The organism is Campylobacter australis (assembly GCF_050586305.1).
Taxonomy (GTDB): Bacteria; Campylobacterota; Campylobacteria; order Campylobacterales; family Campylobacteraceae; genus Campylobacter_A.
Genome location: NZ_JAXUAA010000008.1, coordinates 1 through 45,047, shown reverse-complemented (window position 1 = coordinate 45,047; position 45,047 = coordinate 1). Strand labels below are relative to the sequence as shown.

The window sequence follows — 45,047 nt, the reverse complement described above, 5'->3', positions numbered from 1 at the left end:
AGTTATTAGTGGCTAGCACAATCTAGCCACTTTTTAAAAGCAAAACTACTTTGATAGTTTAGAAATTTCATCTTCTACTATACGAAATTTTAGCCAACCACTTTGGCGTTTTGCTCCAAGACTTTCGTAGAATTTAATGCTAGGCTCATTCCAGTCAAGACACTCCCACTCAAGTCGCCCAAAACCCTCTTTTTTGCAAATTTTAGCAAGCTCTTTTATAAGCACTAACCCTGTACCACGACCGCGAAATTCAGGCTTTATATATAGGTCTTCAAGATAAATTCCAGCTCTGCCTAAAAATGTGGAAAATGAGTAAAAATAGATAGCATACCCCACGACTTCGCCCTTTTCATCACATGCCACAAGGGCTTGTGCGAGCTTTTTTTCAAACAAATGCTCACTAAAAATTACTTCATCTATACAAACCTCGTTTGCCATTTTTTCATACTCTGCAAGCTCGTTGATAAGCGAGATGATCGCCTTTGTATCTGATTTTACTGCTTGTCGTATTGTCATTTTTATCCTTTTATATGATTTTTGCTTTGGCGCTTAGGGTTTGGATTTTAAGTTCGTAAATTTTTGTTATCTTTAGACCTTCTTTTATAGCGTCGTCAAAATACTTCATGTATTGTGGTGTATATTTTTGGCTTAAAATTTTAAGTGCATAAACTTTTCGCTCATCATCGCCCACCTCATACGCCTTTGTTTTTGCGATGGCACTTTTGTACTCTGTCGTAAAGATATTTGATGCTTTGCCTTGTTCTAAGATATTATTGATTTGCTCTTTGCTAAACTTGGGCACCTTAACATCTATGACGCAAACTAACTCAACATCTTTACCATCCTTAAATAGACTAGCTTTACTACCGCCTTTTGCGCCGTGCAAGAAAATGCTATCCTTGTCTCTTACGATAGAAATCGGCACAGAAAAAATTTCACCTCCATCTATACATGAAACCACGGCATACTGCGCACTATCTATGATATGCAAAGCTTCATCTTGACTAAGCTCTCTATCTTTTCTACGCATTTTAATCCTTTTAGGAGTGTAAATGTTTGATGTATTGTAACTTTTGTTAGGTTAAAAAAATTTAAAAGGAAAGCTTCTTTTTTTACTTATAAATCAACATCTATGCCTTGTTTTATCTCAATAGTTATGGTAGTATCGTTAAATTTATGTATGCATCATAGCCATCAGCCATGCTTTTGCACCAAAACTAAAAACCCATATACGAATGTAACTTTGTTTTCATCGCTATTATTGAGCACTGAGAATACCTAAAAATTTTAACACTACATGGTCAGCTTAACATAATCTATACCAAATTTATTAGATCCACAACATAAGCATCTAAACCAAATATCTTTATCACATAAAGTTTGTAGCATAAATTCCATCATTTTTTAACCACAATAAAACCTGTAACAAAAACTTTTTCATATAAACTTTCTACATCTATTATAATCTTTATATAACAAAAGGTTTATCTGTATATAACTTTGTATCTAGTGCCTACGCTACCATGTTATAGTTCTATTCGTTAACTATTGTAGCAAATGTAATTTTACTGCCTTCTATTTGACTTTTTTGTTGCCAATCTTGCCCTAATAATAAACAGCCACTTCAACAGCTTACAACATCAGCTATCTTTAAAATTTTCAATATGCAACCTCTATATTGTCATTTTTCATTGCTTGTTTTTAAATTATTATCAAAACAAGAGTTGGGCATCTATTGTGTTTGTGATACAAAAACTCCGTATTTACTTAAAAATTTACACTAGAATCAATGAGGTATTTAAATATTTTTTGAACAAAAATAAGACTAATAACTAGCATAACAATAACATTTAAAATTACAAATTTAAATTGTAGATTAAAAACCGTAAAGAAAACTAAAAATATAAGAAGTGGTGACCCATACGAGACTCGAACTCGTGTTACCGCCGTGAAAGGGCGATGTCCTAACCGCTAGACGAATGGGCCAACATTGAAAGTTGAAATGGGATTATACAAAATACTTACTTAAATTTTGTTTAAAAAGACAATGTTAAAATACTTTTGCTATAATCATCAAAATTTAAAAGGAAATATTTTGAAAAAATATCTATTTTTACTAGCCACTATATTATTTGCCGGCTGTATGGCAAACATAGCTCCGCAAAGCTCTAAAATCTATCAAGTTACCATTGTATCTGCGATGATTAAGATAAATGATGTTGGTTTTTTGCATGAGTATAAAAATAGCATAAACCTTCAAATTTACAGCTCTGGCATCAACAGTGCAAATATAAAAGTAAGTGATAAAATTTGCGTAAATAGAGTATGTTTTAGCAAAAAAGAGTTTAATGAGAAATTTTTTAAAAATGGACATTATGATGAAATTTTTGCCGATATTATCACAAAAAAGCCAATTTATGAAGGTCAAAATTTTAAAAAAACAGAGTGTGGTTTTAGCCAAATTTTAGATAACGGCTCACTAAAATATGAAATTTGTTCTAACGAAACAAAATTTCAAGATACGAAAAATAATGTTAAAATTATCATAAGGGAGCTTAAATGATGTATATTGGTGCGCATGTAAGCGCAGCTGGCGGTGTTTCAAATGCCCCCATAAATGCCAAAAATATCGGAGCAAATGCCTTTGCACTTTTTGTAAAAAACCAGCGTCAATGGAGCGCAAAACCGCTAGAACAAAGCGAGATAAGCGCCTTTAAGAAAAACTGCGAAACAGCAAACATAAAACCAGAGCACATTTTGCCACATGACAGCTACCTCATAAATTTAGGTCACTTTGACACTCAAAAACGCGAACAAAGCCTAAATGCCTTTATGGACGAGATAGAGCGAGTTAAGGCTCTTGGATTAAGGCTTTTAAATTTTCACCCAGGTTCGCATTTAAAAGAGATAAGCGAAACTCAGTGCCTTGATAATATCGCAGAGTGCATAAATATAGCTCTTAAAAACAGTGAAAATATTAAATTAATAATAGAAAATACCGCAGGTCAAGGCTCAAATTTAGGCTATAAATTTGAGCATTTAGCATACTTAATCGATAAAACATACGATAAATCTAGAATCGGCGTTTGCCTTGATACCTGCCATATGTTTGCCGCAGGATATGATATATCAACTCAAAAATCCTATGAAAAAACGATGGATGAATTTGATGAGATCGTAGGCTTTAGCTATCTTTGTGCAATGCATCTAAACGATGCTAAATTTGGCGTTGGCTCAAAAAAAGATCGGCACGAGAGTATAGGAAAAGGATGCATTGGTGTTAAAGGCTTTGAGTGCATTATAAAAGATAGGCGAATAGGCGATATACCACTCATTCTTGAAACAATAGATGAGAGCATATGGGGTAAAGAGATAGAGCTTTTACGCTCATTTGAGAGCTAAATTTTATCATTTTGGGATATTTTTAAAAAATTTTACAGCCTTAAAAGTATTTAAAAGCTAAAATTGGTTAAACTTAAAGTTCTTAGTTTTGCTAGTTTTGAACGCAAAACACCTAAATTTATACAAAAAGGATAAAAATATGGTTAAAAAGCTTGGACTGAGCTTAGTTTTAGCAAGCACGCTAGTTTATGGTGCGGGTTATAAAATTCCTGAGCAAAGCTCTGATTCGTTAGGACTTTTAGCAAGCAATGTGGCGTGGAGTTTTGGTGCCGATGCGGCATATTTTAACCCTGCAAATATGATGTTTTTAGATCCTCGTCACCACTTTGAGCAAAATGTAGGTTGGTTTCATATAAGTGAAGTCGACTTTAAAGCTGATAATGGCAAGACATATACTTCAAACAACTTTGACTCTCTAGCAACAACATTTAACTTTGTGTCACCAGAGTACTATGCTAACTGGCGTTTTGGTCTAGCTCTTGCTGTGCCTGCTGCACTTGGTATGGCTTGGGATGATCCAAAAGCAGCTTTTACAGCTAAACGCTTTAAGCTTCAAGTTGTTGAGCTTAACCCAACACTAGCATACCGTATCACTGATGGCTTAGCTGTTGCGGCTGGTGTTAGAGGTGTTTATAGTAAAGGTAGAGTAGCAAGTGACTTTGGCGCCATAGGTCAGCGCAACCTAACTGGAGACAGCATAGACTTTGGCTATAATGTCGCACTAACTTATAGACCGATAGAAAATTTATCATTTTCAGCGACATATCGCTCAAAGGTGGATCTGACTGTTAAAGGCGATGCTAAAGCACAAGGGCGTATAGAATACAACGGCAAAGTTAGAGTAGAGATACCGCTGCCTGCGCAGCTTGTCTTAGCAGCAGCATACAACTACCAAGACTTTACGCTTTTGCTAGCCTATGAGCGAACATATTGGTCAAAATTTAAAGGCTATGATTTTGAGTATCCTAATGGAGCACACAAGTCAAATCCACTTTTTATTCGTCTTATGGATAAACCAAGCGAAAGAAAATACAAAGACAATAACACATATCGCCTGGGCTTAGCATATCAAGCAACTCAAAAGCTAAGACTTATGGCTGGTTTTACATATGATGAAGATGTTTCAGATTCTAAAAATACTGGCTTTGAACTACCAAACACAACATCTCGTGCATACTCGCTTGGCTTAAACTATAATGTTACAGATGACCTTGAGCTAGGGCTTGGATATGTTTATCAAGATAGAAGCTCAAAAAGAGCTGAGGGCATACCTGTTGGAGCTAGGGAAACCGTTTCAGGAGAATTTAAAAGCACAAATATACAAATCGTAGGCGTAGGCTTAAAGTATAAATTTTAATTTTAGGTGAAAAAATGGGATACAAATATCAAAACTTATATCAAAATTTAGCTGATGTAGCTATTGCTAGACCAAAGTCGGTAGCACTTTATGAGGAAAGTTCAAAAACAACTTATATAGAGCTAAAACGAAAAGTAGATGCGGTGGCTGGCTATCTGCAAGGTTGTGGTGTGCATTTTGGCGATAAAGTTGCGATGTTTGTACAAAACTCAAGTGAGTTTATCATCAGCTACCTAGCCATCACTGCATTAGGTGGCGTAGCTGTACCTATAAATACCTTTTTAAAATTTGAAGAGCTTGCCTACATACTAAGCGACTGTAAAGCAAAAATTCTCATCGCGTCAAGCCCTTTATCAAAGGAGCTAAAAAAGGTTGATGAGCTAGCTCTTGAGCGCATTATATGGATCGGTAAAAATCAACGCATTAAACCAAAACAAATACAAAATGAACAAGATGAATACGGAGAAAGCTTGTATCTTGATGGTGCGGCAAATATGTCTTGTGAAAAAGATGTTAGCTTTGATGACGCTTTAGCATGTCAAAGATCGGTTGAAATTTTAAAACAACCTACACTAAACGATCTTGTGCACATCATATACACCTCTGGTACAACAGGTAAACCAAAAGGTGCCATGATAACATATAAAAATATAATATCAAATTTGCATGGCACGACAAGTAGATTTTGCGTAAGAAAAAGCGATAGGTTTTTGGTATTTTTACCGATGTTTCATAGCTTTACACTAACTGCGATGGTTCTTTTACCTCTTTATAATGGCGCTTCTAGTATTTTAATAAAGTCTGTTTTCCCATTTTCAAATGTTTTAAAACAAGCTTTATTAAAAAGAGCAACTGTATTTTTAGGAATCCCATCTATTTATACGGCTATCGCAAAGGCAAAAATTCCTTGGTATTTTCGCTGGTTTAATAAGATTAGAATTTTTGTTAGCGGCGCCGCACCACTTGCACAACAAACCATTGATGACTTTAAGGCAAAATTCCCACGAGCAAAACTTATAGAAGGATACGGACTTAGCGAATGCTCTCCTATAGTCTCAGCAAATTTATTTGAAAAGCAAAAACTTTTAAGTGTAGGACTTCCGCTTGATGAGTATGAGGTAAAAATAGTCGATGATGAAATGGTGGAAGTTGAAACTGGCGAGATAGGCGAGATAATCGTCAAAGGCGACTGTGTTATGCAAGGATATCTTGGCATAAAAGATGATACTACAGTTATAAATGGCTGGCTAAGGACTGGGGATTTAGCAAAAGTTGATGAAGATGGCTTTATATTTATAGTAGATAGAAAAAAAGACCTTATAATCTCAAAAGGTATAAATATATATCCTCGTGAGATAGAAGAGGTTATCTACAAGCTAGAAAGTGTTGAGGCATGCGCTGTTATAGGCGTAAAAGACGAGCATGCCGATGAAGAGGTTGTGGCGTTTATACAGCCAAAAGATGATATTGAGCTAAATGAAAAGAGCGTAAGAGCCTACCTAAAGTCACACCTTGCAAACTATAAACTTCCAAAAACCATACATATAGTCTCAGAGCTTCCTAGAAATGCGACTGGCAAGGTCTTAAAACGCGTTTTAAAAGAACAAATTTCAAAAGAGGAAATAGCTGTAAGTGAAACATCTGTTTGAGTTTTTAAGCACAGAGACATCGGCTAGCAAAGTAGATACTCTTATAAGTTGCACTGAAAATGAGCGTGAAATTTTAAAAACGCTTACCAAAAACTACATACAAGGAAGTGCTAGCATAGTTGTTTATGAGCTTTTTGCTCAGCTTTATGATACAAGCAAAAATGAGCATTTAAGCCACTTAGATGACATAAAATCACTCTATGATAAGGGCTGGATAACTCAAAGCTTTGGTTTTTTTAAAGAGCAAAAAGCAAATTTTGCACTACTTTCACTTTTGCACTCTGAAATTTCACTAAGCAATAGTTTTTTAAAACTGCTTGAAATTGGCTCGCTAAGCCTTGAGCTTCCTGAAATTTCAGCTTATAGTGACCATCTTGGCTACTTAAAAGATCAGTTTTTACGTATAGAACTTTATGAAAAAAGGTCACTTTTTTCAGGGTCACCAAAAGCAAAAAAACATATAAATGAGCAAATTTTAGAGTGCGAAACTCATATTAAAAAATGTCTTGAATTAAGTAAAATAAATCTAAAAATAGAGCAAATTTTTAAAGAAAATGGTCTAAATGAAAAAGAGCAGATACTCTTTCTGGCGCTTTTAAAGCAAGAATATATCGTTGGCGAGCAAATGGGTGCTGAGCTATCAAGCCTGCTTGCATTAATAGGAGACGATGAGCTAGAAAGAGCAAGTGCTAAAAATTTGCTTGATGAGAGCTCAAAGCTCGTTGAAAATGGGCTTATAGAGTATGATGAGATATTAAACGCATTTGGCAATATAACTCAAAGTTTTTTTATACAAGATGAAATTTTGCAAGAGATAATGCACCCACAAAGCACCAAAATCGACAAGAAACTAAAGCTAGAAAATATCGTAAAAGAGCAAGAAATTTTTGAACTTATAGAGCCGACTACAAATATAAATGATGTTGTGCTAAACGAACAGACAAAAGAGCTGTTAGAGTCTATATTAAAGCAGGTTGATAAAAAGGTTTTAGCACGACTAAATAATTGGGGGGTTAAGTCTCGCAAAGGAATTGACGCAAAGATTATATTTTACGGTGAGGCTGGAACTGGTAAAACCATGAGTGCTGTAAGCCTAGCAAAAAGCCTAAAAAAGCAGGTTCTTAGCTTTGACTGCTCAAAAATTTTAAGCAAATATGTGGGCGAGAGCGAGCAAAATGTTAGGAAAATTTTTGACAGCTATAAAGAAATTTGTAAAAAGACAAAGTCTGAGCCAGTTTTACTTTTAAATGAAGCAGATCAGTTTTTAAGCACAAGAGTTAGCGGTGGAAATAATATTGATAAAATGCACAATCAAATGCAAAATATATTCCTAGAACAAATCGAGCGTTTTGAAGGTGTATTGATCGCTACTACAAACTTTCTAGAAAGCCTTGATAGTGCTTTTTCGCGCAGGTTTGATTATAAGATCGAATTTAAAAAGCCAGACTTTAAAGCTAGACTTGCTATCTGGAGAAAAATTTTACCAGAAAATGCCAGTTTTGAAGATGGTTTTGATGTTGCAAAACTAGCAGAGTATAGCCTAAGTGGCGCACAGATTGTGTTGGTATTAAAAAATACCGCACTAAAAGTTGCAACAAAAGATGATGGAATTTTTTTCTTTGAAGACTTTAAGGCAACTATTGAGCGTGAGCTAAGCTCGGCATTTGGCGAAGAAAAAAGAGTTGGACTTTTAAGATAGGCAAGTCTTAGAGTTCTTTTGTATCATTTTTAGGCTTTTTTAAAATTTAAGTCTTAAAATTTATCATTTAGACTATAAGCTATCTGCTGGAGTTGGTTTGCCTAGCAAGAAGCCTTGTGCATAGTGGATATTAAAGTTTCTTACCTGCTCTAAAATTTCAGGCGAGCTAACAAACTCAGCAACGATTTTATAGTTTTGCTTTGAAGCAAAAGTCACTATCGTTTCGACCAAATATCTTGCGTTTTGATCTGTTGGAAGCTTTTTAATAATGGAACCGTCTATTTTGATATTATCTATATCAAGCTCTAAAATTCGGTAGTAGTTTGAGTATCCAGAGCCAAAATCATCGATAGAAATTTTACTTCCATACCCCTTAATATGCTTAATAAACGAAGCGATAACATCATAGTCGCCTATCTCCTCGCTCTCTAAAATTTCAAAGCAAATACGACTTGCATCTGAGCAAATTTGTAGTTTTTTATCCAAAAACTCACGCACAGACTGATCTATTATATCAACACCAGAAAGATTAACAGAGAAAGTGTAGTCTGGATAGCGCTCAACCAAGGCAAATGCATGCTCTATGACTTTTTTAGTTATTTGTGTATAAAGCTGTGCTTGTAGGGCAACATCTAAAAATTCCCCAGGGTATCGTACCTTACCGCTTTGATCGATGATGCGTACCAAAATTTCATAATAAGTCGCCTTTTCTTCGGACTTAGCAACATCAAAAATACCCTGACACTCGACTATAACAGTGTTGTTTTCTATCGCATACTCGATAAGTTGTGTAACAGACTGGTTCTTGTGATACCTTAGCTCGATAGCATCATTTTCTTGATACTCGTAAAGCTCACTACCAAGGCTTTTTGCATGCTCTTTAGCAAGTATGGTTTGAACAAGACGGTTAGTTTGTGGTGTATCAAAAGGCAAACTAACACCGATAATAGTCTTTAAACCAGGTAGCGTTTCACTCTTTCCATCAACTTCTATTTGTATCTGTGAAAAGCCAAAATAATCTTGTATATATCCTATATCTTCACCCAAACGATCACCGTTATACCAAAGATAAAACTCATCATCTTGAAAGCGATAAAGCTCGGCATTTATCTCAGATGTTTGCACGCATAGCTTTAGAGTGTTTGCAAATGCTAAAAGCATAGCATCAATAACCTTTGTCTGATAAAAAAATCGCAAATTATCAAAATTTTTAATACCTATGCTAATTATAACCCCATCTTTTTGCTCTTCTAGAGTCTCGCCCATCGCAAAGTAGTTGCCAAAACCAGTAAGTTTGTCTATACTAGACTGTGTCTTTAACTGCTCATTTTTTAACTCAAGTTCCCTAACGATATTTGTTTCTTTGGTTTTGTCCATCTTGATACCTATAAAACCAAGATGTTTTTGCTCAAACACAAAAGGTACAAAACGCACACTCTCATATATATATTTGCCACTTTTGCTACGACTTATAAGCTCGTCGCTGCTAAATTCTTTTGCGTATTTCACAGCATCTTGCATCTTTTTGTAAAAGCCTTCGCTATGCAGGTTTGACTTTAAAATTCCAGGATTTTTACCTATAAGCTCATCTTTATCATACTCACTAACTCTTTCAAATGTTTTATTTGCATATGAGATTAAATTTTGCTTATCAGTAAACATGATGGAGCTAAAGCCCTCATTTACGGCTGTTTTATAAAGTTCAAGGTCTATTTGCATCTTTCTTGAAGCAACTAAAAGCCAAGATACAAGAGCTGCCAAAATAAACAACAATACTAAAGAGATAAGACCATAAATTTTAAGCTTATTTATCTCTTGAGTATAATGTTTTGTATAAATTTCATTTAGCTCTTTAAATTTGGATTTGAGATTTATCCTAGTGTTTTGCTCGGCTATATCAGTCATCTTAATAATTGAACTAAGTACGAAATTTAGCTTTGCTAGCGACTCGCTTGAGATAACATTGTTTTGCTCAAAAAGCTTTATGCTAAGCATTTGTATCTCATTTTCCATATCGTTTATGTCTTCAATCGTGGCAAATTTTGAGTTTTTGATACGCATCATTATCGATCTTATCTCTTTTTGATGTTCAGTAACACTCTCAAGCTCAATCTCGCTTTGCCTTAGCATGGTTATAGCGCCAGCATTTATGTAGTTAAAACGCTCGATTAAAAGAGCCTTTTCATTAAATGCCTTAATGAGCTCTTTCATTAAATTTTCATCAAAAATTTTACCACTTATACTAAACAAGCCAAACTCTAGCTCTTCTAAAACATTGTTGATATTATCATAGTTTTTAAGCACAAGTTTATTTGAAAAATACTCATCTATATCGTGATTTTTAAGCTGTAGATTTACTATCATATCCTCGATGTATTGGTTATTTTTCATCTGCTCATTTAGATAAAGCATTCTAATCATTATAAAAAATAGCATCAAAACGCACAAGAATATAAGAAATTTGATATTTTTACTTTTCATTTTAGTATCCTTGGGCGCTCACCACTTAGGCTCATTAGAAATTTATAAAGCTTATCAAGCTCATCTTGACTTAGCGACCTTGCTAGCTGTATCTTTGCAACCCTTTCTATCACATCTTTTAATAAAACTATGCTTCCATCGTGCAAGTATGGGGCTGTTCTGCCGATATTTCTAAGCGGTGGAACCCTAAAAAGCTCATTTTTTACATCTTGACCTTCATCTGACATCATGTGTCTATGAAAGTCTGCTTGATGTCTTAAATTTGCTCCTAGATTAACACCATTATGGCAAGCCGAGCAGCCTATTTTATTAAAAATTTCAAACCCCTCTTTTTGATCATCACTCAGTGCATTTTTATTACCAAGCAAATATCTATCAAAAGGCGAGTCGGCAGTATATATAGCCTTTATAAAGTGCTCAAGCACATCAACTATGTTGTTTGTATTTATACTATCATCATAAATTTCTTTAAAAGTCGTACGATAATCGCTGGTTTTATTTAAAACACTTATTATCAGATCTTCGCTTGAGCCTAGCTGTTCGTGAGATAGTAAAGCTATTTTTATCTGATCTTTTAAGCTTCTGATATTTCCACTTATAGTGTAAAGATAGTTATGTGCAGCGTTGATAATAGATGGTGGGTTTATCGCATTTTCATGAACCTTTGTTCTTACTGTTCCGCTAAAATCCCAATAAAGATTATGGCAGCTCTCGCACGAAACAGTGCCATTTGGGCTAATGCGCTTGTCAAAGAAAATTCTCTTACCAAGCTGAGCCTTACTCTCATCATATTTTAACCCAAGCGAAGGCACAAATAGCTCATCACTAAGTGCAAACACTGCAAAAAAAAGTATCAAGATTATCTTACGCATCTACTCTCCAAAAAAAGGATATTATACCCTAAAAGACAAAAAGGCTCATTAAAGAATTTATCTCTTCTTCTATCTGCTTGTCAAATTTCATCTGCACAAACAGCTTTTTTATCTCGTTTTTATCGGGTTTTAAGCCATTTATCTCAAGATGCCAACATATATTTTCTAAAGCCTCATCTTTTGTGCGAATAGCAACTCTTTTTTCACTTAAATTTTGTTTTTTATAGCTTATATCATTTGCTTTTAGCCACTCTTCTAGCAAATTTGCGCTACTTCCACTTTGTGGCGTTACTCCAAAGTGTGTAAAAAATGGCTCAAGTAAGCTTGAGTGTCTTGTTGCGGCAAAATTTAGATAAATTTTTTGTTTTGCACAGGAGTTAAATTTGGTAAAATTTTCTTCACTTTTTATCGCTGGGCTCATCGTGCAAAGGGCTATGTCATAGCATTTTTCTAAATTTGCTTCATCAAATGTAGCACAGCTTGTGCTTAGGTTTTTTACATTAAATTTTTGTGCGTCCTCTTTTAAAATCTCAAGCATGCCAAAAGAGCTATCTATGCCTAAAATTTCAGTGCAAATTTTTGCGATATAAAGAGTATAAACACCGGTTCCACAACCCACATCAACAACGCTTTTTTGACTAAAACTAACATCCCAGCTGTCTAAAATCTCAAACACCCTGCCACCAAATTCTGTCAAAAAGCCATTAAATCTTGGATATTTATTTGACTTCTTATCCCAAAGATGCGCCCTACTCGCACTCACCACAAATCCCCTTTACAACTACACTTTTTATATTTTTTACATTTTTTAGTTTTGGTACTTCAATACTTGTTACCTTGTGGCAAACATCACAGACAAAATACGCTTTCGCACCGCTTCCAAGCTCGTAGAAATTTTTATGATTATTCTCAGTTTTTACAACTATTGCGTGCTGCTCAAAAAGCTCCATATTACGATAAAATGTCGTCTTGTTCGCATCTAATTGACTTAAAATTTCATCATACGCAAGTGGCATACTTGTTTTGCTTAGTATCTCAATAATCTTTATACGAAGTGGGGTCGCTTGTATTTGATGTTCTTTTAAAAAATTTTCTATATCCATCATTTAACCTTTTTGTATATAATATCTTGAAAATACTAAAATTTGCATTATTTTTTATCTTTTTGATTTAAGTTGCAACTTAGTTGCATTTTGCTAAACTTTCTCAAAATTTTTAAGGAGAAACGATGAAAAAAATCTTTATGTTGCTATGTATTAGCGCAGTTGCGATCTTTGCTAAGCCACAAGTTAGCGTATCTATAATCCCAACAAAATACTTTGTCGAGCAAATAGCTGGAGATACAGTTGATGTAAATGTCATGGTAGGAGCAGGTGCTGATCCGCACACTTATGAGCCAAAACCAAAGCAGATGACAGAGCTAGAAAAAAGCGAAATTTACTTTGCTGTTGGTATAGAATTTGAAGATGTTTGGCTAGAAAAATTTAAACAAAACTATCCAAAAATGCAAGTTGTACCTACGCAGGATGGCATTGAGCTTATAAAAATGGTTGAGCACGGACACTCACACGATGGTCATGCCCACGGTCCACACTGCGACCATCATCACGGCGAATTTGATCCGCACATTTGGCTAGATCCAGTGATAGTAAAAACTCAAGCCGCAAATATAGCAAAAGCATTGTCTGAAAAATACCCAGCAAACAAAGAGCTTTATGCAAAAAATTTAGCTAAATTTGAGACAAATCTTGATGCACTTGATAAAGAGATATCACAAAAACTTAGCAGTATCAAAAATAGAAAATTTATGGTATATCATCCATCTTGGGGCTACTTTGCAAAACGCTATAATTTAGAGCAAATAGCCATCGAGGCTGGCGGAAAAGAGCCAAAGCCAGCACAGCTTGCTGAGCTTATCAATGAGGCAAAAGAGCATGATATAAAAGTTGTTTTCGTAGCTCCAAATTTTAGCAAAAAAGCAGCACAAACCATCGCCGCTCAAGCTGGTGCACAAGTCGTTGAAGTCGATCAACTCCCATTAAAATGGGAAGAGAGCATGAGACAAATGACGGAAATTTTGGCAAAAAGTAACTAAGTTTGAGAATTTTTAGAATCTTAGTCTTTGTATTTTTACTCGTTCAAAGTGCGTTTTCATGCGCACTTTGCGCACTTTACTCACCAACAGCACATGTTAGCGTAAGCCTTAGCAAAAACCAAAATAAACTTGATAGCATTACTTTTATATGGGTTTTTTCTGAAAATTTTACTCAGCTTATGTTACAAAGCTATGATGTAAATGCCAACAACGAGCTTGATGAAAATGAGCTAAAAGTCGTACGAAGCAACTTGCTTGACTATCTTGTACCAAACGAATATCTTACAAATTTAGCCTACTACTACGACAAAGAGCAAGAGCAAAAGATAAATTTAAAAAGTAAGGATTATGAGCTATTTATCCAAGATAACAGACTAAAATTTAAAATCATTTTTGCACTTGATATAGAGTTAAAAAATTCGCTCGTTCTTAGCATAGAGAGCTTTGATAAAGGCGGCTTTTTTAACTTTATGTTTGAAAATTCAAAAGCTCACAATCTTGGAGATGATATCTACTTTACTCAAAACTCAAACGCAAATATAGCATTTTTAGAGCTTTCAACAAAAGATGCGGCAATAGAATTTGATAAAAAGCCAGCCTTAAAAGATCTTCTAAAAACGCCAGATCAAATAAGCAAGAGTGATACTTACGCACAAATAGACGCACTTGATACACAAAAATTTGATGCTATCACAAAGGCGAGTCTAGGCTTTTTAGACCGTATAAAAGAGCTTATGAAAAGTGATGAAAACTCGGCAAAAACACTGTTTTTCATAGCATTTTTCTCATTTATATATGGCTTTGCACACGCAGCTGGTCCAGGGCATGCTAAAAGTCTTACTGGCTCGTTTTTTGCCGTAAATGGCGGAAATGCGATGGGTGCTTTAAATTTTGCTATGAAAGTTGGCTTTTTGCATGTTTTTGGCTCATTTATACTCGTTTGCATTAGCTTTTTTGCACTTAGCAACATCAGCGAAACAACAAAACAAGCAAGCCAAATAACAAGCATAGCTTGTGGTGTTTTAATCGTCTTTATATCACTTTTTTTACTTTATAAAAATTTAAAACCGCAAAAAAAGACGCAAAATATAAAATGGAGCACACATGAAAGTGGCTGTTCTTGTTCGGCGTGCAAGGCTTTAGAGATTGGCAAAAATGGCAAAAGTGAGCTTGGCGTGACGCTGGCCGCAAGCCTTATACCATGTCCTGGTGTGATTATGGTTTTTTTACTGGCTTTTGAGCTAAAGGGCTATGCAAGTGCGGCTATTAGCGCTATCTTTATGGCGCTTGGTATGAGTGTTGTGATATTTACCGCCGCAATAATTGGTGCAAAAATAAACCAAAAACTACTCAATAAACAAATTTTTAAAACGCTTCAGATCATCGCCCTAGCCTTCATGTGCGCACTTGGAGTTATGATGATACTAAATGCAAAGGGCGGTGTGTTGTGAGCGACATTAAGATACAAAATTTAAGCTTTGGCTATGATAGTCAAGTTGTTTTAAAAGATATAAACTTAAGCTTTAGTACGAGCGATTTTTTGGCTATCATAGGACCAAATGGCGGAGGCAAAAGTACGCTTTTAAAGCTTATGCTTGGACTTTTAACTCCAACTAGTGGAAGTGTTGAAATTTTTGGGAAAGAGCCAAGTCAAATGAGCGCACAAATCGGCTATGTCCCGCAAAGTTTCACGCTAAATCCAAGCTTTCCGTTACGGGTTTTAGATGTCGTCTTAATGGGTCTTATCGAAAAGAAAATTTTTGGTTTTTATACAAACAAACAAAAAGAGCAAGCCATAAAAGCTCTTAAAAAAGTCGATATGCAAAATTTTAAAAATGCCAAAATAACCGAACTTAGCGGAGGTCAAAGGCAAAGAGTCTATATCGCAAGAGCCTTGGTAAGCGAGGCAAAAGTGCTTATGCTTGACGAACCAACAGCTAGCATAGATACAAAAACACAAGCCGAAATTTACACTTTACTAAAGCGCATAAATGACAGTGGAGTTGCCATAGTTTTAGTAAGTCACGATGCAAATATCGCACTAAGCTTTGCTAATAAAGTAGCCTATGTAAGCACAAATTTACACCTGCATGAGCTAAAAGCTGATCAAAATAGGCAAGACTTCATTTATCATCTAGCAACTAATCACAACCACTTTTGCGATGTTGAGCTTGCCTTAAAAGAGTGTGGCTGTGCATAAGAAATTTTGTAAAAAGGTCAAAAATGCTTGAGATTTTAAGACTAGAGTTTATGCAAAATGCCGTTATATCAGGGATTTTGATAAGCATAGTGTGTGGAGTTATCGGCTCGCTTGTAGTTGTAAATCGCATGGGCTTTATCGCTGGCGGTATCGCACACGGAGCTTATGGTGGTATCGGCATAGCCTTTTTTTTCTCGCTTGAGCCATTGCTTGGGGCTAGTGTTTTTTCACTACTTCTTGCTCTGCTTATCGCATTTATTACGCTAAAAGATAGAGCAAAATCAGATGCGGTTATAGGTGCGATCTGGGCATTTGGTATGGCAATAGGCATCATCTTAATAGACCTTACACCAGGATATAATGTTGATCTTATGAGCTATCTTTTTGGCTCTATTCTAACAGTAAGCAAAAGTGATATAAATTTCATGATAGCCTTAAATTTAGGCTTTATCGTCATCGTATCACTTTTTTACAGACAGCTTGTAGCCATAAGTTTTGATATGGAATTTGCAAAACTTCGTGGAGTAAAGACTGAAATTTTTTACTACTTACTTGTTTGCATGATGGCGCTTTGTGTGGTTGCTACGATACGAGTTGTAGGGCTTATTATGGTTATCGCACTACTAAATTTACCACCTATAATCGCCAGTCGCTTCTCAGGCTCACTTGGAGCTATGATGGCGCTGTCTGCACTGCTTTCAACGATATTTTGCATGTGCGGGCTTGTGCTTAGCTACTACTTTAACCTAACAAGTGGCGCTAGTATCATCTTAGTAGCTTCTATTTGCTTCTTTGCTTTTTGTTTTAAAAGGCGATAATAAATACGCCCCAAGCTCACTTATTAAAACTCCACATATAATCATCGCTGCGCCAAAAATTTGCCATAAAGTTAATATCTCTGCACCAAAATAATACCCAACAAACCCTGCAGATACGGGCTCAAGCGAGAAAAATAGTGCTGCTTTTGTAGCCGTAGTGTATCGCTGCATAGCCGTTTGCAAAAAATAGCAAAATATCGTCCCAAACACAACAGTGATAACTATCGCTCTAAAAAACGGCTCATCAAGCACTGGCATGACACCATTTTCAAATACAAATGCACACCCAAATGAGATAATAGCAATGACAAAAAATACAGTGCAAACAAGCGTATAAAGCTCACATTTAACAACAAAATGTCCATTTAAGACTGTATAAAGCGCGTAAAACACGGCACAAAGTAGAGCAAAAAGCTCGCCAAATCCAAGCCCAAGCTTAGCGTCACTTAAAAACCATAACCCAAATATGGCAACAAATGCCCCAATTATCGCAAAAACACTCACACCTTGTCTAAAGCATGCCGCCGCTATAAATGGGACTATAACACACTCAAACCCAGTTATAAAGGCTACAGTCGAGCTATAAGTAAGCTTTAGTGCAAAAGTTTGAAAAGCAAACGAACTAAATAGCACGATGCCTAGCACGATGCCGTATTTAACTGAGTTTATATCAAATTTTTTAGCCAGCTTTAGTGCGACTAAACTCATAAAAGTTCCACTTAGAAAGAAACGCCAAAACAACATGACAAAAACGCCATTTGTTTTTAGCGCCTCCCCCATAGGCAAAAATGTAATACCCCAAACAAGCGCGACAACGATAAGGGCAAGATCTGCTTTAGTTTGTAGAGTCATTTACTGCAAAATACCCTTTAATATATCAGCACCTTTACCCATCACGCCATCACGAAGCGCCTGCTCTTTTTGCCACATAACCTCAAAAAGACCCTCTAATGTCTTTCGTGAAATGTAGCTATTTAGATCCTCGTCATCGTTTGGCAAGACATCTTTTACACCAAAATTTGCGGCTATATTTTTTATATTATTTGCCATTTCGCCTTTTAAAATTTTACTATCTTTGACATAGGAATTTAGCGTATTATAGGCATTTGCAAAGCTATTTTTACTCATCATATCTGAGATGATTGGCTTAAAAATAGCATCTAGCCTAGAGCTAGCATTTTTTTGCATGTACTGCGTAACAGAGCTCTTAGAGTCTTGAAATAGACTTTTTAACTCATCTTCTCGCATATTTTTTACCACATCAGCAATAACCACACTAGCCCCGCTCACTGCTTTTGTGGCACTTTGATTGATAGCTTTTATCATCTCATTTGCATACTTTTCACCACCAACACTTTTTGCAAGTGTTGGTGCTGTTTTTAGCGCTGATGGAAGCTCGATTTTAGCGACTGAGTTATTTAAAAAACCATTTTTACTAAGCTCATTTACAGAGACTTCAAGCGCTCGCACAACGATACTTTTATAATCTCCAGAATTTACTTCTTTAGAGGCATCTCTTATCGTATTTATAGCACTATTTAGATCAAATGCTTGCAAATTTAAAGCTGTTAAAGCGGCAAAAAATATAAGAGTTTTTTTTCATTTTCTATCCTTTTTAAAAAGTCCAAATTTTAGCCAAAAGCAATTAATAAGTGCTTAATGCAGAAAATTTTGTTAAAATACACGCTTTTAAAGGAGAAAAATGCTACTTTTAATAGCCCTTGCCCTTGCCATGGACAGCGTAGCTTTAAGTCTTGCAAACGGAGCAAACTGCCAAAATTTAGCCTTTAAAAGTGTTGCTAAGATGGCTTTTATATTTGCGTTTTTTCAAGCGATTATGCCATTTTTAGGTTATATTTTGGGACTTAGTTTTGTCAATTTTATCAAACAAGTTGATCATTTTATAGCTTTTATTATCTTAGTATTTTTGGGCTTAAAAATGATAAAAGACAGCCGTGCAAACCAAGATGAATCGTGCCTTTTTGATAGTCTTAAAATTTCAGTTTTAATAGCTGGAGCATTTGCAACAAGTATCGATGCTTTGGTGGTTGGTGTTACTTTTGCCTTTGATGATATAGCCATTTTAAATGCCTGTTTTATTATAGGGATAGTTTGTTTTATTCTTTGTATTTTGGGCTTTTATCTTGGCAAATTTGCGGGGAAATTTTTACAAGATAAAGCCCTAGTTTTGGGTGGAGTTATACTTATATTGCTTGGAGTTAAAATTTTAGCCCAACACCTTAGCGATCATGGATTTTAGTGGCTAAATTTCTATCTCTATACCAACAGGGCAGTGATCACTTCCCATTATCTCAGGTAAGATAAAGGCATCTTTTAGACGCTCTTTTAAGCTAGCTGAGATGAAAAAATAATCAATCCTCCAGCCAACATTTTTTGCCCTTGCATTAAAACGATAGCTCCACCACGAGTAAGCATCGCTCTTATCGCCATTCATGTAGCGAAATGTGTCGATAAAGCCACTTTGTACGACTCTATCTATCCACTCACGCTCGATAGGCAAAAAGCCAGAAGTCTTAGAATTTGCCTTTGGATTTTTTAAGTCTATCTCTTTGTGAGCAGTATTAACATCGCCGCAAAATATCACATCCTTGCCACTTGCAGTAAGTTCGTTTATGTATTTTAAAAAATTTTCATAAAATTTCATCTTGTATTCTAGTCGCTCATCATCCTTTTGTCCATTTGGAAAATAGATATTAAAAAGTACCACATTGCCGAACCTATGCTCCAAAACTCGCCCCTCGATATCATTAAAAAAGGCAGATTTTTGCGTATGCATATCAAATTTACTTAAACTCATCACGCCAGAATACCCAGATCTCCCACCCGAATTTACGCTAATATCAGAAAAGCCAAGCTTATACATCTGGCTTGGCACATCAGTATCTTTGACCTTTATCTCTTGCAAACCAACAAAATCCGCACCAAAATTTTCAAGCCAAGCAAATCCATCCTTTGCAACCACGGCACGAAGTCCATTTACATTCCAACTAATTAGTTTCAAATTTTATCCTTTTATTTTTGTCTGGTATAATAGCGTATAAATTTTAAAAAGGCAAAGCGTGAGAAACCAACCAAGATATAAATTCTTTAAAAACTGGGGCTATGCAATGGCTGGATTTAAGGATATTTTTAAAAACGAAAGTAGTTTTAGGCTTGAGCTATATACTTTTTTGCTTGGTTTTTGTTTGCTTTTTGTCTTGGATTTTGGGTTGTTAATAAATTTATTTTTGATTTTTTCTATGATTTTAGTTTTAGTTTGCGAGTGTATAAACTCAGCCATCGAGCGAGTAGTAGATCTAGCAAGCCCAGACTTACACCCTTTGGCTGGTGCGGCAAAAGATGCAGCAAGTGCTGCTGTAATGTTTTGCAATATTCTCTGCGCAACACTTTGGATATATGCTATACTTGTAAAATTTGGTGTGTTATGAGTGAGAGAGAAAGGCTGATTTTTGCTGCTATTCTTGGCGAAAAAAAGCTTGAAATTTTGGAGTTTTTACTACAAAATAGCGATGAAAATGGCTTTGTAAGCACTACCGTAAATGAAATTTGCACAAAGCTAAATGTCAGCAAACCAACCACCATAAACACACTAAAAATTCTTGAAAATAAGAAAATTTTTAAGAGAGTAAAAAATGGAATTTATCATTTTCGAATGTAAATTTTAGATAAAAATATAAAAACTTTAAATAAATTTAAAATAAAATACGTTAAAATATTACTTAAACTTCACAAATTTGAGGAAAAAATGTTCGAGCATTTCCTGCCCGCCTTCTTACTAACTGTTTTTTTAAGCATTATTTTAAATGTTATTCTTAAAAGGTATGAGATACCAACCATCATCGGCTACATCATAACAGGAACCGTAATCTCTGAATTTTTTAATCTAAAAAGTAGTGACTCACTCGTACATATCGCAGAATTTGGCATAGTATTTTTAATGTTTACAATAGGTCTTGAATTTAGCTTCAAGCATCTTTTAAAGATGAAAAATGAGGTTTTTGTAAATGGAAGCTTGCAAGTTTTTATCTCGGGTGCTTTGCTTGCTGTTTTTGTCTATTATACGCTTAACTTAGAAACAGATAATGCCATTATAGTTGGGCTTGCACTCGCACTTTCATCAACAGCCATAGTGCTTAAAATTTTAAATGATAGCGGCGACATCACACAAAGATACGGTAGAAAATCACTTGGAATTTTAATATTTCAAGATATTGCCGTGATACCGATACTTATCATGGTTGATATGCTAAGCTCATCTCAAACTTCGTTAAACGAGCTACTTTTACGCACTTTCCTTGGCGCACTCTTGCTTATAATTATGCTTTATATAGTTGGAAAATACCTAGTAAACTGGCTTTTAAATAAAGTTATTCAAACAAACTCACAAGAAATTTTCATCGCCACAGTATTTTTTATGGTTGTTGGATCAAGCGCGCTTGCAAATACTCTTGGCTTTTCATTCTCGCTAGGTGCATTTTTGGCGGGAATGATGATAGCAGAAACTGAACACAAGCATAAAATAGAAGCCGACCTCATCCCATTTCGCGACATTTTACTTGGCATATTTTTTATCAGTATCGGCATGCAAATTAATATACCAGTCATCGCATCAAACATCTTCATAATCCTTTTTATCGGCATTTGTGCGATGTTTACAAAGGCGATTGTTATATTTTGCATACTTCGCACATATCAGACCCTGCGAGTTTCATTTAAAACAGCTGTTACTATAGCGCAGATAGGAGAATTTGCACTAGCTGTCTTTGGACTTATGACAACTCGTGGTTTGCTGGACCCTAAAACATCACAAATTCTAATCGCCTCATGTGTTATATCTATGTTTTTAACCCCTTTTATACTTAAAAAGTTAAATTTTGTAGCCGATAAAATAGAAAAAGAGATAATTATCGAACCAGAACAGACAATAAAACAGCAGAAAATTTCAAACCATATCGTTATCTTTGGCTATGGAAACCTAGGTCAAGAAATAGTCTTGCAAGTTAAGGCTAGACATCTACCATACCTTGTTATAGAGAGCGATTTAGGGCTCGTTGAGCTTGGTAGAAGTCGCGGTGAAAATGTATTTTTAGGAAATGCCTTTCAAGATCATACTTTTGAATACGCCTGCGTAAGAAGTGCAGCTGCCGTAATAATCGCTGTTTCAAACGAACAAAAGCTTGAGCTTATCACAAAAACTGTTTCAGGATATACAGAAAGAATTCAAACCGTCATGATGATAAGCGAACAAGAGCGTCGCGAGAAAATGTTTGATGATCTGGGGCAAAATTTCTACTTTGTAAAGCAAGAAAAGGCGCTTGGCGAAATAATGGTAAGGCGCGCGCTTGAGTGTCAAATAGGCACAACAAAGCACCACTTTACTAAAGTCACCGATGATGAAGTGGTAAAAGCAAATTTCTTAAGATCATTTGATTAAAGTTTTTCATATTTTTGCAGAAATTGTAAATAAAATTATAAAGTCCGCAAAAATTTTAAGAATAGCAAGTTTATAAAAACTTTATTTTTAAATTTTATAGCGTTTAAATAGATGTTTTGTTGTGTAAGTTTGATTAAAGCCCAGCTGCCAGTAACGCTTCACTTTGATGGTGAGCGATAAGCGGCTCGATGATCTCATCAAACAGCCCAGCAGCCATTATAGCATCAAGACGATAAAGTGTTAAGTTTATGCGGTGGTCGCTTATGCGATTTTGCGGGAAGTTGTATGTGCGGATACGACCGCTTCTATCTCCAGTACCTACCTGACTTTTTCGCTCACTCATCTCTTTTTCAAGGCGCTCTTGCTCTTGCATCTCATAAAGCCTAGCTTTTAGAACTTTCATCGCAGCCTCTTTGTTTTTATGCTGGCTTTTTCCGTCTTGGTTTGTTACAACAATACCAGTCGGTATATGCGTGATACGAACGGCACTATCGGTAGTATTTACAGATTGTCCGCCATGACCTGAACTGCGCATAACATCTATTCGAAGATCTTTCTCAGCAATCTGAACCTCACTATCTTCAACCTCTGGCATGATAGCCACAGTAACAGCGGAAGTATGTACCCTACCTTGACTTTCAGTCTCTGGAACACGCTGAACTCTATGTGTGCCGCCTTCAAATTTCATACGAGAGTATGCGCCAGCGCCCTTAACGAGCAAGATAATCTCTTTAAATCCCCCCACACTACCTTCACTTTGACTTACTATCTCAAATTTCCATCCGCGAAGCTCAGCATATCGTATATACGCGTTAAATAAGTCGCCCACAAAAAGAGCAGCCTCATCTCCGCCAGTACCAGCACGAATCTCTAGAAATATATTTTTATCATCATTTGGATCTTTTGGAAGTAGGAGAATTTTGATCTCATTTTCTAGCTCTTCTTTGCGAGATTGAGCGCTTTTTAGCTCCTCTTTGGCTAGATCGCCAAGCTCGGCATCATCGAGTAAATTTTTATTCTCCTCGATATCATTTAAGGTTTGTAAATACTCACTAGCAGCCTCCTTGATCGCCTCAAGAGATGACTGCTCTTTTGAAAGTTTAGTCATCTTTTCTATATCTGTGATAATATCTGGATCGCTTAAAAGCGTTGAAATTTCGTTATAGCGATCCAAAAATGGCTGGAGTTTGCTTGCTAGCATTAAATAATTATGCGATTTTTAGAGTATTTACAAGTTTAGCTAAACGACCGACACGGCGTGAAGCTGTTTGTTTTTTCAAAAAGCCCTTGCTTACGAAACTGTGTAGGCTTTTGTTTGCTACTTTTAGTGCCTCAGTTGCGGCATTTATATCTTTTGCTTCAACAGCCACCACAACAGCTTTTGTTATATTTTTAAGTCTTGTGCGGTAAAATCTGTTTCTCTCAGTTCTCTTAATCGTCTGTCTAGCTCTTTTTTCAGCAGATTTGTGATTTGCCATTAAATTACCTTTTTATAAAATTAGTCCGTGATTATATAAAATTTAGTTTTAAATTGTGCTTAATTTAAGTGAATTTTAAAAATGAAGTAAAATTTGAAAAATTTTGATACAATTATAGCCAAAAATTTTAAAATAATAAGAAGAGGCGGTAGTATTTTTGCGCTAGATAAGGCAAAAACAAGCCAAATAAAGGAGCTCGTGCGCGCTGTGTTACTAAATTTGGTAAAATTTTGAAACGCCGTATAGCACAAAAAAATAATGCATGAAAGGTAGAAAATGAAATTATTCGGTACTGATGGCGTTCGTGGAAAGGCCGGAGAAAAACTCTCCGCTCAAACAGCGATGCGTCTAGCGATGGCAGCTGGAATTTACTTTCGCAAAGATAGTTCAACAAATACAATCCTAGTCGGCAAAGATACAAGAAAAAGCGGATATATGATAGAAACGGCTATCGTAGCTGGTCTTACAGCAGTTGGATACAATGTCTTACAGATAGGTCCTATGCCAACCCCTGCGGTTGCTTTTTTGACTGAAGATATGCGCTGTGATGCTGGTATAATGATAAGCGCAAGTCATAATCCTTATTACGATAATGGTATTAAATTTTTCAACCACAATGGCGACAAACTAGAAGAGGATATTGAGCGTGAGATAGAAAAAATTTATTTTGATGATGAGGCTATCGCAAATGCTCAAAAAACTATGGAAGCAATAGGCGCAAACAAGCGTATAGATGATGTTATCGGAAGATACATAGTTCAAATAAAAAACTCTTTTCCAAAAGAGTTAAATCTTAAAAAATTGCGTGTCGTTTTGGATGTGGCAAATGGGGCTGTATACAAGGTAGCTCCTACTGTATTTAGCGAGCTTGGGGCTGATGTTATAGTATTAAACAGACAGCCAAATGGCTCAAACATTAACCAAAGCTGTGGCGCACTACATCCTGAAGAACTAGCCGATGAAGTAAAGCGCTTGCGTGCTGACATCGGCTTTGCATTTGATGGAGATGCTGATAGGCTGGTTGTAGTTGATGAAACTGGTGCAATCGTGCATGGAGATGCAATACTGGGCATTCTTGGTGTATTTTTACACGAGCAAAAGATGCTAAAAGGCGGCGGCGTAGTCGCTACAATCATGAGCAATGCTGCACTAGAGGACTATCTTGGCAAGCACAAGCTAAAGCTATTTCGCGCAAATGTTGGGGACAAATATGTCCTTGAGCTTATGAAAAAAGAGGGGATAAATTTTGGCGGCGAGCAAAGTGGACATGTGATATTTAGCGACTTTGCTAAAACTGGCGATGGGCTAGTAACAGCCATGCAAGTAGTTGCCATGTTACTTAAAAAAGGCAAAAAAGCTAGCGAAATTTTCTCTTCTCTCACACCATATCCGCAAATTTTACTAAATCTAAAAATCACAGAGAAAAAGCCGCTAGATAGCATAGCTGGGATAAAAGAGCTTGAGGCAAGCCTTGCAAAAGACGGCATACGCTCGCTGTTTCGCTACTCTGGCACAGAAAATTTAATCCGCCTACTTTTAGAAGGCAAAAACCAAGCACTGGTTGAAAAACGAATGGATGAAGTTGAGAAATTTTTTATAAAAGCCTTAAATGCGTAAAATTTTAGTTAAATTTTTAGCTATTTTTGCGTCCATTTTTGTTATAGATCAAGCGATAAAATGGGCATATGTACAAGGTTATGGACACTATGATGGAGAGTATTTTTCGCTTATTTTGACATACAATAAGGGTGTGGCATTTTCGATGTTTGCCTTTTTGGGTGAAAATTTAAAACTCATCCAAGTTGCATTACTAGCCATTGCACTACTTTATCTCGTGCGAGAGCGTGAAATTTTGCGTTCGCACACAAGTGCGGTGGCGATCATATTTGGCGCGGGCTGTTCAAATGTGCTTGACCGCTTTATCAACGGTGGTGTAGTGGATTACATTTTTTGGCATAAGTGGTTTGAATTTGCGGTGTTTAACTTTGCTGATGTGATGATAAATTTTGGTGTCGCGTTAATACTTTGGCAAAGCTGGCGAACAAAAAAAGTTGCTAAAATTTAGTCATAATTTAAAATTTTATGTTAAATTTATGCAGCCCAAACAAAGCAGCGTGGCTTTGAAAATTTGGCAAATTTATCCATAAAGGATGATAGTTGAATAATATATTTATAGCCTATGCTCTTTGGTTTTTCCTCGGCTGGCTTGGTGCGCACAGGCTTTATCTTGGGCGATTTATCAGTGGTTTTGCACAGATGGCTCTATTTTTCTTAGGTTCTACAACCTATTGGTTTTTCTTTATTGGATTTATACCGTGGGCGATTTGGGGAATTTGGTGGCTTTTTGATGTTTTTGCCACAGGGCGAATGGTCGATGAAAATTTATTAAAACAAAATATGAAAAATGAGCTAAAAAATAAGTCTTTAGCTGATGATCTGCGCGTACTTTACGAGAAATTCGAGCGCGGTGAGATCACAAAAGCTGAGTTTGAAGCTAGAAAAGAAATTTTATTTAGATAAGGGGAATTTATGGAAATTTTTGCGGATTATTACAACTATTTTAGGTTCGCACACTACATTTTTTTTGTTTCGTGGATGGCGATGCTATTTTATCAGCCAAGACTTTATGTCTATCATGCCGAAAATATGGACAAACCAGAGTTTGTTAAAGTCGTTGAAGTGATGGAGTATAAGATGTATCACTACATCGGCTGGATCGCACTGATTGGCTCTTTTGCGACTGGTGCGCTAATACTTCTTACGATGCCTAGCTTACTTAAAAGTGGCTACATACATGTAAAACTGACAGTTGTCGTGCTAATGGCAGCATATCACCTGCACCTAGGATACTACATGCGTGCGCTTAAAGAAAAGCGCTGTACAAAAGACGGAATGTTTTTTCGCGCTTACAACGAAGTGCCAACGGTCGCAATGATAGTCATTATATGGATGATAGTCTTTAAACCATTTTAACAAAATTTTAAATAAATTTTGCTATCATTTTGAGAAAGATTACTAAAACAAAGGATATAAAATGAGTATAAAAACCTATGCCAAAGTCGCACTTCTTGCATCTTTAGTTCTTTTTTCTGGTTGTGCGTCTGAAAAGTCAAGAGCTGTTGAAACTCCAAAACTAAAATCAGCCCAAACTGTATATCATGGCGAGAAACACACTGTTTCAGTAGGAAGGTTTAACAACCAATCATCTTATCAAAATGGAATTTTTAGCGATGGAGAGGATAGACTTGGCAATCAAGCTAGCACGATACTTGTAACAAATTTGCGAGATAGCGGTAGATTTAATGTTTTAGAGCGCACAAATATGAAAATCTTAAAAGAGGAGAATGCACTAAGCAAAACCAACGCAAATTTCAAAGGTGCAAAATATGTTATCACTGGTGATGTAACAGAATTTGGTAGAAAAACTGTAGGGGATATGCAACTTTGGGGCATACTTGGCAAAGGCAAAACACAAGTAGCATACGCAAAGGTAAATCTAAATGTAGTGAGCGCAGCTACTGCCGAAGTTGTTTATTCTGCTCAGGGGGCTGGTGAATATGAGCTAAGCAACCGTGAGATCATTGGTTTTGGTGGCACAGCAGGTTATGACTCTACGCTAAATGGTAAAGTTTTAAGCCTTGCCATAAGAGAAGCTGTTGATAATCTAGTAAACGGTCTTGAAAGTGGTGCTTGGTCAGTAAAATGATATACAAAAAAGCCTTGCTAGTAGCCTCTGTAGTAGTTGTTTTTGCTGGTTGCAGTACTTCATCAACTCCACCGCTTTATCACTGGGACGGCTCATATTCATCATCGCTTTACAGCTATCTAAATGATGAATACAGTCCACAAGAACAAATTTCTATGCTTGAAAAATCTGTACAAAATGCATATACAAAAAATGCGAAAGTCCCACCTGGACTTTACGCACATCTTGGGCTTTTGTACTCAAATTTAGGAAATACAAAGCAGATGCAAGGCTACTTTTCTAAAGAAGTTGAGCTATATCCAGAGGCTAAAAACTACATAGAGTTTTTACTAACACAAAATAAGACGAAAAAGGTAGAAAAATGAAAATTTTGCAAGCTATATTTTTATCATTTATCTTGCTATTTTTCGTTGCTTGTGCTTCACCCAAAGCTTATGATTATTCAAATTTTATACAAAGCAACCCTCGCTCAATCCTAGTTTTAATGCCAACAAACGAAACTACCGAAATAAGGGCATCGGCAGCAGTTGTCTCAAATTCGTTGGTGCCTCTTGCAGAGGCTGGCTACTATGTATTTCCTATGGCTTTAGTTTATGAAACATTTAAAGCAAACGGCATAAGCGAACCAAGCGAGATAGCCCAAGTTCCACTATCAAAATTAAAGAAAATTTTTAACCCTGACGCCGTTTTGTATATAAATGTAACGCAATATGGCACATCTTACCAGCTTATAAATAGCAAAACATCAGTGTCTCTTTATGCAAAGCTAATTGATGCAAATACCGCAAACACACTTTGGGAAAAGAGCATAACCGCACAGCAAGATTCAGGAAGTGGCAACTCTGGATTACTTGGGATGGTGATCTCTGCGATGATAACACAAATAGCAGATACAATATCAGATAAAGGCTACGAAATGTCAGCACAAGCGACCTCTATGCTGTTTGCTAGAGACTGTTATGACTGTTTGTTGCGCGGAAGCTACTCGCCAAAATACAGACAAGATTTGCAAATAACAAAATAATTTTAGTCGGCGACTAAGCCTACTTAGCCTCCGACAATTTTTAAATTTTAACCTAAAATTCTTACCATTTTAAATACAACCTATCTACCGTTTGCCTTTTTAGCACAAGCGTGCACGGCTTCGATCAGGGCTGAGCGAAAGCCAAGTTTTTCTAGCATAGAAACAGCTTCTATCGTAGTTCCGCCCGGAGAGCAGACCTCATCTTTTAGCACGGCTGGATGTTTTTTGCTTTCTAGCATTAAATTTGCAGATCCTGCTACACTTGCAGCGATTATCTCATAAGTTTGCTCTCTTGCTATGCCATTTTTTACCCCAGCATCGGCTACCGCCTCGATAAACATAAAAACATATGCCGGCAAGCTTCCAGCGATCGCTGTAAATGCCCCAAATTTGCTCTCTTCTAGCTCATAAACTCTGCCAAAGTTTTGAAAAATTTCTCTTATTTCATCTTGCTTGGTTTTAGATAAATTTGTGCTAAAACTTATAGCACTCACGCCTTGTGCTATGGCTGTTGGCGTGTTTGGCATAGCTCTTGCTACTTTGGCGGTTTTGCCTAAAATTTCTAAGCTTTGTGAGATAGTAAAATTTGGTGCGAGTGTGATTAAAATTTTATCTTTTAGCTCATTTTTTATCAGATTTAAAATTTTTTCATATGTATTTGGCTTGGTCGCTAAAAAAATCATATCTGAGTTTTTGATAACTTCTATCTCATCCTTAACCGCTATAACGCCAAATTTCTGCGCCATCTCATCTGTTTTACTACGAGCAAAAACTACCACTTTTTCTGCATTATTTTTTGCAAAAAGAGCTGCTATCATCGCAGAACCCATATTTCCAGCGCCTATAAAGCCTATTTTCATTTTAAATCCTTAAAAAACATTATCAAAAAAATCTGTATCTATATCACAAATTTCAATATTTTGACGAATTTGTATGCCAATTTTGTATTTGATAGCTAATTCAGATAGCCTATCTCCATCTATTAAACTTATGGTATGGCTTTGTATTCCATTTGCATAAGAAATTGCTTCTTTTGTAAAATTTGAAGTTGTGATAAAAATACCCTTTTTGGTTGCTTTATTAGATATTGCTCCGACAAACTTCTGAATTTCAGGGCGTGATACGCTGCCTTGCCAACTCTTTGCTTGGATATAAACTTGCGAAAGCCCTAGCTCATCCTCGTCGATAACTCCGTCTATTCCGCCATCTGAGCCATTTTTTGTAAGTCGCCCAATACCGTAATCCATTTTTTCAAACAATCTCAAAACAAAAAATTCAAAAAATTTTGGACTTTTAGATGAAATTTCATTTAAAATTTGTAATTTTAAATTTTGAGTTAGCTCTTTTGATATAGACAAAATATTTTCTATCGGAGTTTTTTCATCATCTTGATTTGCTCTATTTTTATTAGGAGAAATTTTTACACCATAAACATCTTGATACCAGTTTTGAAATTTTTGCTTTGCATCCTTTTGATTTAGTAGCTTTTTACCAGCCTCGGTTATCTCGTAACTTCCACGCACTCCAGCTGTTTTTTTGGCTAGAATTTTTGATTGCGAAAGCTCTAAAATTCGTTTGTTATTTGCCAAGTATGCAACTGCCCAGTCTGCACGATTTATATATGTTAGCGTGCCGTTTGATGTGCGTTCTTGTTTTTGCATTTCGCTTAGTTTAAAATATTTTTCGACAAATTTTAAAATGTCTTGCCGAGCTGCAGTTGTGCTTTTGCTCAAAAACTGTAATATCGGAAACATCATCTCCTTATAACTTGGTATCATATCGCCCCTTATCTTACCTGTCCTTCGCCACGCACGATGTATTTATAAGTCGTAAGCTCCCTAAGACCCATCGGACCGCGTGCGTGTAGTTTTTGCGTTGAAATGCCGATCTCCCCACCAAATCCAAACTCGCCCCCATCGCTAAATCTTGTAGAAGCATTCGCATAAACAACCGCACTATCGACTAAATTTAAAAACCGCTCCACTCGCTCATAATCGCCACTTAAAATCGCGTCAGAATGCCCACTGGAATGCTCGTTTATATGATTTATCGCTTCATCTAAATTTTTTACCACCTTAACCGCTAAAATCATATCCAAAAACTCCACTCCAAAGTCGCTATTTTCAGCCTTTTTGACATTTTCAAAACCACTAAAATTTGCATAAATTTTCTCATCTAAGCGAATTTGCACATTTGAAAGAGAAGCAATAAGGGTAGGCATAATTTTCTCAGCCACACGCTCGTGCAAAAGCACGCATTCAACGGCATTACATACGCTTGGACGCTGGGTTTTTGCATTTTTTATAATCGCCACCGCATCGTCTAGATCCGCACTCTCATCGACAAAAATATGACACACCCCAGCTCCCGTTTCTATGACTGGAATCGTGGCGTTTTGCATGATAAAATCTTTAAGACCCTTGCCGCCACGCGGTATTAGCACATCGATAAGTCCATTTAGTCCTATCATCTCAGAAACGCTTTGGCGATTAGTATCTCGCACGAGCGAAACCGCACCAGCTGGCAAGCCAAATTTCGCCCCAACAGCGTTAAAAAGCTCGCTCAAAGCGATATTTGAATGCAGCGCACTGGCTGAACCACGCAAGATAACAGCGTTTGAACTTTTTAGCGAAAGTGCTGCTACATCGATGCTAACATTTGGGCGACTCTCGTAAATCACACCCAAAACGCCCAGCGGCACACGCAGCTTTGAAATTTGCATACCATTTTCGTGTCGCCAACCGCCAAGTATCTCGCCAACTGGATCAGCTAAATTTGCCACCTGCAACACACCGGCCGCCATAGCTTCTATGCGTGCATCTGTTAGCGTCAAGCGATCAAGCAACGCATCACTTAGACCGCTATCTTTGCCATTTTTTAGATCGAGTAAATTTTGCTCTTTTATCTGCTCTTTTTTGGCGATTAGTTCGTTTGCTACGGCGTTTAAGATCTCATTTTTCGTGCGAGTTTGTAGGGATTTTAAAGCCAAACTGGCTAACTTTGCTTGTTTTGCCAAGCTTAAAATTTCACTCATATTTTACCTTTCTAAACAAGTGCTAGATTGTCTATATGAACTATCTCTTCGTCATATTTGTAACCTAAAATTTCCTCTATCTCATCACTTTTTCGCCCTGCAATTTGATTTATTTCAGCAGACGAGTAGTTGCTAATACCACGCGCTAAAAGATCTGAGTTTTGGTTTAAAATTTCAACAACAGCTCCTCTTTCAAACTCCATCTTAACATCTTTTATCCCCACGCTTAACAAGCTTTTGCCATTTTTTAGGGCATTTTCTGCTCCACTATCTATGATGATAGCTCCACTTTTTGCAGAGCCGTAACCCAGCCAGTATTTTTTTGAGTTTAGCTTTTTGTCTTGGCGTAAAAAAAGTGTTCCTATCTCATCGCCACGGACTATATTCACGATATTTTGCGGATTTGAGCCACTTGATATGACTAAATTTGTTCCGCCCTTAGTTGCCATGTCAGCAGCTATTATCTTTGTTTTCATGCCACCAGTACCAAATTTACTGCCCTCGCTACCCGCCATATTTTTGATATTTTGATCGATCTTTTTTACGATATTTATAAATTTTGCGTCCTTAAACTCACTAGGATTTTTATCATAAAGTCCGTCTATATCGCTTAAAATGATGAGCAAATCCGCTTCCACAAGCCCTGCAACAAGGGCTGAAAGCGTGTCGTTATCGCCGACCTTAACGCCCTTTATACCATCGCCTACGACTGGGTCATTTTCGTTTATGATAGGGATTATCTTTTTTGAAAGTAGCGAGTTGCAAACATTTTTGATATTTAAATATCTCTTTCGGTCGCTAAAATCATCTTTTGTGAGCAAAAGTTGAGCTATATTTTTACCATAAGCCCAAAATAAAATTTGATAAAGATGTATGAGCGAAACTTGTCCGATGGCTGCTAGTGCTTGTTTTTCAGTTATGGACTTTGGTTTTTTATCTAGTTTTAGCTCACCTATGCCTGCTCCAACTGCACCAGAAGTAACAAAAACTACATCTATATCATCATTTAACTTGCTTAAATTTGCTACGATTTGCTTTATCTTTGGTTCATTGAGTGAGCCATTATCGTTAGTAAGTGTAGAAGTACCTATCTTTACGACTACTCGTTTTATGTTTTTTAAAAGCTCTTTTCTCATACTTTGCCCCTAAAATTTCATCAAATAATAGCAGGTTTAATGTAAAAATTTGCTTTTTATGTAAAGAGTTGGGATGGAAATTTAAAGGTGGCAGTTTAAACTGCCACTAAAAGTAGATTTTAAAACTTATATCTTACACCAAATGTGCCACTATAATACTTCTCATCCTCTTTGGTCTTTAAGCCAAAGTTGATATTTGTAGATAGGGTAGGAGTTATAGCAAATTCTGCACCAGTTTGTAGGGTAAAGTAGCCTTTTTTAGATTTATCTTTGTCAAACACTATATTGTTTTTTGAGCCTACAAAGCTTATAGATGCATCATCTTGTGCTTTGTAAATTTCACGCTCAAATCCCGGCTGAATATAAAAATAGCTTCCATCAGCTACATACTTGCGTATCTCTGTACTTAAATTTAGTGTAAGCTCTTTATATTTCTTTGCATTTATATTAATAGGTAGATTTCCATTTTCTTTTAGCTGTCCATTTTTTAGCCAAAGGTAAGATAGTCCAACAGTAGGTTTAATAAACGCTGCATTTGTTAGATCAAACACATATCCGTAGTTAAGGTCAAAAGATGCAAATTTTGATGTATATTTACCATCATTTTTAGATACTCCATTTGATAAAACTACGCTACGATTTGTCTTATTTTTAGCTACACCAAAAGATACTTTTGTATCTATCTCGTGGTTATACATAAAATGTCTAGCATATACACCTACCTCATAGTTGTTTGCTTTGTTTGTTAAAGTTCTATCTTCGTGCTTAGACTTAGCAAGAGTTGTAAATCCACCTACGATAGTATCATCAAATACCTTATCATATCCAAGACTAAATCCATACATCTTAGCTTTTGCGTCATTTTTTAGGCTTGCTTTTGCACCGATAGCATTTGCCCATAGGTTATTATCGTATTTATATCTATCTGTATATGTTCTAACTACTGAGCCAAGAGTATCGCCACTATCAGCAAAAGCATCACCTTTTAGGTTATTTATAGCGTAAGCTAAGGCTAAATTTTCATTAAATGGATTTGATAGCTTTGCAAGGCGAGTTTTTGTAGATAGCTCTGAGTTAAATTTAGTTATCTTTGTTGGGGCATTTGCATGGATATTATCACTAGCATCGCTAAGCGAGTCAGAGATCGCCACTATGTCACTATCTGGTGTCTTTCTAGTCATTACACCTTTATCAAATAACGCCTCTGCAACTTGCTCTTCTTGTTTATTTTTAGCATCTACAAACACTCCTACATCCTTCATGCCATTTTTAGCGTTTTGTAATGCATCTTTTGCATCTTCTATATTTCCCTTTGCTACCAACAACTTATCGTATGCATCATTAACTTTCGTTTGTAGTTCTCCAATCTCAGCATCCGCAGGTCTCATTTTATTTAATTTTTCTTCAGCTAATGCCTCAAGCTCTTTTAAGGCTTCAACTATATTATCTTTTTGATTAGCCATATCACCATCTGTTATGCTATTTATTTTATTTTCGATCTCGTTAAATTTTTCATGGATATCTTTTAAATTTGGATCCACTTGTCCTCTTACGCTTTGGAGTGCGTGCGACATAACTTCTTTTTCATCTTGTTTAGCAACTTCAGGTAATTCAGTCTTTATAGCATGTAAACCCTGCTTTATTCTGGCTATACCATCTTGTGTCTTATCCTCTTGACTTAACACACCGGGTTCTATGACATCATCTATTTTTCTAGCTAGCTCATCTTTTGCTTCTTGAAGACTTTTAGCATCTTGCTGCTGTTGTTCCTCTTTTTGAGCTAAGTCCTTTTTGCTATCATCTAAAATTTCATACATAACCTTTTTTTCTTCTTGTTTAGCGCTGTCACCTAGCTTTTTCTTTTCTTCTTCTATTGCTTGATTGACTCTTTCTAGGTCATTTTCTATTTGTTCGATATTCTTTTTCGCGTTATTTAAACTTGCCTCCGCGTTTTGTAAGTCTATTTTTGTTTTCTCTTTTGCATTACCTGCATCTTTCACAGCCTGCCGAACTGCCTTTAACTGCAAATCTGCCGATTCCTGGTCTTTCATTTTTTGGTCTAAATTTTTAACTATTTCCTCACGCTCACCTTGGAGTTGTTTAATTCTTTCAGTACTATCTGCAATAGAATTAACAACATCTTCATTCTTTTGCACTTCATCTTTCATATTTTTTATATAACCATTTATAGTTTCCAAACTGTTAGGAATATCATCTTCTTGTGCACCTGCAACTGCTTGTTTTATTCTTTCAACTCTCTGCTCTTGTTCTGTTAAAAGGTCAGTTGTATCGCCAAGCTGTTTTTGAATTTTGGCTAGTTCTTCTCGCAGATCCTCAACATTTTGCGCTTTAAAATCTTGTATCTTAGTAAGTTCATCTAGCTCTTTTTTAATATCTTCTATTTTTCTATTATTAATAGCTTCTTTTAGTTTAGGATCTTGTATTTTATTTAAATTATCTTCTTTTATTTTAGACTGTTCACTAATTTCAGCAGCTTTTTTAGTTTCTTGGTCTTTTAATTGTTCAAAAGCATCATCAGCCGCTTTTTTCTCTGCGGTTGCCTTTTCTTCTTGAGCTTTAGTTAACTCAATTTGCTCCTCATCTTTTTCCTGCTGTGCTTTTAGCTGGTCTATCTCTTCTGAGTATTGTTTTAATTGCATTTTTACTCTGTCCAAACTAGCCTCAGCTTCATTTCTTGTTTTAATCTCCTCTTTTAGGTCAGCAAACGCACCTGTACTTAAACTTGCACCTATAATCGCGATACAAGCAATCTTTGAAAATTTCATTATAAAACTCCTTAAAATATATCTAATATAAAAACTATAGCTATTATATAACAAAAAAAAAAAAAATCAACTTAAAGCACAAGAGATTTATCAATTTAAGCTTATTTTTGCTAATATGGCAAGAAATTTATTCAATGGAAGTAGTATGTCAAGTGTTAAAGAATTCTTAAAGAACGAAGCAAGCGGAGGGATCTTGCTAATGATAGCAACCATCATCGCTCTTGTGTGTCAAAATACCTTTTTAAGCGAGTTTTACAACGAATTTTTAAAGACGAAATTTACAATCAGCTTTGGCGAATTTGGGCTGTCAAAACCGCTTATTTTGTGGGTAAATGACGGACTTATGGCGATATTTTTCTTTCTTGTAGGGCTTGAGTTAAAAAGAGAAATTTGCGAGGGCGAGCTAAGAAATCCATCTCAAATCGTACTTCCAGCTATCGGCGCTCTAGGCGGGGTGATCGTGCCTGCGGCGATATTTTACGCACTCACAAAACATGACAGCTTTGCTGCTTCTGGCTGGGCGATACCAACGGCAACTGACATAGCTTTTGCGCTTGGAATTTTAAGTCTTTTAGGCTCAAGAGTGCCGACAACGCTTAAAATTTTTTTAATGACACTAGCGATCATCGACGATCTTTGCGCGATAATCATCATCGCGCTATTTTACACAAGCGAGCTTAGCGTGCTTTCGCTTGGTATTGGAGCTATTTGTATCGCTGGGCTTTTCGTTCTAAACAAAATGGGCGTAAAGAGCAAGGCTGCATATTTGCTTGTTGGTGTTATCATGTGGGTGGCGGTGCTAAAATCTGGCGTTCATGCAACTCTAGCTGGCGTGGTAGCAGCGTTTTTCATACCTCTAAGCTTTAAGGATGAGCCGCAAAATTCTATGCTAAAAAGCATCGAGCACGATCTGCACGGCTGGGTTGCGTTTGGAGTGTTGCCGATATTTGCGCTTGTAAATGCTGGCATCGCTCTTTCTGGTGTAAGCATGAGTGAGCTTGCACAGCCTGTCGCTTTAGGCACGATGCTTGGGCTTTTTGTCGGCAAGCAGCTTGGGGTTTTTGGATTTAGCTTTTTGGCGATAAAATTTGGTCTAGCAAAGCTTCCAGAAGGTGCTAGCTGGGGTCAGCTTTATGGCGTGGCAGTGCTTTGCGGAGTGGGCTTTACGATGAGTTTGTTTGTAAATGGCTTGGCGTATGCAGACACTGATGCGTTTGCATATACTGATAAACTAGCTATATTAATCGGCTCTTTCATCTCTGGTGCGGTCGGCTACATAATCTTGCGTATATCAAAAAGAACAAACGAGCCTTCAGGTTTTTGATCTTTTAATGACTAAAAAGTCATATCAAAAATAGCTGGTTTTTAAGATGTTTTAAAAAGCTAGATTATTTAAGACAAAAAGAGCGTTAGCTAAAGAGCTGATTTTAACCAAATTTGCTATTTAATGAAAATGAGAAAAAGAGTTAAAATTTAGCAAGCAAAACGCTTGCTAAATTTACTAAGCGCATGCACCTTTGCATTTTAAAATATGCAGCGTGTGACATTTGAAGCGACGATTAAGCCATCCACAGACATTATGATGTCTTTTATAACAAGGCGGTTTGTATCTGAAAGATAAAAAGGACTTTCGGTTATTCCTAGCGTCAGATCGCCTAGATTTGCAACCCAAGTTTTAGGAGTTGTTATCAAAATGATAGAGTAACGATGGACATACCAAAGGTAAGCAAATATTTAACAAACCCAGCTTTAAAAACAAAATACCAAGCAAAACAAGAGCATCGATAGTGCATATCATAAAGACTATAAGGTATGAAGCTGTGTATGTGCCGTTGCTCTTGTGCTATTGGATATTTTTAGGCACGACTAAGCCTTCGGGGTTTTTATGCAAGTTATATTCTGCGACCATTTTGCCTTTGCCGTTATCAACTATATCTTTATTGTTTAACATATAGCTAAAAACGGACTATTGGTAGCAAAAGGCGCTATACCGTGTCGGCTTTGAACCAAATAACTTTAGTCCGTCTATCCAAGCCGTTACAATAAAATGGCAATACTAATGTAATTTACAAAACATTTTTGAGAATTTGCTAGAAATTCTAAATATTTTTGCATATTTTTCCTTGACAATTTTTTAATTTAATAATTGATATTAAATTAAAATGTTACTAAAAATTTTGATATGAATTTTTGAAAAATTTAAGTGTTGGGCTATTTATATGGAGATACTACTTTTGGTTGTTAATACGATCACAGCTGACATTTAGTAGGTTAAAATTTTTAAGTCATGTTAAAAATGAAAAGTCGCATTTTTTAGTTTTTTAGAAAAAGAAAGTTAAGGGAATAATTAGTGGCGGACAGAGAGGGATTTGAACCCTCGAGCCCCGATTAAGAGCTGCACCCTTAGCAGGGGTGTGGTTTCAGCCACTCACCCATCTGTCCAAGTTAAATAAGAAATAGGATTTTAGCAAAACATAACTAATTTCTGGCTTAAATTTACCTTTTTAGCTCTAAAATATAGCCCTCATCCTTAAGCGGTGTAACGGTATAGCCTGACCGCTCATTCAGGCGGATAACCGCTCGGTAGTTGCCTTTATGCCAACCAATAGTTACATCCTTAAATCTATCATGATTTAACACTATCTCTTTGGTTGCAAACGCCTTGTGCCTTGCATTAAAGTCAATAACTATTTTGTGTTGCTCGTAAGCAAAATGCTTAATCATTTTATCTTTTGTTATAATCTTTAAGCCATTTGGAGTAGGCTCAAATTTTATAAAATTTAACCCAGTAAAAAGTACTTTAGACTTTGTTTTTTGTGTAGTTTTTGTATTTTGTTTTGGTGATTTTGCAAAATACTCAGGCTTACTTGTGTTATTTGCCAGCTTGTATTCAAGTGTAGTTTTTTTATCTGTTTGAGTACTAGTTGCATTTTTTACAACTACATCATCTTTTTTAGTTTTAGCTAAAACAGAAGTACCGCCATATTTTTTTGTAGAAATTTTTAAGCTATTGTTTGTATCGCTAGGCAAAGTTGTATTTATCTCCATAGCTTTTGTAGCAGGAGTTAGCTCAGGTTTTTGCGCTTGCTCCTTTTTTTTGGCTATGACTGGCACCGTTGTAGCTGAGTCTGAAACTTTTACAGGTTCTAGCTTTATGCTTACAGGGACTGGTGTCTGTATGTCTGAGAGCTCATGTTTGCCTTTTTTGGTTATGTTTGCGTCAAGTGGTTTTTGCTTTGGGATAGTTACTGACACATCAAGTTTTGGGATACTATCAGCCTCTAGCATACCCATTTTTGAGATGATATACTCTTTGTTGTTATCAACAGTTTTGTTTATGTCAATAATTTTTTGTCTTATAGTTCCATCGTTTGCACGGTAGTTAAAAACGATATTTAAAAGCAAGCTTGCATCTTTTGAAAAATTTACATCTTGCTTCTCTAAAGCCTCGTAAGACTCGGTCAAATTTGTAGTCATAATGCTTGTATTTAGCTCATTTGTTGGGATAAATGGGTTTTCCCGCGCAACAACTAACGAAATAAACAAAACAAAACACACAATCTTTTTCATAGTTTTACTTTTTACCACTTTCAGGCTCAAGCTCTTTAAGCTCAAAATACTCTTTTTGTAGCTGAGCATTGTATCGCTTGAGTGTCTCAACATCTTCTATCAAGCGCTCTTTTTTTGTCTGAAGACCAAGCATTACATCAAGCGAGCGCTTGCCAAAGAACATATTACCTACATAAATTCCAAGCATCACAATGACACAAATAACCACAAAATATACAAAAAATCGCTTAAAAGAGTAGGCTCGCTTTGCTTTAGTTTGGGTCTGCTTGTCATACTCTTTTAAAATTTCACTCAAATACTATCTCCCAAAAACTCACCAGCCTCAAGCTCGATCTCAAGCAGGCGGTTATACTTAGCGTTGCGCTCAGAGCGACTTGTAGCGCCAGTTTTGATCTCGCCAGTATTTAGTGCAACCGCAAAATCTGCGATAAAGCTATCTTCGCTCTCGCCACTTCTATGACTCATAACGCAACGATAGCCATTGCGCTGTGCTAGGCGAACGGTTTGCATAGTTTGACTCACTGAGCCGATCTGGTTTGGCTTGATAAGGATAGCGTTACCTACGCCCTTTTCGATACCTTTGCGCAAAATTTTCTCATTTGTTACAAAAAGATCATCGCCAACGAGCTGAACTTTAGCACCCAAACGCTCAGTTAGCTTTTTCCAACCTGTCCAGTCATCTTCGCTTAAACCATCTTCAATCGAAAATATCGGATACTTCTCACATAAATTTGCGTATCTTTCGATAAGCTCTTCACTGGTAAATTTTTTACCTTCAAGCTCGTATTTGCCATCTTTGTAAAGCTCGCTAGCAGCGACATCAAGGGCAAGTTTTATCTGTTTGCCAGCCTCATAGCCAGCCTCCTTTATCGCTTGCATGATAAGCGCGAGTGGCTCTTCGTTATCCTTTAAATTTGGAGCAAATCCACCCTCATCACCCACAGCCGTGCTATGTCCAGCCTTGTTTAAAATATCTTTTAGCTTGTGATAAATTTCAGTAGCTGCGCGAAGCGCGTCAGAGAAGTTTTCAAAGCCAAAAGGCATTATCATAAATTCTTGAAAATCAACGCTGTTATTTGCGTGAGCGCCGCCATTTATGATGTTAAACATAGGCACAGGCAAGATAGATGCGTTTGCGCCACCAAGGTAGCGATAAAGTGGAATTTTAAGGCTTTGTGCTGCGGCACGAGCTACTGCCATAGACACACCAAGAACGGCATTTGCGCCTAAATTTGAGTAGTTATGCGTGCCGTCAAGTTCTAGCATCTCATCATCTATTGCCTTTTGGTTATATGCGTCAAGCCCGATGATTGCTTCTGCGATGCGCTCATTTACATTTGCAACAGCTTTTAGCACGCCTTTGCCAGCATATCTAGCGTCTTTGTCACGAAGCTCAAGCGCTTCACGCTTGCCTGTACTTGCGCCACTTGGCACGATCGCGCTTGCAGTTGTGCCGTCGCTTAAAACCACGCAGGCGCGAACGGTTGGGTTGCCCCTGCTGTCAAGGACTTCGTGTGCTGTTACATCTTCGATATAGACCATTATTCATCTCCTTTTTCGTCGTTGTCGCTTTTGTCGTCATCATCTTTACCACCGCTTAAAAGTTTGGCAACACCCATTGAATTTTTAATCGTAGATACGATCTCTTCAGCAACTTCTGGATGCTCTTTTAGGTAAGCTTTTGAGTTTTCGCGACCTTGACCTAGCTTGCTTGCTTTGTAACTAAACCACGCGCCACTCTTATCTATCACATCAAGCTTGACGCCGTAGTCTATTATCTCGCCCTCGCGACTAATGCCCTCTCCAAACATGATATCAAACTCAGCTATCCTAAATGGAGGTGCTACCTTATTTTTTACCACTTTTGCTTTTACGCGGTTGCCGATGCTCTCTTCAGCCTGTTTTAGTGTCGCAACACGGCGCACATCGATACGCACAGATGCGTAAAATTTCAGAGCATTTCCGCCTGTTGTGGTCTCTGGTGTGCCATATCCCATCGCGCCGATCTTCATGCGAATTTGGTTAATAAAGATAACCATCGTCCCCATCTTATGCACGATGCCAGTAAGCTTTCGCAGAGCTTGACTCATCAAGCGAGCTTGAAGTCCAACATGCTGATCCCCCATATCGCCCTCTATCTCTGTTTTTGGCGTAAGAGCCGCAACGCTATCAACTACGATAACATCTATCGCGCCACTTCTTGCGATGGTTTCGACCATATCAAGAGCCTGCTCGCCAAAGTCTGGCTGGGCAACATAAAGATTGTCTGTATCAACGCCTAAATTTTTAGCATAAGCAACATCTAAAGCATGCTCAGCGTCTATAAACGCACATGTGCCACCAGCCTTTTGACACTCTGCTACGATATGTAGCGTAAGTGTAGTTTTGCCAGAGCTTTCTGGTCCGTAAATTTCAATGATCCTGCCCTTTGGCACACCACCTATGCCAAGTGCCAAGTCAAGCCCTATCGAGCCAGTAGATATCGACTCTATCGGCTCTATTTGCTTGTCTCCAAGCTTTATCATAGCGCCTTTACCAAAGTCTTTTGTGATCTGCTTTAAAGCCAAATCAAGGGCTTTTTGCTTTTCTGCATCCATTTGTTACCTTTATAAAATTTTACTTTGATTTTAGCTAAAAATACTTAAAATTTTGCCTAATCACAAATGATTATACTCTCATTTAATGCGCCCGCAAGCTCTGCCAGCTCGTTTATTTTGTTACTTTCAAGCAAGATAAGTGCGTAGTTTTGGCTATCTAGTGAAAAAAGCGCCATGGCAAGTGGCTCTTTTAAATTTTTTACACACTGATTTATAAATTTTTCACTAAGTTTTTCGTGTTTTAGGTTTGGTATTTTTGTAAAATTTTGTTCGCCAGCAAGCTCGATAAAGTCTACATCGCTGATACTTTTATCAAATTTTTTTACTAAATTTTGCTTAACTAAACTTTTTAAAATTTCCGCCACACTATTTTGACTCATCTCTACACCAAAAATAGAGCCGATTTGCCTTAAAACTTGCGCCCTATCAGTCTTGTTTTGATTATTTTTACGGGATTTATAAAGCGCAAAAAAACAAAGCAAAACAAAAACTATACTAAGCGTCAGAAGCTCTTTTATCATTTCATTCATCTCTTAACCTTAAAGCACTATGACTTCAGTTTTTAGCTCTATGCCAAAACTCTCAAAAACTCTCTTTTGCGCAAGGGCGATGAGAGTGGTGGCGTCATCAAAGGTGGCATTATTAAAATTTATTAAAAAATTTGCGTGTTGCTCGCTAAATTTAGCCCCACCAACGATATATCCTTTTAGCCCAACGGCCTCTATAAGCCTGCCAGCAAAGTTACCAACTGGGTTAGCAAAACAACTACCAAAGCTAGCTCCTCTTGGCTGATTTGCACGCTTGGCTGAAATTTCATCGGCAAATTTAATATCAAATCCACGCGATACATCAAAGCGAGCTGCAAATATCGGTTCACATATCCCGCTATGTCTGTAAGAAAAATTTATCTCACTTTTTGGCACCCAGCCACGATATAGTAGCACATGCGTAAGCAAATCACTAATGCTAAGCCCAAGCAACCCGGCATTCATAAAAACCATGCCGCCAAGCGTTGCAGGGATGGACTTAACAAACTCAAAGCCAGCGATGTCGTGCTTTTTAGCAAAGTTGTATATCATGCCGCTTTTAGTCGCTGCACCGATCTCTAGGCAGTTTTCGTTTAAATTTATATAGTTAAAATTTTCTGCAAGCATCGCCATTTTAGGTGGATTCGGTGAAACCAGTAAATTGTTTGCTCCACCTATCATGCAAATATCTGACGCTAGCTTGCAAGGCGCATCAAGCACTAAAACTTCATGTTCTCCGCCGATACGCACAGAGCTGTATTTGACGAAATTTATAAGTTTTGTCATTTAATAAAGCTTGGTATAAGATTTATCGTACGCATCGTAAATTCAATCATCATCGAAGTCATCCACGGCATCAAAAAGATGATAACAGCAACTACTAGGATAATCTTTGGCACAAAGCTTAGAGTGGTTTCGTTTATTTGTGTTGTAGCTTGAAATATCGATATAAGTAAGCCAGCTATAAGCCCACAAAGCAACATCGGAAGGCTAAGATAAAGAGCTATCTTAAAAGTCTCAACACCCAAAGAAACTAGCGTGCTTTGCATTAGCTAAACCTTAAATTTTGATATTCAGTTGGCACCAAATGATCTCTTGCCTTGATAGGCTCATGGTAAAAACCATACTTTACTCCAAGAGCAAATAGCGTATCTAGAGCGTCTAGCTGCGCTTCGCTCATGCTCACTGAGCTATCGTTTGCATATAAATTTAGATAGGTTTTTAGCTCATCTTGACCCACTCTTATAAGATTTCGCTCTAGTAGCATTTTTGAAAGCAGTGGCTTGTGTGTAGTTGCCATTAAAACAGCCTTTGTAAGCACTCTTTCACACTCAATCGCATCCGTTAGCGGCAAGCTTCGGCGTATCGCCATACCACCAAGTGGAAGTGGCAAATCAGAGCTTCCAAACTCACGCCAGATGTCCCAAATTTCACGCTCAACTTCAAGCTCAGTAGAAAAATTCAAAATGCTTTCATGTATCAACACACCAGCATCAACCTCTCCGCTAAGCACCGCGCCTTCAATCTCTAGAAAATTTTTATAAACTATGCGCGCTTCAGGATAAGCGATACGAAACAAAAGAGCGTTGCTTGTATGCTCGCCACTTAGGGCAACCTTAAAATTTTTCTTTAAAAAAATACCTTTTTTCTTAACAAGCTTTGGTCCATAACCCTCACCAAAACTTACAGCCGTGCGTAAGAGTGCGTAGTCATTTTTAATAAGCGGATATAGCGCAAAACTGATAGCGGTAGCCTCAAAAGTGCCCTTTAGCGCCTCTACATTTAGGGTTTGTATATCAAGTGCTGTGTTGCTAAAATTTAAATTTTTACTACTTATCCAGCCAAATTTTACCGCCATATACATAAAAATATCATCGGCGTCTGGCGAATGAGCAACGCTGATATGTTTAAAATTTTTCAAATCACTTCCTTAATTTTGCTAGTTAAATTGTAACTAAAAATGGTTTAAATTTAAAAATTTTGACCTATTTTTATGATAAATTTAAAATTTTACAAGCTCGAGCCTATCCGATCCTATTTCACATCTACCAAATTTTGCCTGTGGTTTGCCATTTAGCTCAACAAGATCGGCAGTAAAACTACATGTGTCATTTTTGGTTAGGTACGCTCCAACTCCATAAATATCAACTGGCGTACCGCAAGCTTCAAATTCTGCGATCTTTTCTGGTGTAAAACCTGAGCTTACGACAATCTTAACATGTTTATGTCCATTTTTATCTAAAATTTCACGCAATGCAAAGATAAGCTCCTTGCAAACCCCATGCGGGTCAAAGCCACTTGTGTCTTTGTTTAAAAAATACTTATCGATTAAATTTTTAGATGTATCAACTCTAACCGCACCAAGTCTTTTGCCAAAGGTATTTGCGACTTTGATGGCGTCTACAACTACATCGTTATTATAATCAACAAGTGCGGTGAGCTGATCATTTGGAAAGGTTTTTATATAAATTTCACAAGCCTTAAGTATGTCGCCACCACACATTTGAATAAGCGCATGCGGCATAGTTCCAAAGCCTTTACCACCCCACCAAAGTCCCTGTGCGTCAGTAGAAATTTTGCGAACCCCTGCGACATAAGATGCGTAGCCATCACCTATTTGCGTACTTATATCATCAGCTCTATCTGCCATGCTAAATACTGTTTTTGTATTTGCTGCTTTGATGGCTTTCATCGTATTTGTCGCAACACAACTTCTGCGAGATAGGGTTGCGTCTATGATATTTTCTAAATAGCCAAAATTTTCATATGAGCCTTTTATCTTTAAAACTGGCTCGCCAGAGCTTATGATGTCGCCATCATTTAATGCAAAAATTTCCAAATTCTCTAAATTTTTCCCAAATTCTTTTATAAGTGCTATACTTTCGTCAATCCCACATAGCATAATGTTGTCTTTTCTTTGAAAAAATTGCATAGTAACGCTTTGAGATGGTAAGTTGTCTTTTATTATGTGATTTACTTTTAGGAAATAATTTGCCGCATAAAATCCACCAGCTATACGCTCGTCAAACTTGAATGTCTTGTTTGTAAGCCTTTTTATAAGCTTTTGCTCTTTTAGCTGAATTTCATTCATTTTTGCTTAAGTCCTTTTATATATCCTTGCATCATACAATGATATCTTAGTAAATACCCCCTACTAACTG

46 protein-coding genes, 2 tRNA genes and 1 pseudogene are annotated in these 45,047 nt (G+C 36.8%); 21 read left to right on the top strand and 28 right to left on the bottom strand.

The genetic code is table 11. The annotated features are described in order from the left end of the window. Positions 1-45 precede the first annotated feature (45 nt). The 3 genes from U5B17_RS08650 to U5B17_RS08640 form a co-directional block, all read right to left on the bottom strand. Positions 46-516 carry a GNAT family N-acetyltransferase gene (locus U5B17_RS08650; RefSeq protein ID WP_430804950.1) on the bottom strand — a complete coding sequence of 157 codons (471 nt, stop codon included), beginning with the start codon at positions 514-516 and terminating at the stop codon, positions 46-48. A gap of 10 nt (positions 517-526) precedes the next feature. Beyond that, positions 527-1,030 carry a pyridoxamine 5'-phosphate oxidase family protein gene (locus U5B17_RS08645; RefSeq protein WP_430804949.1) on the bottom strand — a complete coding sequence of 168 codons (504 nt, stop codon included), beginning with the start codon at positions 1,028-1,030 and terminating at the stop codon, positions 527-529. Positions 1,031-1,911: 881 nt separating this feature from the next. Next, positions 1,912-1,986, bottom strand: a tRNA-Glu gene (locus tag U5B17_RS08640). A 109-nt stretch (positions 1,987-2,095) separates the two neighbouring features. Here U5B17_RS08640 and U5B17_RS08635 point away from each other — a divergent pair. The 5 genes from U5B17_RS08635 to U5B17_RS08615 all read left to right on the top strand — a co-directional run bounded on the left by U5B17_RS08635 (position 2,096) and on the right by U5B17_RS08615 (position 8,107). After that, positions 2,096-2,563: a hypothetical protein gene (locus U5B17_RS08635; RefSeq protein WP_430804948.1), complete on the top strand. Its 468-nt coding sequence runs from the start codon at positions 2,096-2,098 to the stop codon at positions 2,561-2,563. After that, positions 2,560-3,402 carry a deoxyribonuclease IV gene (nfo, locus tag U5B17_RS08630; RefSeq protein ID WP_430804947.1) on the top strand — a complete coding sequence of 281 codons (843 nt, stop codon included), beginning with the start codon at positions 2,560-2,562 and terminating at the stop codon, positions 3,400-3,402. Before U5B17_RS08635 ends, nfo begins: the two co-directional genes overlap by 4 nt. 139 nt (positions 3,403-3,541) lie before the next feature. Next, positions 3,542-4,759 (top strand): OmpP1/FadL family transporter, encoded by a 1,218-nt coding sequence (locus U5B17_RS08625; protein WP_430804946.1) that lies wholly within the window; start codon positions 3,542-3,544, stop codon positions 4,757-4,759. Positions 4,760-4,773: 14 nt separating this feature from the next. Then, on the top strand, positions 4,774-6,408 hold the full coding sequence (locus U5B17_RS08620; RefSeq protein WP_430804945.1) for a long-chain-fatty-acid--CoA ligase: 1,635 nt from the start codon (positions 4,774-4,776) through the stop codon (positions 6,406-6,408). Beyond that, positions 6,392-8,107 carry an ATP-binding protein gene (locus tag U5B17_RS08615; RefSeq protein ID WP_430804944.1) on the top strand — a complete coding sequence of 572 codons (1,716 nt, stop codon included), beginning with the start codon at positions 6,392-6,394 and terminating at the stop codon, positions 8,105-8,107. Before U5B17_RS08620 ends, U5B17_RS08615 begins: the two co-directional genes overlap by 17 nt. A 72-nt stretch (positions 8,108-8,179) precedes the next feature. Here the strand turns inward: U5B17_RS08615 and U5B17_RS08610 are convergent, their stop codons facing one another. The 4 genes from U5B17_RS08610 to U5B17_RS08595 are packed head-to-tail and all read right to left on the bottom strand — an operon-like array spanning position 8,180 to position 12,563. Next, on the bottom strand, positions 8,180-10,588 hold the full coding sequence (locus U5B17_RS08610; protein WP_430804943.1) for an EAL domain-containing protein: 2,409 nt from the start codon (positions 10,586-10,588) through the stop codon (positions 8,180-8,182). Beyond that, positions 10,585-11,460: a cytochrome-c peroxidase gene (locus U5B17_RS08605; RefSeq protein ID WP_430804942.1), complete on the bottom strand. Its 876-nt coding sequence runs from the start codon at positions 11,458-11,460 to the stop codon at positions 10,585-10,587. The genes U5B17_RS08610 and U5B17_RS08605 overlap by 4 nt, the downstream gene beginning before the upstream one ends. Positions 11,461-11,488: 28 nt before the next feature. Beyond that, positions 11,489-12,223: a class I SAM-dependent methyltransferase gene (locus tag U5B17_RS08600; protein ID WP_430804941.1), complete on the bottom strand. Its 735-nt coding sequence runs from the start codon at positions 12,221-12,223 to the stop codon at positions 11,489-11,491. Beyond that, positions 12,210-12,563 (bottom strand): Fur family transcriptional regulator, encoded by a 354-nt coding sequence (locus U5B17_RS08595; protein WP_430804940.1) that lies wholly within the window; start codon positions 12,561-12,563, stop codon positions 12,210-12,212. Before U5B17_RS08595 ends, U5B17_RS08600 begins: the two co-directional genes overlap by 14 nt. Positions 12,564-12,688: 125 nt before the next feature. On the opposite strand from U5B17_RS08595, the gene U5B17_RS08590 reads away from it, so the two are divergent. From U5B17_RS08590 to U5B17_RS08575, 4 genes are read left to right on the top strand one after another with little or no spacing between them, the layout of a single operon-like run. Then, entirely contained in the window at positions 12,689-13,555 is an 867-nt protein-coding gene (locus U5B17_RS08590; RefSeq protein WP_430804939.1) for a metal ABC transporter solute-binding protein, Zn/Mn family, read from the top strand. Between the two features lie 2 nt (positions 13,556-13,557). Next, on the top strand, positions 13,558-15,006 hold the full coding sequence (locus U5B17_RS08585; protein WP_430804938.1) for a DUF1007 family protein: 1,449 nt from the start codon (positions 13,558-13,560) through the stop codon (positions 15,004-15,006). Continuing rightward, on the top strand, positions 15,003-15,755 hold the full coding sequence (locus tag U5B17_RS08580) for a metal ABC transporter ATP-binding protein (RefSeq protein ID WP_430804937.1): 753 nt from the start codon (positions 15,003-15,005) through the stop codon (positions 15,753-15,755). Before U5B17_RS08585 ends, U5B17_RS08580 begins: the two co-directional genes overlap by 4 nt. Before the next feature lie 23 nt (positions 15,756-15,778). Then, the gene (locus U5B17_RS08575) at positions 15,779-16,573 is read left to right on the top strand and encodes a metal ABC transporter permease (protein WP_430804935.1); all 795 of its coding nucleotides are present in this window, start codon (positions 15,779-15,781) and stop codon (positions 16,571-16,573) included. Here U5B17_RS08575 and U5B17_RS08570 read toward each other — a convergent pair. After that, positions 16,526-17,425 (bottom strand): DMT family transporter, encoded by a 900-nt coding sequence (locus U5B17_RS08570; protein WP_430804934.1) that lies wholly within the window; start codon positions 17,423-17,425, stop codon positions 16,526-16,528. The two genes, U5B17_RS08575 and U5B17_RS08570, sit on opposite strands and share 48 nt — an antisense overlap. Further along, positions 17,426-18,130, bottom strand: coding sequence for a DUF4197 domain-containing protein (locus U5B17_RS08565; protein ID WP_430804933.1), 705 nt, complete (start codon positions 18,128-18,130; stop codon positions 17,426-17,428). A gap of 145 nt (positions 18,131-18,275) precedes the next feature. On the opposite strand from U5B17_RS08565, the gene U5B17_RS08560 reads away from it, so the two are divergent. Next, complete coding sequence (locus tag U5B17_RS08560) at positions 18,276-18,833, top strand: manganese efflux pump MntP (protein ID WP_430804932.1); 558 nt, start codon at positions 18,276-18,278, stop codon at positions 18,831-18,833. Positions 18,834-18,836: 3 nt separating this feature from the next. Here U5B17_RS08560 and U5B17_RS08555 read toward each other — a convergent pair whose 3' ends face one another. Further along, entirely contained in the window at positions 18,837-19,595 is a 759-nt protein-coding gene (locus tag U5B17_RS08555) for an exodeoxyribonuclease III (protein WP_430804931.1), read from the bottom strand. 58 nt (positions 19,596-19,653) lie between these two features. Here U5B17_RS08555 and U5B17_RS08550 point away from each other — a divergent pair, with 58 nt between their 5' ends. The 3 genes and pseudogenes from U5B17_RS08550 to U5B17_RS08540 form a co-directional block, all read left to right on the top strand. Further along, complete coding sequence (locus U5B17_RS08550; RefSeq protein ID WP_430804930.1) at positions 19,654-20,022, top strand: diacylglycerol kinase; 369 nt, start codon at positions 19,654-19,656, stop codon at positions 20,020-20,022. Next, positions 20,019-20,252: a winged helix-turn-helix domain-containing protein gene (locus U5B17_RS08545; RefSeq protein ID WP_430804929.1), complete on the top strand. Its 234-nt coding sequence runs from the start codon at positions 20,019-20,021 to the stop codon at positions 20,250-20,252. Before U5B17_RS08550 ends, U5B17_RS08545 begins: the two co-directional genes overlap by 4 nt. 87 nt (positions 20,253-20,339) lie before the next feature. Then, positions 20,340-21,950 (top strand): annotated as a pseudogene (locus U5B17_RS08540) (cation:proton antiporter); the annotation flags it as partial. Between the two features lie 211 nt (positions 21,951-22,161). Here the strand turns inward: U5B17_RS08540 and prfA are convergent. Both prfA and rpsT read right to left on the bottom strand, forming a co-directional pair. Then, on the bottom strand, positions 22,162-23,229 hold the full coding sequence (gene prfA, locus U5B17_RS08535; protein ID WP_430804928.1) for a peptide chain release factor 1: 1,068 nt from the start codon (positions 23,227-23,229) through the stop codon (positions 22,162-22,164). Between the two features lie 7 nt (positions 23,230-23,236). Then, a complete protein-coding gene (rpsT, locus tag U5B17_RS08530) occupies positions 23,237-23,506 on the bottom strand; it encodes a 30S ribosomal protein S20 (RefSeq protein WP_430804926.1) in 270 nt (89 codons plus the stop codon). 276 nt (positions 23,507-23,782) lie between these two features. Here rpsT and glmM point away from each other — a divergent pair, with 276 nt between their 5' ends. From glmM to U5B17_RS08495, 7 genes are all read left to right on the top strand, one after another. Next, on the top strand, positions 23,783-25,123 hold the full coding sequence (gene glmM, locus U5B17_RS08525; protein WP_430804925.1) for a phosphoglucosamine mutase: 1,341 nt from the start codon (positions 23,783-23,785) through the stop codon (positions 25,121-25,123). Beyond that, positions 25,116-25,571, top strand: coding sequence for a signal peptidase II (lspA, locus tag U5B17_RS08520; protein WP_430804924.1), 456 nt, complete (start codon positions 25,116-25,118; stop codon positions 25,569-25,571). The genes glmM and lspA overlap by 8 nt, the downstream gene beginning before the upstream one ends. 92 nt (positions 25,572-25,663) lie before the next feature. Next, positions 25,664-26,026 carry an NINE protein gene (locus U5B17_RS08515; protein WP_430804923.1) on the top strand — a complete coding sequence of 121 codons (363 nt, stop codon included), beginning with the start codon at positions 25,664-25,666 and terminating at the stop codon, positions 26,024-26,026. Between the two features lie 9 nt (positions 26,027-26,035). Continuing rightward, positions 26,036-26,479: a protoporphyrinogen oxidase HemJ gene (gene hemJ, locus U5B17_RS08510; RefSeq protein ID WP_430804922.1), complete on the top strand. Its 444-nt coding sequence runs from the start codon at positions 26,036-26,038 to the stop codon at positions 26,477-26,479. Positions 26,480-26,540: 61 nt separating this feature from the next. Further along, positions 26,541-27,212 carry a CsgG/HfaB family protein gene (locus tag U5B17_RS08505; RefSeq protein WP_430804921.1) on the top strand — a complete coding sequence of 224 codons (672 nt, stop codon included), beginning with the start codon at positions 26,541-26,543 and terminating at the stop codon, positions 27,210-27,212. Then, on the top strand, positions 27,209-27,577 hold the full coding sequence (locus U5B17_RS08500; protein WP_430804920.1) for a DUF4810 domain-containing protein: 369 nt from the start codon (positions 27,209-27,211) through the stop codon (positions 27,575-27,577). Before U5B17_RS08505 ends, U5B17_RS08500 begins: the two co-directional genes overlap by 4 nt. Next, a complete protein-coding gene (locus U5B17_RS08495) occupies positions 27,574-28,236 on the top strand; it encodes a DUF799 domain-containing protein (RefSeq protein WP_430804919.1) in 663 nt (220 codons plus the stop codon). The genes U5B17_RS08500 and U5B17_RS08495 overlap by 4 nt, the downstream gene beginning before the upstream one ends. Positions 28,237-28,316: 80 nt before the next feature. Here U5B17_RS08495 and proC read toward each other — a convergent pair whose 3' ends face one another. The 5 genes from proC to U5B17_RS08470 form a co-directional block, all read right to left on the bottom strand. After that, positions 28,317-29,096, bottom strand: a complete 780-nt coding sequence (gene proC / locus U5B17_RS08490) for a pyrroline-5-carboxylate reductase (RefSeq protein WP_430804917.1) — start codon at positions 29,094-29,096, stop codon at positions 28,317-28,319. A gap of 9 nt (positions 29,097-29,105) precedes the next feature. Then, a complete protein-coding gene (locus U5B17_RS08485) occupies positions 29,106-30,014 on the bottom strand; it encodes a restriction endonuclease (protein WP_430804915.1) in 909 nt (302 codons plus the stop codon). Positions 30,015-30,022: 8 nt separating this feature from the next. Then, positions 30,023-31,270, bottom strand: coding sequence for a glutamate-5-semialdehyde dehydrogenase (locus tag U5B17_RS08480; protein WP_430804914.1), 1,248 nt, complete (start codon positions 31,268-31,270; stop codon positions 30,023-30,025). Positions 31,271-31,281: 11 nt separating this feature from the next. Then, positions 31,282-32,406: a glutamate 5-kinase gene (gene proB, locus U5B17_RS08475; RefSeq protein WP_430804913.1), complete on the bottom strand. Its 1,125-nt coding sequence runs from the start codon at positions 32,404-32,406 to the stop codon at positions 31,282-31,284. 119 nt (positions 32,407-32,525) lie between these two features. Then, complete coding sequence (locus U5B17_RS08470) at positions 32,526-35,192, bottom strand: autotransporter domain-containing protein (RefSeq protein ID WP_430804912.1); 2,667 nt, start codon at positions 35,190-35,192, stop codon at positions 32,526-32,528. A gap of 145 nt (positions 35,193-35,337) precedes the next feature. On the opposite strand from U5B17_RS08470, the gene nhaA reads away from it, so the two are divergent. Continuing rightward, positions 35,338-36,516, top strand: coding sequence for a Na+/H+ antiporter NhaA (gene nhaA, locus U5B17_RS08465; RefSeq protein WP_430804911.1), 1,179 nt, complete (start codon positions 35,338-35,340; stop codon positions 36,514-36,516). Between the two features lie 200 nt (positions 36,517-36,716). Here the strand turns inward: nhaA and U5B17_RS08460 are convergent, their stop codons facing one another. From U5B17_RS08460 to U5B17_RS08410, 11 genes are all read right to left on the bottom strand, one after another. Next, a complete protein-coding gene (locus U5B17_RS08460; RefSeq protein WP_430804910.1) occupies positions 36,717-36,884 on the bottom strand; it encodes a DUF417 family protein in 168 nt (55 codons plus the stop codon). Positions 36,885-37,543: 659 nt separating this feature from the next. Next, a tRNA-Ser gene (locus U5B17_RS08455) sits at positions 37,544-37,634 on the bottom strand. Between the two features lie 54 nt (positions 37,635-37,688). Then, the gene (locus tag U5B17_RS08450; RefSeq protein WP_430804909.1) at positions 37,689-38,762 is read right to left on the bottom strand and encodes a hypothetical protein; all 1,074 of its coding nucleotides are present in this window, start codon (positions 38,760-38,762) and stop codon (positions 37,689-37,691) included. A gap of 4 nt (positions 38,763-38,766) precedes the next feature. Next, the gene (locus U5B17_RS08445; RefSeq protein WP_430804908.1) at positions 38,767-39,057 is read right to left on the bottom strand and encodes a septum formation initiator; all 291 of its coding nucleotides are present in this window, start codon (positions 39,055-39,057) and stop codon (positions 38,767-38,769) included. After that, complete coding sequence (eno, locus tag U5B17_RS08440) at positions 39,054-40,304, bottom strand: phosphopyruvate hydratase (RefSeq protein WP_430804907.1); 1,251 nt, start codon at positions 40,302-40,304, stop codon at positions 39,054-39,056. The genes U5B17_RS08445 and eno overlap by 4 nt, the downstream gene beginning before the upstream one ends. Continuing rightward, a complete protein-coding gene (gene recA / locus U5B17_RS08435; protein WP_430804906.1) occupies positions 40,304-41,359 on the bottom strand; it encodes a recombinase RecA in 1,056 nt (351 codons plus the stop codon). Before recA ends, eno begins: the two co-directional genes overlap by 1 nt. A gap of 56 nt (positions 41,360-41,415) precedes the next feature. Continuing rightward, complete coding sequence (locus tag U5B17_RS08430; protein WP_430804905.1) at positions 41,416-41,889, bottom strand: hypothetical protein; 474 nt, start codon at positions 41,887-41,889, stop codon at positions 41,416-41,418. Between the two features lie 9 nt (positions 41,890-41,898). Then, positions 41,899-42,672: a UDP-N-acetylmuramate dehydrogenase gene (locus tag U5B17_RS08425; RefSeq protein WP_430804904.1), complete on the bottom strand. Its 774-nt coding sequence runs from the start codon at positions 42,670-42,672 to the stop codon at positions 41,899-41,901. After that, complete coding sequence (gene fliQ, locus U5B17_RS08420; protein ID WP_230057523.1) at positions 42,669-42,935, bottom strand: flagellar biosynthesis protein FliQ; 267 nt, start codon at positions 42,933-42,935, stop codon at positions 42,669-42,671. The genes U5B17_RS08425 and fliQ overlap by 4 nt, the downstream gene beginning before the upstream one ends. Next, positions 42,935-43,807, bottom strand: coding sequence for a menaquinone biosynthesis family protein (locus tag U5B17_RS08415; protein WP_430804903.1), 873 nt, complete (start codon positions 43,805-43,807; stop codon positions 42,935-42,937). Before U5B17_RS08415 ends, fliQ begins: the two co-directional genes overlap by 1 nt. Positions 43,808-43,888: 81 nt before the next feature. Next, positions 43,889-44,977: a nicotinate phosphoribosyltransferase gene (locus U5B17_RS08410; protein WP_430804902.1), complete on the bottom strand. Its 1,089-nt coding sequence runs from the start codon at positions 44,975-44,977 to the stop codon at positions 43,889-43,891. Between the last annotated feature and the right edge of the window lie 70 nt (positions 44,978-45,047).

Coding starts and splice junctions, on each gene's coding strand:
- U5B17_RS08650 (WP_430804950.1), bottom strand. CDS start 516: ATGACAATACGACAAGCAGTAAAATCAGATACAAAGGCGATCATCTCG.
- U5B17_RS08645 (WP_430804949.1), bottom strand. CDS start 1,030: ATGCGTAGAAAAGATAGAGAGCTTAGTCAAGATGAAGCTTTGCATATC.
- nfo (WP_430804947.1), top strand. CDS start 2,560: ATGATGTATATTGGTGCGCATGTAAGCGCAGCTGGCGGTGTTTCAAAT.
- U5B17_RS08625 (WP_430804946.1), top strand. CDS start 3,542: ATGGTTAAAAAGCTTGGACTGAGCTTAGTTTTAGCAAGCACGCTAGTT.
- U5B17_RS08620 (WP_430804945.1), top strand. CDS start 4,774: ATGGGATACAAATATCAAAACTTATATCAAAATTTAGCTGATGTAGCT.
- U5B17_RS08610 (WP_430804943.1), bottom strand. CDS start 10,588: ATGAAAAGTAAAAATATCAAATTTCTTATATTCTTGTGCGTTTTGATG.
- U5B17_RS08605 (WP_430804942.1), bottom strand. CDS start 11,460: ATGCGTAAGATAATCTTGATACTTTTTTTTGCAGTGTTTGCACTTAGT.
- U5B17_RS08595 (WP_430804940.1), bottom strand. CDS start 12,563: ATGGATATAGAAAATTTTTTAAAAGAACATCAAATACAAGCGACCCCA.
- U5B17_RS08590 (WP_430804939.1), top strand. CDS start 12,689: ATGAAAAAAATCTTTATGTTGCTATGTATTAGCGCAGTTGCGATCTTT.
- U5B17_RS08575 (WP_430804935.1), top strand. CDS start 15,779: ATGCTTGAGATTTTAAGACTAGAGTTTATGCAAAATGCCGTTATATCA.
- U5B17_RS08570 (WP_430804934.1), bottom strand. CDS start 17,425: ATGACTCTACAAACTAAAGCAGATCTTGCCCTTATCGTTGTCGCGCTT.
- U5B17_RS08560 (WP_430804932.1), top strand. CDS start 18,276: ATGCTACTTTTAATAGCCCTTGCCCTTGCCATGGACAGCGTAGCTTTA.
- U5B17_RS08545 (WP_430804929.1), top strand. CDS start 20,019: ATGAGTGAGAGAGAAAGGCTGATTTTTGCTGCTATTCTTGGCGAAAAA.
- prfA (WP_430804928.1), bottom strand. CDS start 23,229: ATGCTAGCAAGCAAACTCCAGCCATTTTTGGATCGCTATAACGAAATT.
- rpsT (WP_430804926.1), bottom strand. CDS start 23,506: ATGGCAAATCACAAATCTGCTGAAAAAAGAGCTAGACAGACGATTAAG.
- glmM (WP_430804925.1), top strand. CDS start 23,783: ATGAAATTATTCGGTACTGATGGCGTTCGTGGAAAGGCCGGAGAAAAA.
- lspA (WP_430804924.1), top strand. CDS start 25,116: ATGCGTAAAATTTTAGTTAAATTTTTAGCTATTTTTGCGTCCATTTTT.
- hemJ (WP_430804922.1), top strand. CDS start 26,036: ATGGAAATTTTTGCGGATTATTACAACTATTTTAGGTTCGCACACTAC.
- U5B17_RS08505 (WP_430804921.1), top strand. CDS start 26,541: ATGAGTATAAAAACCTATGCCAAAGTCGCACTTCTTGCATCTTTAGTT.
- U5B17_RS08500 (WP_430804920.1), top strand. CDS start 27,209: ATGATATACAAAAAAGCCTTGCTAGTAGCCTCTGTAGTAGTTGTTTTT.
- U5B17_RS08495 (WP_430804919.1), top strand. CDS start 27,574: ATGAAAATTTTGCAAGCTATATTTTTATCATTTATCTTGCTATTTTTC.
- proC (WP_430804917.1), bottom strand. CDS start 29,096: ATGAAAATAGGCTTTATAGGCGCTGGAAATATGGGTTCTGCGATGATA.
- U5B17_RS08485 (WP_430804915.1), bottom strand. CDS start 30,014: ATGATACCAAGTTATAAGGAGATGATGTTTCCGATATTACAGTTTTTG.
- U5B17_RS08480 (WP_430804914.1), bottom strand. CDS start 31,270: ATGAGTGAAATTTTAAGCTTGGCAAAACAAGCAAAGTTAGCCAGTTTG.
- proB (WP_430804913.1), bottom strand. CDS start 32,406: ATGAGAAAAGAGCTTTTAAAAAACATAAAACGAGTAGTCGTAAAGATA.
- U5B17_RS08470 (WP_430804912.1), bottom strand. CDS start 35,192: ATGAAATTTTCAAAGATTGCTTGTATCGCGATTATAGGTGCAAGTTTA.
- nhaA (WP_430804911.1), top strand. CDS start 35,338: ATGTCAAGTGTTAAAGAATTCTTAAAGAACGAAGCAAGCGGAGGGATC.
- U5B17_RS08450 (WP_430804909.1), bottom strand. CDS start 38,762: ATGAAAAAGATTGTGTGTTTTGTTTTGTTTATTTCGTTAGTTGTTGCG.
- eno (WP_430804907.1), bottom strand. CDS start 40,304: ATGGTCTATATCGAAGATGTAACAGCACACGAAGTCCTTGACAGCAGG.
- recA (WP_430804906.1), bottom strand. CDS start 41,359: ATGGATGCAGAAAAGCAAAAAGCCCTTGATTTGGCTTTAAAGCAGATC.
- U5B17_RS08430 (WP_430804905.1), bottom strand. CDS start 41,889: ATGAATGAAATGATAAAAGAGCTTCTGACGCTTAGTATAGTTTTTGTT.
- U5B17_RS08425 (WP_430804904.1), bottom strand. CDS start 42,672: ATGACAAAACTTATAAATTTCGTCAAATACAGCTCTGTGCGTATCGGC.
- fliQ (WP_230057523.1), bottom strand. CDS start 42,935: ATGCAAAGCACGCTAGTTTCTTTGGGTGTTGAGACTTTTAAGATAGCT.
- U5B17_RS08410 (WP_430804902.1), bottom strand. CDS start 44,977: ATGAATGAAATTCAGCTAAAAGAGCAAAAGCTTATAAAAAGGCTTACA.